Annotated in this window: 52 protein-coding genes, 3 tRNA genes and 1 pseudogene (2 of these 56 cut by a window edge); 27 read left to right on the top strand and 29 right to left on the bottom strand. The window is 71.5% G+C overall.

From position 1 onward, the window contains the following. Positions 1 to 14: the 3' portion of a response regulator transcription factor gene (locus KZ829_RS20620; RefSeq protein ID WP_220145561.1), read on the top strand. 625 nt of this gene lie to the left of the window's left edge; the window shows 14 of its 639 coding nt (coding positions 626-639); its start codon lies off the left edge, out of view; the stop codon is at positions 12 to 14. Here the strand turns inward: KZ829_RS20620 and KZ829_RS20615 are convergent. The 3 genes from KZ829_RS20615 to KZ829_RS20605 form a co-directional block, all read right to left on the bottom strand. Continuing rightward, complete coding sequence (locus tag KZ829_RS20615; protein ID WP_246635965.1) at positions 4 to 1,038, bottom strand: sialidase family protein; 1,035 nt, start codon at positions 1,036 to 1,038, stop codon at positions 4 to 6. The two genes, KZ829_RS20620 and KZ829_RS20615, sit on opposite strands and share 11 nt — an antisense overlap. 19 nt (positions 1,039 to 1,057) lie before the next feature. Beyond that, entirely contained in the window at positions 1,058 to 1,249 is a 192-nt protein-coding gene (locus KZ829_RS20610; RefSeq protein ID WP_220145560.1) for a hypothetical protein, read from the bottom strand. Positions 1,250 to 1,560: 311 nt separating this feature from the next. Continuing rightward, positions 1,561 to 3,303, bottom strand: a complete 1,743-nt coding sequence (locus KZ829_RS20605) for an alpha/beta hydrolase (RefSeq protein WP_220145559.1) — start codon at positions 3,301 to 3,303, stop codon at positions 1,561 to 1,563. 184 nt (positions 3,304 to 3,487) lie between these two features. Between KZ829_RS20605 and KZ829_RS20600 the strand changes: the two genes are divergently transcribed. From KZ829_RS20600 to KZ829_RS20580, 5 genes are read left to right on the top strand one after another with little or no spacing between them, the layout of a single operon-like run. Next, positions 3,488 to 5,275 (top strand): sensor domain-containing diguanylate cyclase, encoded by a 1,788-nt coding sequence (locus tag KZ829_RS20600; protein ID WP_220145558.1) that lies wholly within the window; start codon positions 3,488 to 3,490, stop codon positions 5,273 to 5,275. Positions 5,276 to 5,327: 52 nt separating this feature from the next. Then, a complete protein-coding gene (locus KZ829_RS20595) occupies positions 5,328 to 7,040 on the top strand; it encodes an acyl-CoA dehydrogenase (RefSeq protein ID WP_372453880.1) in 1,713 nt (570 codons plus the stop codon). Positions 7,041 to 7,049: 9 nt separating this feature from the next. Continuing rightward, entirely contained in the window at positions 7,050 to 8,009 is a 960-nt protein-coding gene (ligD, locus tag KZ829_RS20590; RefSeq protein ID WP_220145556.1) for a non-homologous end-joining DNA ligase, read from the top strand. Positions 8,010 to 8,046: 37 nt separating this feature from the next. Continuing rightward, entirely contained in the window at positions 8,047 to 8,556 is a 510-nt protein-coding gene (locus KZ829_RS20585; RefSeq protein ID WP_220145555.1) for an RNA polymerase sigma factor, read from the top strand. 3 nt (positions 8,557 to 8,559) lie between these two features. Next, positions 8,560 to 9,723 carry a hypothetical protein gene (locus KZ829_RS20580; RefSeq protein ID WP_220145554.1) on the top strand — a complete coding sequence of 388 codons (1,164 nt, stop codon included), beginning with the start codon at positions 8,560 to 8,562 and terminating at the stop codon, positions 9,721 to 9,723. A gap of 34 nt (positions 9,724 to 9,757) precedes the next feature. Here KZ829_RS20580 and KZ829_RS20575 read toward each other — a convergent pair whose 3' ends face one another. Then, complete coding sequence (locus KZ829_RS20575) at positions 9,758 to 10,792, bottom strand: LacI family DNA-binding transcriptional regulator (RefSeq protein ID WP_220145553.1); 1,035 nt, start codon at positions 10,790 to 10,792, stop codon at positions 9,758 to 9,760. Between the two features lie 280 nt (positions 10,793 to 11,072). Here KZ829_RS20575 and KZ829_RS20570 point away from each other — a divergent pair, with 280 nt between their 5' ends. From KZ829_RS20570 to arfA, 4 genes are read left to right on the top strand one after another with little or no spacing between them, the layout of a single operon-like run. Further along, a complete protein-coding gene (locus KZ829_RS20570; RefSeq protein WP_220145552.1) occupies positions 11,073 to 12,380 on the top strand; it encodes an ABC transporter substrate-binding protein in 1,308 nt (435 codons plus the stop codon). Beyond that, a complete protein-coding gene (locus tag KZ829_RS20565; protein ID WP_220145551.1) occupies positions 12,380 to 13,312 on the top strand; it encodes a carbohydrate ABC transporter permease in 933 nt (310 codons plus the stop codon). Before KZ829_RS20570 ends, KZ829_RS20565 begins: the two co-directional genes overlap by 1 nt. Next, positions 13,309 to 14,154, top strand: a complete 846-nt coding sequence (locus KZ829_RS20560) for a carbohydrate ABC transporter permease (protein ID WP_220145550.1) — start codon at positions 13,309 to 13,311, stop codon at positions 14,152 to 14,154. Before KZ829_RS20565 ends, KZ829_RS20560 begins: the two co-directional genes overlap by 4 nt. Positions 14,155 to 14,194: 40 nt before the next feature. Next, a complete protein-coding gene (gene arfA, locus KZ829_RS20555) occupies positions 14,195 to 15,745 on the top strand; it encodes an arabinosylfuranosidase ArfA (RefSeq protein WP_220145549.1) in 1,551 nt (516 codons plus the stop codon). Here arfA and KZ829_RS20550 read toward each other — a convergent pair. Then, the gene (locus KZ829_RS20550; RefSeq protein WP_220145548.1) at positions 15,727 to 16,881 is read right to left on the bottom strand and encodes a hypothetical protein; all 1,155 of its coding nucleotides are present in this window, start codon (positions 16,879 to 16,881) and stop codon (positions 15,727 to 15,729) included. The genes arfA and KZ829_RS20550 overlap by 19 nt on opposite strands. A gap of 115 nt (positions 16,882 to 16,996) precedes the next feature. On the opposite strand from KZ829_RS20550, the gene KZ829_RS20545 reads away from it, so the two are divergent. Continuing rightward, on the top strand, positions 16,997 to 18,742 hold the full coding sequence (locus KZ829_RS20545) for an alpha/beta hydrolase (protein ID WP_220145547.1): 1,746 nt from the start codon (positions 16,997 to 16,999) through the stop codon (positions 18,740 to 18,742). Positions 18,743 to 18,800: 58 nt separating this feature from the next. On the opposite strand, the gene KZ829_RS44075 is transcribed toward KZ829_RS20545, so the two are convergent. After that, the gene (locus KZ829_RS44075) at positions 18,801 to 18,923 is read right to left on the bottom strand and encodes a hypothetical protein (protein WP_281428187.1); all 123 of its coding nucleotides are present in this window, start codon (positions 18,921 to 18,923) and stop codon (positions 18,801 to 18,803) included. A 91-nt stretch (positions 18,924 to 19,014) separates the two neighbouring features. Here KZ829_RS44075 and KZ829_RS20540 point away from each other — a divergent pair, with 91 nt between their 5' ends. After that, a complete protein-coding gene (locus tag KZ829_RS20540; protein ID WP_220145546.1) occupies positions 19,015 to 19,962 on the top strand; it encodes a GlxA family transcriptional regulator in 948 nt (315 codons plus the stop codon). Positions 19,963 to 21,056: 1,094 nt separating this feature from the next. Here KZ829_RS20540 and KZ829_RS20535 read toward each other — a convergent pair. The 6 genes from KZ829_RS20535 to cbiE all read right to left on the bottom strand — a co-directional run bounded on the left by KZ829_RS20535 (position 21,057) and on the right by cbiE (position 25,844). After that, on the bottom strand, positions 21,057 to 21,788 hold the full coding sequence (locus KZ829_RS20535) for an SDR family oxidoreductase (RefSeq protein ID WP_220145545.1): 732 nt from the start codon (positions 21,786 to 21,788) through the stop codon (positions 21,057 to 21,059). Between the two features lie 98 nt (positions 21,789 to 21,886). Further along, on the bottom strand, positions 21,887 to 22,477 hold the full coding sequence (locus tag KZ829_RS20530) for a hypothetical protein (protein ID WP_220145544.1): 591 nt from the start codon (positions 22,475 to 22,477) through the stop codon (positions 21,887 to 21,889). A gap of 25 nt (positions 22,478 to 22,502) precedes the next feature. Beyond that, on the bottom strand, positions 22,503 to 23,120 hold the full coding sequence (locus KZ829_RS20525; RefSeq protein ID WP_220145543.1) for a hypothetical protein: 618 nt from the start codon (positions 23,118 to 23,120) through the stop codon (positions 22,503 to 22,505). A 53-nt stretch (positions 23,121 to 23,173) separates the two neighbouring features. Next, on the bottom strand, positions 23,174 to 23,899 hold the full coding sequence (locus KZ829_RS20520; protein WP_220145542.1) for a cobalt-precorrin-6A reductase: 726 nt from the start codon (positions 23,897 to 23,899) through the stop codon (positions 23,174 to 23,176). Continuing rightward, positions 23,896 to 24,639, bottom strand: a complete 744-nt coding sequence (gene cobM, locus KZ829_RS20515) for a precorrin-4 C(11)-methyltransferase (RefSeq protein WP_220145541.1) — start codon at positions 24,637 to 24,639, stop codon at positions 23,896 to 23,898. The genes KZ829_RS20520 and cobM overlap by 4 nt, the downstream gene beginning before the upstream one ends. Next, positions 24,636 to 25,844 (bottom strand): precorrin-6y C5,15-methyltransferase (decarboxylating) subunit CbiE, encoded by a 1,209-nt coding sequence (gene cbiE / locus KZ829_RS20510; protein ID WP_220145540.1) that lies wholly within the window; start codon positions 25,842 to 25,844, stop codon positions 24,636 to 24,638. Before cbiE ends, cobM begins: the two co-directional genes overlap by 4 nt. A 159-nt stretch (positions 25,845 to 26,003) precedes the next feature. Here cbiE and KZ829_RS20505 point away from each other — a divergent pair, with 159 nt between their 5' ends. The 3 genes from KZ829_RS20505 to KZ829_RS20495 are packed head-to-tail and all read left to right on the top strand — an operon-like array spanning position 26,004 to position 28,894. Then, a complete protein-coding gene (locus tag KZ829_RS20505) occupies positions 26,004 to 27,599 on the top strand; it encodes a ferredoxin reductase family protein (RefSeq protein ID WP_220145539.1) in 1,596 nt (531 codons plus the stop codon). 25 nt (positions 27,600 to 27,624) lie between these two features. Then, a complete protein-coding gene (locus KZ829_RS20500) occupies positions 27,625 to 28,134 on the top strand; it encodes an FMN-binding protein (protein ID WP_220145538.1) in 510 nt (169 codons plus the stop codon). Between the two features lie 31 nt (positions 28,135 to 28,165). Continuing rightward, entirely contained in the window at positions 28,166 to 28,894 is a 729-nt protein-coding gene (locus KZ829_RS20495; protein ID WP_220145659.1) for an FAD:protein FMN transferase, read from the top strand. A gap of 2,001 nt (positions 28,895 to 30,895) precedes the next feature. Here the strand turns inward: KZ829_RS20495 and KZ829_RS20490 are convergent. Beyond that, complete coding sequence (locus tag KZ829_RS20490) at positions 30,896 to 31,471, bottom strand: GNAT family N-acetyltransferase (RefSeq protein ID WP_246636005.1); 576 nt, start codon at positions 31,469 to 31,471, stop codon at positions 30,896 to 30,898. A gap of 124 nt (positions 31,472 to 31,595) precedes the next feature. Here KZ829_RS20490 and KZ829_RS20485 point away from each other — a divergent pair. From KZ829_RS20485 to KZ829_RS20475, 3 genes are all read left to right on the top strand, one after another. Beyond that, positions 31,596 to 31,667: transfer RNA gene (locus KZ829_RS20485), tRNA-Gly, on the top strand. Between the two features lie 29 nt (positions 31,668 to 31,696). Further along, positions 31,697 to 31,767, top strand: a tRNA-Cys gene (locus KZ829_RS20480). 10 nt (positions 31,768 to 31,777) lie between these two features. After that, positions 31,778 to 31,852 (top strand) — tRNA-Val (locus KZ829_RS20475). 40 nt (positions 31,853 to 31,892) lie between these two features. Here the strand turns inward: KZ829_RS20475 and KZ829_RS20470 are convergent. Both KZ829_RS20470 and KZ829_RS20465 read right to left on the bottom strand, forming a co-directional pair. Continuing rightward, positions 31,893 to 32,720, bottom strand: a complete 828-nt coding sequence (locus KZ829_RS20470; RefSeq protein WP_220145536.1) for a glycosyltransferase family 2 protein — start codon at positions 32,718 to 32,720, stop codon at positions 31,893 to 31,895. A gap of 39 nt (positions 32,721 to 32,759) precedes the next feature. Next, entirely contained in the window at positions 32,760 to 35,591 is a 2,832-nt protein-coding gene (locus tag KZ829_RS20465) for an AfsR/SARP family transcriptional regulator (protein WP_220145535.1), read from the bottom strand. Between the two features lie 206 nt (positions 35,592 to 35,797). Here KZ829_RS20465 and KZ829_RS20460 point away from each other — a divergent pair, with 206 nt between their 5' ends. Together KZ829_RS20460 and KZ829_RS20455 are read left to right on the top strand one after the other, a co-directional pair. Then, entirely contained in the window at positions 35,798 to 36,109 is a 312-nt protein-coding gene (locus KZ829_RS20460) for a hypothetical protein (protein ID WP_220145534.1), read from the top strand. Positions 36,110 to 36,117: 8 nt separating this feature from the next. Further along, positions 36,118 to 36,789, top strand: coding sequence for a hypothetical protein (locus KZ829_RS20455; RefSeq protein WP_220145533.1), 672 nt, complete (start codon positions 36,118 to 36,120; stop codon positions 36,787 to 36,789). Positions 36,790 to 36,839: 50 nt separating this feature from the next. Here KZ829_RS20455 and KZ829_RS20450 read toward each other — a convergent pair whose 3' ends face one another. After that, positions 36,840 to 37,646 (bottom strand): DUF4190 domain-containing protein, encoded by an 807-nt coding sequence (locus KZ829_RS20450; RefSeq protein WP_220145532.1) that lies wholly within the window; start codon positions 37,644 to 37,646, stop codon positions 36,840 to 36,842. A 248-nt stretch (positions 37,647 to 37,894) separates the two neighbouring features. On the opposite strand from KZ829_RS20450, the gene KZ829_RS20445 reads away from it, so the two are divergent. From KZ829_RS20445 to KZ829_RS20435, 3 genes are read left to right on the top strand one after another with little or no spacing between them, the layout of a single operon-like run. Continuing rightward, a complete protein-coding gene (locus tag KZ829_RS20445) occupies positions 37,895 to 38,461 on the top strand; it encodes a DUF4956 domain-containing protein (RefSeq protein WP_239171079.1) in 567 nt (188 codons plus the stop codon). Then, positions 38,458 to 39,192 carry a polyphosphate polymerase domain-containing protein gene (locus KZ829_RS20440; RefSeq protein ID WP_220145531.1) on the top strand — a complete coding sequence of 245 codons (735 nt, stop codon included), beginning with the start codon at positions 38,458 to 38,460 and terminating at the stop codon, positions 39,190 to 39,192. Before KZ829_RS20445 ends, KZ829_RS20440 begins: the two co-directional genes overlap by 4 nt. Positions 39,193 to 39,228: 36 nt before the next feature. Then, positions 39,229 to 40,875, top strand: a complete 1,647-nt coding sequence (locus KZ829_RS20435; RefSeq protein WP_220145530.1) for a carbohydrate-binding domain-containing protein — start codon at positions 39,229 to 39,231, stop codon at positions 40,873 to 40,875. Positions 40,876 to 40,887: 12 nt separating this feature from the next. On the opposite strand, the gene KZ829_RS20430 is transcribed toward KZ829_RS20435, so the two are convergent. Further along, positions 40,888 to 42,312 carry a sensor histidine kinase gene (locus KZ829_RS20430; RefSeq protein WP_220145529.1) on the bottom strand — a complete coding sequence of 475 codons (1,425 nt, stop codon included), beginning with the start codon at positions 42,310 to 42,312 and terminating at the stop codon, positions 40,888 to 40,890. Between the two features lie 3 nt (positions 42,313 to 42,315). Next, a complete protein-coding gene (locus KZ829_RS20425; protein WP_220145528.1) occupies positions 42,316 to 43,020 on the bottom strand; it encodes a response regulator transcription factor in 705 nt (234 codons plus the stop codon). Positions 43,021 to 43,125: 105 nt separating this feature from the next. Between KZ829_RS20425 and KZ829_RS20420 the strand changes: the two genes are divergently transcribed. Further along, on the top strand, positions 43,126 to 45,324 hold the full coding sequence (locus KZ829_RS20420) for an MMPL family transporter (RefSeq protein ID WP_220145527.1): 2,199 nt from the start codon (positions 43,126 to 43,128) through the stop codon (positions 45,322 to 45,324). Between the two features lie 60 nt (positions 45,325 to 45,384). Here the strand turns inward: KZ829_RS20420 and KZ829_RS20415 are convergent, their stop codons facing one another. From KZ829_RS20415 to KZ829_RS20370, 11 genes and pseudogenes are all read right to left on the bottom strand, one after another. Next, positions 45,385 to 46,656, bottom strand: a complete 1,272-nt coding sequence (locus tag KZ829_RS20415; RefSeq protein WP_220145526.1) for a beta-ketoacyl synthase N-terminal-like domain-containing protein — start codon at positions 46,654 to 46,656, stop codon at positions 45,385 to 45,387. Then, a complete protein-coding gene (locus KZ829_RS20410; RefSeq protein ID WP_220145525.1) occupies positions 46,653 to 47,912 on the bottom strand; it encodes a beta-ketoacyl-[acyl-carrier-protein] synthase family protein in 1,260 nt (419 codons plus the stop codon). Before KZ829_RS20410 ends, KZ829_RS20415 begins: the two co-directional genes overlap by 4 nt. Then, positions 47,909 to 48,334 (bottom strand): cupin domain-containing protein, encoded by a 426-nt coding sequence (locus KZ829_RS20405; RefSeq protein WP_229794450.1) that lies wholly within the window; start codon positions 48,332 to 48,334, stop codon positions 47,909 to 47,911. Before KZ829_RS20405 ends, KZ829_RS20410 begins: the two co-directional genes overlap by 4 nt. 39 nt (positions 48,335 to 48,373) lie before the next feature. Further along, positions 48,374 to 48,775 (bottom strand): annotated as a pseudogene (locus KZ829_RS43165) (SRPBCC family protein); the annotation flags it as partial. A gap of 9 nt (positions 48,776 to 48,784) precedes the next feature. Then, entirely contained in the window at positions 48,785 to 49,036 is a 252-nt protein-coding gene (locus KZ829_RS20400; protein WP_220145524.1) for an acyl carrier protein, read from the bottom strand. A 185-nt stretch (positions 49,037 to 49,221) separates the two neighbouring features. Then, positions 49,222 to 49,545, bottom strand: a complete 324-nt coding sequence (locus KZ829_RS20395; protein ID WP_308285593.1) for a TcmI family type II polyketide cyclase — start codon at positions 49,543 to 49,545, stop codon at positions 49,222 to 49,224. 114 nt (positions 49,546 to 49,659) lie between these two features. Further along, on the bottom strand, positions 49,660 to 50,334 hold the full coding sequence (locus KZ829_RS20390) for a response regulator (RefSeq protein WP_220145523.1): 675 nt from the start codon (positions 50,332 to 50,334) through the stop codon (positions 49,660 to 49,662). Continuing rightward, positions 50,313 to 51,095, bottom strand: a complete 783-nt coding sequence (locus tag KZ829_RS20385) for a sensor histidine kinase (protein ID WP_220145522.1) — start codon at positions 51,093 to 51,095, stop codon at positions 50,313 to 50,315. The genes KZ829_RS20390 and KZ829_RS20385 overlap by 22 nt, the downstream gene beginning before the upstream one ends. Before the next feature lie 431 nt (positions 51,096 to 51,526). Beyond that, positions 51,527 to 51,826, bottom strand: coding sequence for an antibiotic biosynthesis monooxygenase family protein (locus KZ829_RS20380; protein WP_220145521.1), 300 nt, complete (start codon positions 51,824 to 51,826; stop codon positions 51,527 to 51,529). Beyond that, entirely contained in the window at positions 51,823 to 52,605 is a 783-nt protein-coding gene (locus tag KZ829_RS20375; protein WP_220145520.1) for an SDR family NAD(P)-dependent oxidoreductase, read from the bottom strand. The genes KZ829_RS20380 and KZ829_RS20375 overlap by 4 nt, the downstream gene beginning before the upstream one ends. Further along, entirely contained in the window at positions 52,602 to 52,970 is a 369-nt protein-coding gene (locus tag KZ829_RS20370; RefSeq protein ID WP_220145519.1) for a SchA/CurD-like domain-containing protein, read from the bottom strand. Before KZ829_RS20370 ends, KZ829_RS20375 begins: the two co-directional genes overlap by 4 nt. 161 nt (positions 52,971 to 53,131) lie before the next feature. Between KZ829_RS20370 and KZ829_RS20365 the strand changes: the two genes are divergently transcribed. The 3 genes in view from KZ829_RS20365 to metK are tightly spaced (at most 10 nt apart) and all read left to right on the top strand, a layout consistent with a single transcriptional unit that may run on beyond the window. Further along, positions 53,132 to 54,301, top strand: coding sequence for an FAD-dependent oxidoreductase (locus KZ829_RS20365; protein WP_220145518.1), 1,170 nt, complete (start codon positions 53,132 to 53,134; stop codon positions 54,299 to 54,301). 10 nt (positions 54,302 to 54,311) lie between these two features. Further along, positions 54,312 to 55,151, top strand: coding sequence for an SAM-dependent methyltransferase (locus KZ829_RS20360; protein ID WP_220145517.1), 840 nt, complete (start codon positions 54,312 to 54,314; stop codon positions 55,149 to 55,151). Next, a protein-coding gene (gene metK / locus KZ829_RS20355) for a methionine adenosyltransferase (protein WP_220145516.1) crosses the window boundary here: on the top strand, positions 55,148 to 55,840 show its 5' portion. Its footprint extends 498 nt past the window's final position; 693 of the gene's 1,191 nt are visible here — the first part of the coding sequence; it begins with the start codon at positions 55,148 to 55,150; the stop codon falls past the right edge of the window. The genes KZ829_RS20360 and metK overlap by 4 nt, the downstream gene beginning before the upstream one ends.

Raw genomic sequence — 55,840 nt, 5'->3', positions numbered from 1 at the left:
ATCTCAACGGCTGAGCCTCGCTATCCGGCCGTCCTGCCCGGAGGCCCAGCAGGAGCCGTCCGCGGTGCAGGCCACCGCGTCGAAGCTGCCGGTGTCGAACCGTCGCCAGGTGACCCCGCCGTCGTAGGAGACGTCGCTGCCGGTCGGCCCGACCGCCAGCGCGGTCCGGCCACGCCAGGCCACCCCGGACCGGTACTCGCCGGGAACCGTACGGGAGACGGTCCAGTGCCGGCCGCCGTCCCGGGTGACCGCCGAGCCGTCCGGCGCCGCCGTGGGCGCCGCGTAGTCGCCGCCGACCGCGAGTCCGTGCCGCGGGTCCCGGAACGCCAGCGAGTAGATCCCGGCGCTCGGGCCGCTGGGCACCGGTGAGCCGGTGACCGTCCAGCTCCGGCCGCCGTCGCGGGAGGCGAACACCCGGGCGGTGGCGTCGCCGCCGGTGGCGAACCAGGCGTGCCGGCCGGACGAGACCAGGCAGGTGCCGCTGGCCGCGAAGGCGAACTCGCCGGGCAGCGCGTCCGGCATGCCGTCGGTGGGACGGACCTGCCAGGTGCGGCCGCCGTCGGTGGTGGCCAGGATCCGGAACTTCCCGCCGACCGGGTCGGACAGCGCCAGGCCGTGCCGCCGGTCCAGGAAGGTCATGCAGTCGTAGAAGGCGGCCGGTTCGTCGTTGCGGAACGTCTCGGTCCAGGTGGCGCCGCCGTCCGCGGTCGCGTAGATCCGGGAGTCCGCGCCGTTGCCGATGGTGAGGGCGACCGCGTGCCGGGCGTCGGCCGCCTCGATGTCGCGGAACTGGAGCGCGGCGGCCTCGGGCGGCCCGACCGAGGCCCAGGTGCGACCGCCGTCGACGGTGCGCAGCACGGTTCCGGCGGAGCCGGCCGCCCACGCGACCTTCCCGCTGACCGGGGCCAGACCACGGAACCGGGCGGTGACCCCGGTGTCGGTGAGCTGCCAGGAGGGCCCGCGGTCCGGGGTGAATCCGAAACCGCCGAGCATGACGAGAGCGAGCGCTGCTATGGACAGTTTTCGATGCGGCGTCATGTCCGCCGAACCTACCGGGTCAAGCGGCGGATTTCGATGGACTCGGGGACGGCGCGGGTGGCCGCTGGTCGTCCTCACCGGACAGCAGACGGTTCGCGAGCAGGCCGCCGCCCAGCACCGCGACCGCGGCGATCATGGCGGCGATGCCCTGGGCCACCGGGCGCGGCCGCTGTCCGGGCATCCGCCGGAACCCGTTTGGTGGTTCGGCCATCGATGTCTCCCTCCAGCGCCCCTCGTCAGTTACTAACGTCGCGAGGTCTCCTTCGGGTGTCACCCGTACCGGGTCGCCCGAACAACCGGGTATGAAGCCATGTGTCCGGCATTCACGATTGAGGGAGGTTTCGTCAGGAGGTGCGCTGATGGACGACCGGTTCCGATCAAACTTCCGGCGGGGCGCCGTGGCCGGTGTGGCGGTCATGTCGGTGGTCGCCTTCCTGGCCGGCCTGGCGGTCCGGGCCTACGCCGGCGCGGTGCCCGAGCGGCCCGCCGTGGTGGACGCCCGTTTCGGCGACCGGCCCGGCCTCATTCGTCCAGCAGCGCCCGCAGACGAAGACTGTCCGCCGTCGTCCAGCCCGGCGGTGGAGCGATAGTGGCCCATCCGTCCACCGTCTCCGACTTGTAGACGTGGCCGTGCCCGGTCGGGACCTTGTTGGAGAAGACCAGGTCGCAGCTGATCTGCCAGAAGGTGATGCCCGGGTACCAGTGCATGTCGGGAGTGACGTCGGGGGCCCGCCGCCCGTTCAGCCACTCCGGCTGCTTCCAGAGCAGGTCCCAGCTCCACCAGACCACCGGATCGGTCGCGTTCTGGAGGTAGACCACCTTGGGCCGGGGGCCGGTCAGGGTGCGCAGCTCGGCCGCGTCGTCGGCGAACTCGACGGCCAGGCCCGGGTAGTCCGGGTCCCAGACCGGGCTGCCCTCGGCGCGGCCCTCGGTGAGCGCCCGGTGCGCCGGGTTCGCGAAGGTCGGCCCGAGCAGCAGCGCGCCGTCGGCCCCGTCGACCAGGCTCTGCGGGGTGCCGAAGGTCTTCTCCATCCCGTACGTCCCGAGGCTCTCGCCGAACAGCAGCAGCCGGGGCCGCTCGCCCACCGGCATGGCCGCCCACCGCTCGCGGACCGCGCCGATCAGGGCGTCGGCCGCGTCCACCACCTCGGACCGGTCGCCCAGGAAGGCGAAGAAGCTCGGCAGGTACGAGTACTGCATGGACACCAGCGCGGTGTCGCCGGCATACATGTACTCCAGGGAGCGGGGCACCTTGCTGTCCACCCAGCCGGTCCCGGTCGGTGTGATGATCGCCACCACCGCCCGGTCGAAGGCCCCGGTCCGGTCCATCTCCCGGACCACCAGGTCGGCCCGCTCCTCGACGGTGTACGCCGAACTGAGGCCGGCGTAGAGGCGGATCGGCTCCAGGGCGGGCCGCCCGGCGAAGGCGGTCAACTGCTCGCCGGTCGGGACGCCGGCCACGAACGCCCGCCCCTGCCGGCCCAGCGAGTCCCAGGAGACCAGTGACCGTGGCCCGCCGGAGCGCAGCGGCGACTCCGGAACCCGCACGCCGTCGCCGGTCCCGCTGTTGACCACGGCTGCCGACCGGTCGGCCATCGAGAACATCTGGGTGATCAGCAGGCTGTCCACGGCGCCGTACGCGAGCAGGGCCACCACCACCGAGCCGGCGCACCAGGCGGCCGGGGCCGGGACGAACTGCCGGAAGAGCCAGGCGCACCCGTGCGTGGACAGCCGGAGCAGCCGGGCGATCAGCAGCAGCAGGCCGAAGGTGAGCAGGCTCACCCCGACGGTGCGGACCACGTCGTGCTCCTCGGGCGGCGGCATGCCCAGGCGGATCCGCAGGTCACGCTGCCAGCGGGTGCCCAGCCAGAGAAAGACCACGACCAGCAGCGGCACCACGGCGAACAGGACGCTCCAGGCGACCCGGACGGTCCGGGCGGTGGGCTGCCGCCACCCGCGGCGGAACAGCGCTCCCAGGGCGGCGCCCACTGCGTACCCCATGGCGGCGGTGATCCCGGCCACCACGCCCTGGAGGGACCAGGCCCGGGGCAGCAGGGACGGGGTGAAGGAGAGGCAGTAGAAGACGGCCGCGAAGGCGGCGCCGGTGAGGCTGAGGCCGGAACGCACGATGCGCCGCCGGGCCGGGGTGAGCGATGGCTCGGTGGTGTGTGGAGGGGTCTGCCCGGGTGAAAGGCGCGGGACGGGAATCCGGCCACGGAAGGGCGCCAGCCAGCCTGTCGGCGACGCCACCACCTGTCTGCGCATCCGGTGCTCCGTTTCGTCGCGGCCGGCCTCGTGCCCGGGGTGACGGAAGCAACCCGGCACGTTCCTCTCCATCATCGGGGGTCTATGCCACTGAGCGCCGCCCCATTTCCCCCTGAATTCCGGCCGCTCAGGTTCGTTCAGCCGGGCCGCCGGTTGCCGATGACAAGCGGTGAGGAGGGACTTCATGCGGCTGCGTAACTGGATCGCGGTGCTGGTCAGCGTGCTACTGCTGGCCGGTGCCGGTGTCGTCGGCATTCTGGTCAACCGCTCGACCGTCAAGGCGGTCGAGACGGTGCATCAGAACGACACCACCGCGCTCGGCACCAACAACGGCACCCTTACGGGCCAGCTCCAGAAGAACTCGGTGCGGGAGCTCACGCTCCTCCTCGGCCAGATCGCAGTCCGCCTGGCCGCCGACGACGCCAAGGACCGCACCTCTCTCGCTGTGGCCGCCAAGAAGAGCACCACCTTCCAGTACGGGATGATCACCACTGATCTCGACGGGAACTTCCTGACCGCGAGCCGGACCAGCGGCCTCCCGGCGCAGAAGGACGCCGCCTGGGAGCCGCTGTGGAAGCAGATCAAGAGCGAGAAGTACGGGTTCTCCGGCGTGATGAACGCCGGGAACACCTACGTGGCCGCGGTGGGCATCCCGGTCTCGGTGGGTGGTGGCCCGGTCGGCTACCTGATCGGTCTCAACGAGGTGGGACAGACCCCGCTGCACAACTACATCCGCGAGCTGCGCGGCACGACCCACAAGACGATGATCGTCGACACCGCCGGGCGCGTCGGGGCGGCCAGCGACGACACGCTCGTCGGTGAGGTCGTACACCCGGAAATCAAAGCACGGCTGGACCGCGAAAAGGCCCAGTTCGTCGAGTACACCGAGAACGGCCGGGACATGATCGCGGTGGTGGTCGGTGGGCTGGCCAGTGACTGGTCCTATGTGCGGACGCAGACCCAGGCCTCCTTCGACGGCGCCGTCTACAGCCGCAGCCAGACCCTCAACCTCACCCTGCTGGCCATGCTGGCGATCGGTGTGGTGGGAATCACCCTCCTCGGCTACCGGACGCAGATCCAGCGGCGCCGCGCCGACGAACGGTTCCAGGCGCTCTTCCAGCACGCCCCGGACCTGGTGTCGGTCCTGGACGGATCCGGCCGGATCGTCTTCAGCAGCCCCAGCACCACGTCGGTGCTCGGTTTCGCGCCCGGCTCGCGGACCGGGCACAGCGTCTTCGACGTGGTGCACCCCGAGGACCAGCAGCAGATGCGCGAGGGGCTGACCACCCTGCTGGCCGACGCGTCCGGGGTGCTGCGCCTGCAGTGCCGGGCCCGGACCGCCGACGGCGAGTACCGCTGGTTCGACTTCACCGCCTCCAACCAGATGCACAACGCGGCTCTCAGCGGCGTGGTGATCAACGCCCGGGACATCTCGGAGAACCGGGCCTTCCAGGAGCGGCTGGAGCACGAGGCCCAGCACGACCCGCTGACCGGCCTGCCCAACCGGCGCCGGATGCAGGACAAGCTCCACTCGTCGCTGCGGTCCGACGCGGTGGCGGTGCTCTTCGTCGACCTGGACGGGTTCAAGCCGGTCAACGACGCGCACGGGCACGAGGTCGGCGACGAGCTGCTGCGCCAGGTGGCGGACCGGCTCAGCGCGTGCGTACGCTCCACCGACGTGCTGTCCCGGGTCGGTGGCGACGAGTTCGTCATGCTGATGCCCGGGGTGGTCGACCCGGGGGACGTCGACGCCATGAGCAACCGCTTGCGGTACGTTCTCGGGCTGCCGTTCCGGATCGACGGGCACGAGATCCAGATCGGCGCCAGCGTCGGGGTGCACCTGGCCCCGGCCGCCGGTGACCCGGACGAGGCCCTGCGGGCCGCCGACCACGCCATGTACGAGATCAAGCACTCCCGGCGGGTCCCGGCCGGCACGGTGGCCCGGGTGGGACGGCACCGCGCGCCGGACTAAACTTCGTGCACACTGGGTGCACGAAGTTTCCGGATGAACGGTGGTGGCTGCGGTGTCCAAGGTCCTCTCCCGGCGAGACCTCGACTTCCTGCTGTACGAGTGGCTCGGCGCCGAGTCGCTGACGGCCCGTGAGCGGTTCGCCGAGCACTCGCGGGAGACGTTCGACGCGTTTCTCGACGTCTCCCAGCAGATCGCCGAGCGCGACTTCGCGCCGCACAACCGGGCCGGTGACCTGACCGAGCCGACCTTCGACGGCGAGAAGGTCACGATCATCCCGGAGGTGAGCCGGGCGCTGCGGGTCTTCGCCGAGTCCGGGCTCCCGGCCGCCGGCATGGACGCCGAGCACGGCGGCCTCCAGTTGCCGCACGTGGTGCAGCGGGCCTGCTTCCTCTGGTTCCAGGCCGCCAACACGGCCACCTCGGCCTACGCCATGCTCACCGCGGGCAACGCCCACCTGCTGCTCACGCACGGCACCGAGGAGCAGATCCGGCGCTACGTGCACCCGATGATCGAGGGCCGGTTCACCGGCACCATGTGCCTCTCCGAGCCGCAGGCGGGCTCGTCGCTCAGCGACGTGACGACGAAGGCCACCCCGCAGGCCGACGGCACCTACCGGATCGACGGCGGCAAGATGTGGATCTCCGGCGGCGACCACGAGCTGAGCGAGAACATCATCCACCTGGTGCTGGCCCGGGTGGAGGGCGCGCCGGCCGGGGTGAAGGGCCTGTCGCTGTTCATCGTCCCGAAGCGGAACCTGGAGACCGGCGAGCGCAACGGCGTCGTCCTGGCCGGGCTCAACCACAAGATGGGCTACCGGGGCACCACCAACGCGGTGCTCGCCTTCGAGGGCGCGGCCGCCGAGCTGGTCGGTGAGGAGGGCCGCGGCCTGGCCTACATGTTCCACATGATGAACGAGGCGCGGATCGGCGTCGGGTCCGGCGCGGTGGCCCTCGGCTACACCGGATACCTGCACGCCCTCGCGTACGCCCGGGAACGTCTCCAGGGCCGCCCGGTGAGCGGCAAGGACCCGCTGGCCGCGCCGGTGCCGATCGTCGAGCACCCGGACGTCCGCCGGATGCTGCTGGCCTCCAAGTCGTACGTCGAAGGCGGTCTCGCCCTGGTCCTCTACGCGGCGAAGCTGCTGGACGAGCCGTCGCCGGAGAACGACCTGCTGCTCGACGTGCTCACCCCGATCGTGAAGGCCTGGCCGTCGCAGTGGTGCAGGCTCGCCGACGACCACGCCATCCAGGTCCACGGCGGCTACGGTTACACCCGGGAGTACCCGGTCGAGCAGTTCTACCGGGACAACCGGCTCAACTCGATCCACGAGGGCACCGACGGCATCCAGGCCCTCGACCTGCTCGGCCGCAAGGTGACCATGCGGGGCGGCGCCGGTCTGGGTCTGCTGCTCGACCGGATCCGGGCCACCGCGTCGAAGGCGCCGGCCGAGCTGGGCGGCCCGGTGCTGAGCGCCGCCGACCGGCTGGCCGCGACGACCGCCAAGCTCTGGGCGACCGGCGACCCGTCGAGCGCCCTGGTCAACGCCACCGCGTACCTGGACGCCGCCGGCCACCTCGTGATCGCCTGGCTCTGGCTGGAGCAGCTCCTCGCCGCCGAGGGCGGGGAGGGCGACTTCTACCAGGGCAAGCGGCTGGCCGCCCGGTACTTCGTCACCCACGAGCTGCCCCGGATCGGCCCCATGCTGGACCTGCTCGACTCCGGCGACACCCTTCTTCGGGACATGGACGACGCCTGGTTGGGATAGGTTCAGGTCATGGCCGGTGAAGCCACCACCATCGAAGTCGGCGACTACGACGTCCGGGTCTCCAACCCGGACCGCGTCTATTTCCCGGAGCTCGGCGTCACGAAGCTCGACCTGGTCGAGTACTACCTGGCGGTGGGCGACGGGATCGTCCGCGCGCTGCGTGAGCGCCCGTGCATGCTGCACCGGTTCCCGGACGGCCTGGCCGGGGAGAAGGTGCACCAGAAGCGGGTGCCCAACGGCGCGCCGCCGTGGCTGGAGACGGTGCGGGTGACGTTCCCGCGCTACAACCGGCACGCCGACGAGCTGTGCGTGACCAAACCGGCCGACGTGATCTGGGCGGTGCAGATGTCCACCGTGGAGTTCCATCCGTGGAACTCCCGGCGGGCCGACACCGAGAAGCCCGACGAGTGGCGGATCGACCTGGACCCGATGCCGGACTGCCCGTTCGGCACGGTCCAGCGGGTCGCCACCGTGGTCCGCGAGCTCCTCGACGAGCTGGGGATCACCGGCTATCCGAAGACCTCAGGCGGCCGGGGGATGCACGTCTACGTGCGGATCGAACCGAGCTGGGGCTTCTCCGACGTGCGGCGCGCCGCGCTGGCCTTCGCCCGTGAGGTGGAGCGGCGCGCCCCCGACGACGTCACGACCACCTGGTGGCGCCGCGACCGCGACCCGTCCGCGCTGTTCATCGACTACAACCAGAACGCGCGCGACCACACCGTCGCCAGCGCCTACTCGGTCCGTGGCGTGCCCACCGCCACCGTCTCCACCCCGGTCACCTGGGACGAGATTCAAGATCTGGACCCGAGAGACTTCACCATTCGTACGGTGCCCGCGCGCTTCGCCGAGCTGGGGGACCTGCACGCCGCCATCGACGACCACGCGCACTCCCTGGACGCCCTGCTGGAGTGGGCCGACTACGACGAGCAGTCCGGCCTGACCACTCCCGAGGAGAAGTCCCAGGATTGACCGGGAACCGATCGGTGCCCTCACGCGTGTATCGGTCATGGCGGTACAGACAGCGCTGACCCACGCGGCGGCTCTCCCGGAACACGACGGTTTCGAAGCCTTCTACCGGGCGAACGCCGACCGGGTCTACCGGGCTCTCGTGGTCACCCTGCGCCGTGACGACCTGGCCGCCGAGGCGGTGGCCGAGGCGATGTCCCGGGCCTGTGCCCGCTGGTCGACGGTGAGCCGGCTGGACAATCCGGCCGGCTGGGTCTTCCGGGTGGCGCTCAACTGGGCGACGTCGTGGTGGCGCAAGGTCCGCAGGGAGCGCCCGCCGGCCGACGAGGCCGCCCACCCGCATCTGCGGCCACCGGACGGCTCGGTGGTGGCTCAGGACGCGCTGGCCAAGCTGCCCGCGCCGCAGCGAGCCGTGATCACCTGCCGGGTGCTGCTCGACCTCTCCACCGCCGAGACCGCGGTGGCCCTGCGCATCAGCGAGGGCACGGTGAAGAGCCGTCTCTCCCGCGGTCTGGCCACCCTCCGGCACGAGCTGAACAGCGAGGACTGAGACATGGAAGGGATTCCGCAGAACGTGAGCGAGGCGGTCCGGGTGGCGGCGCACGCCGCACGGGGTTACCCGGGCGACCTCGCCGACATCCACCGCAGGGCCCGCCGTCGCCGCAACCGGCGGGCCGCGGTCTCCGCCGCCGCGGTGGTGGCGGTGCTCGCCGGTGCGGTGGCGGGGGTGGCGATCCAGCGACAGCCGGGACCGTCCACGGGCACGGGGGTGCTCGCTCCGGCGAGCAGCGCAGAACCGGGGGTCAGCCCCGACGCGCCGATCAGCTCCGGCCCGGGCGCCGAGCCGCCGGGCCAGCATCTCCTCCTACCGGCGGCCGCCGGCGACTATCGGGGCTCCGGGGGGACGACCGTGCGGCTCGGCGGTGAGACGGCGGTCGGGGAGCTGCTGCCGGACGGCAACCTGATCGGTCATCCGGTGGTCGGCGCCCGGAACTGGGAGCGGGTGGTGGTGCTGCCGAGCGGTGGTGTGGTCGCCTTCGGCTCACACGACACCCAACCGGGAACGAAGCGCGAGGACGGCCCGAACGTGCCGGGGCTCGAATACCGGCTCGTGGGGACCGACCCGGACGGCCGGGTCCGGGTCCAGCGGAACGTACGCAAGAAGGGCGAACCGGTCATGCTGCTGACCGCCCGGGAGGACGTCGCCTACCTGTGGCGGCCGGCCGGCCTGTTCATGCACAGCATGGCCACCGGGCATGAGGAGCTCATCGCCGGAAGGCCGGCGTTCGGCCTCGGCCAGGTCTACGGCGATCTCCGGCACAGCGACATGTCCGGTGGCTGGGTGGCGGTGTCCCGGATGCGGGACGAGTGCGTGCCCCGGGTGTACGACATCACCGGCGTCGATCTCGTGGCCGAGATCCCGCTGACCGCGTCCGGCTGCATCGCGGTGACCGACATGCGGCTCTCCCCGGACAGCAGGACCCTCGCGGTCGCCTACGACCGGGACACCGGCGCCGGGTTGCGCCCCGTCGTCGCCCTGATCCGGGTCACCGACGGCAAGGTGCTGAAGGAGCAGGAGCTGGCCGACGTCTCGGGCAAGACGTCGCCGATGATCTCCATCGCCTGGCCGGACAGCCGCACCCTGCGCGGGGCGGTCTACCCGGTCGGGGCGGCCGGGGTCAGCGAGGTCACCGGGTTCACCGTGACGATCGACTGAGGCCAGCCGTCCCACGGCGCCCGGTGATCCACGATCACTGGGCGTTCGGCGTACGCCCGGCCGTGCTCTCCCTGATGATCAGCTTGTGCGGCGCGCGCAGCTCCAGCCCGGCGGGTGGTGTGGGGTTGCTGATACGCAGCAGCAGCCGCTCCACCGCGGTGGCCGCGATCATCTCCTTGTCCGGCGAGATCGTGGTGATCGTCGGGTTGGAGAACCGCCCGTCCTCGATGTCGTCGTAGCCGACCACCGCGACGTCCTCGGGCACGCGCAGCCCCCGCGACAGAAGCGTCCGGATCGCCCCGAGCGCCACCAGGTCGCTGTAGCAGAACACCGCGTCCGGAGGCTCCGCCAGGTCCAGCAGATGCTCCATGGCCCGGGCGCCGTCCGGCCGGTTGAACCGGGGGGTGCTGATGATCAGGTCTTCCCGGGGGGTGCGCCCGCGGGCCGCGTGCGCCTCGCGGAAGCCCCGGGTGCGCCGTTGGGCCGCCTCGCCGGTGGCGTAGGGCTGGTCGCCGATCGCCGCGATCCGCTGCCGGCCCAGGTCGATCAGATGCTCGGTGGCCTGCCGGGAGGCCGCCACATCGTCTATCCCGACGTGGTCGAAGCTGCCGTCGCTGGACCGCTCGCCGAGTATGACCAGGGGCAACCTGTGGTCGCGGTTGGCGAGCGCCTGCTGGTCGAGGCCGAGGGGGCTGAAGATGACCCCGTCGAAGAGCAGCCGGCGTGACCCGTCGGCGATGAACGCCCGCTCGTGCTCGGGGTCGCCGTCGGTCTGGTCGATCAAAACGTTATAGCCGCTGACCCGCGCCGCGCGGATCACGCTCTGCAACAACTCGGAGAAGTACGGGGTGTCCAGGTACGGCACGACGACCGCGATCTGGCCGGACCGGCCCTGTGCCAGGTTCCGCGCGAGCACGTTGGGTCGGTAGCCGAGCTCTTCGACCGCCCGTTGAACACGCTCTCTCGTACGCTCCGTGACGTTGGCATAACCATTGACCACGTTGGAGACGGTTCGGCTGGAGACGCCGGCCAACTCCGCGACGTCACGCAGAGTGACTTCTCGACGCATTCTTGCCCCCTCTGGCCGCCCCAAGTTTCCGGCAGGTTACCCCTTGCCGTCGTTATAGGGTCCCGTGCATGCTTTGCTTTGCAGCGCTGCAAAAGCGTAGCAACCAACGGTGAAACTTAGTTCGGCCTAATGGCCGACCCCCGATGTGCCAGCACCGGAGGTCGGCGCTCTGAGCCCTGTGGGTCTCAGAACTGATCAACTGGATACGCATCTACTTGTCTGTGAGGACCCAGTGAACATCGGCAACTTTAGTGCACGGAGAGTCAGTCGGCGATCAGTTGTGGCGGCCATCGCGGCGACGGCGACCGCCGTGACGCTCGCGGCTTGCGGCAGCGGCGACGACAAGCCGGACACCGCCGCGAAGCCGACCGGCACGGTCACCGTGAAGGTGTGGGCCTGGTACCCGGAGTTCAAGGCCGTCGTCGACCAGTTCAACGCGACCCACACCGACGTCAAGATCGAGTGGACGAACGCGGGCACCGGCCAGGACCAGTACACCAAGCTGCAGACCGCGCTGAAGGCCGGCAAGGGCGCGCCCGACGTGGTGATGCTGGAACTCCAGGAGATCCCCACCTTCGCGCTCACCAAGCACCTGGTCGACCTGGGCAAGTACGGCGCGGGCGCCGTCAAGGGCGACTACGCCGGCTGGGCGTGGGACCAGGTCAGCTCCGGTGACCAGGTCTACGCGATCCCGGTCGACGCCGGCCCCATGGCGATGATGTACCGCGAGGACATCTTCAAGAAGTACAACCTGACCGTGCCGACCACCTGGGACGAGTACAAGGCGCAGGCCGAGAAGCTGAAGGCCGCCTCCGGTGGCAAGAGCTTCATGACCGACTTCGGCGCCAACGACGGTGGCTTCATGACCGGTCTGTTCTGGCAGGCCGGCGCCAAGCCGTACACCTACGACATCGCGAACCCGGGCAGCATCGGCGTGAACGTCAACAGCGCCGAGGCCAAGAAGGTCTTCGAGTACTGGGAGGGCATGGTCAACACCGGCCTCGCCGACACGACCGCCTTCCACACCACGGACTTCTACAACGGCCTCGGCTCGGAGAAGTACGCCACCTACCTCGCGGCCGGCTGGGGCCCCGGCTACATCCAGGCCAACGCCGGTGGCGCGGCCGGCAAGTGGAGGGTCGCCCCGCTGCCGCAGTGGACCGCCGGCGCCAACGCCCAGGGTGACTGGGGTGGCTCCTCGTTCGCGGTGACCGACCAGGCCCAGTACCCGGAGATCGCGGCCAAGGTCGCCATGGAGATCTTCGGCGCCAAGAACAGCGAGGCCTGGAAGATCGGCATCGACAAGGCGTTCCTGTTCCCGACCGTCACCCCGGTCCTGGAGGCGGACACGTTCACCGGCAAGACCTACGACTTCTTCGGCGGCCAGAAGGTCAACGAGGTCTTCGTGCCGGCCTACAACGGGGTCGGTGACCTGGACTGGAGCCCGTTCAACAGCTACAACTTCAACCAGCTGACCACCAACCTGGGCCAGGCGATCGAGAAGAAGACCTCCTGGACCGCGGCGCTGGACACCGCGCAGGAGAACATCAAGACCTACGCCACCCAGCAGGGCTTCAAGGTTCAGTAATGACCGAGGTACAGACGTCCCCCGCGGCCGCTCCGGCGGCCGCGGGCCCCTCGCCCAAGACGGGCACCCAGCGGGCCGCGCGGGTGAAGGAGGCGGCCACCGGCTGGCTCTTCGCCCTGCCGTTCACCGTCCTGCTGATCGCCTTCCTGCTGCTCCCGATGGCGTACGCCTTCAAGATCAGTCTGTACCGCTCCACCCTCATCGAGGGTGAGGTCTTCGCCTGGTTCGACAACTACAAGCAGGCGATCGACGACCCGCTGGTGCGCGAGGGCGTGGTCCGGGTCCTGATCTTCGGTCTGCTCCAGACTCCCGTGATGATCGGGATCGCGCTGGTCGCGGCCCTGCTGATCGACGCCGCGACCTCGAAGTTCTCCCGGTTCTTCCGGCTGGCGGCGTTCGTGCCCTACGCCGTGCCGGTGGTCATCGGCACGCTGATGTGGGGCTTCCTCTACAGCGACAGCATCGGCCCGTTCGCCTGGACCGGAATCGACTTCACCTCCAGTGGCACGGTGCTGGCGTCGCTGGGCAACATCGTCACCTGGCAGTGGGCCGGCTACAACATGATCGTCCTGTACGCGGCGCTCCAGGGCCTGCCCCGGGACGTCTACGAGTCGGCCCGCATCGACGGCGCGAGCGAGGTGCAGGTCGCCCTGCGGATCAAGACGCCGATGATCTCCTCGGCGCTGGTCCTGGCGACCCTCTTCACCATCATGGGCACCCTGCAGTTCTTCACCGAGCCGCTGATCCTCCAGCCGCTCAACCCGGGCGCGATCACCCAGCACTACACACCCAACGTGTACGCCTACAACCAGGCGTTCTCGTTCCAGCAGTACAACTACTCGGCGGCGATCTCGTTCCTGCTCGGCGCGGTGGTCTTCATCGGGTCGTACATCTTCCTGTTCGCCACCCGGAAGAGGAGCGCGCTGCGATGAGCTTCAGAAAAGGCAGCGTCGCCGCCCACGTCGTGATGGGCCTGCTGGCGATCTACTTCCTGCTCCCGTTCTGGTGGCTGCTGGTCGCCGCGACGAAGGACAACACCGGGCTCTTCCAGTCGGCCTCGCTCTGGTTCTCCGACTTCCACCTGATCGACAACCTGCGGATCCTGTTCGGGCAGGACGGCGGGGTGTACCTCACCTGGCTGCGCAACTCGGCGTTCTACGCCGTGGTCAGCGGCGTCGGCGCGACCGTCATCTCGGCGCTGGCCGGCTACGCCTTCGCGAAGCTGCGTTTCCCCGGGCGTAACGCCCTGTTCGCGCTGCTGCTCGGCCTGATCATGGTGCCGGCGACGGCGCTCGTGCTGCCCACCTACCTGCTCATGTCGCAGGCGAACCTGGTCGACACGATCTGGGCGGTCATCCTGCCGTCGCTGCTCAACCCGTTCGGCGTCTACCTGCTGCGGGTCTACGTGCACGACTCGATCCCGGACGAGATGCTCGAGGCGGCCCGGATCGACGGAGCCGGCGAGTTCCGGGTGTTCACCAGCGTGGCCCTGCCCGCGATGAAGCCCGCCCTGGTCACGGTCCTGCTGTTCAGCATGGTCGCGTCCTGGAACAACTTCTTCCTGCCGCTGGTGATGCTGAGCGACGACCAGCTCTACCCGCTCACGGTCGGGCTCCGGGCCTGGTACATGTCCGCGATCATGGGCAACGGCGGCGCGGCGACCTTCAGCGTGATCGTGACCGGCGCTCTTGTGGCGATCGTCCCCCTGATCGTCGCCTTCCTGATGTTGCAGCGGTACTGGCGCGGTGGCCTGACCATCGGCTCCGTCAAGTAGTTCGCGGCATCCTCTCTTCTCATCGGTAAAGGGAACAACCATGCTCCGTGCGCGTGTCGCATTGAATCCGGGTGCCGTCGTGGCGCCGGTCAGCCGCCGAACCTTCGGCTCCTTCGTGGAACACATGGGCCGCTGCGTCTACACCGGCATCTACGAGCCGGGCCACCCGCTCGCCGACGAGGACGGCTTCCGTACCGATGTGCTGGCTCTCGCCCGCGAGCTCGGCGTCACCATGGTCCGGTACCCCGGGGGCAACTTCGTCTCCGGCTACCGCTGGGAGGACGGCGTCGGACCGGCCGGGAAGCGGCCCCGCCGGCGTGACCTGGCCTGGCGCAGCATCGAGACCAACGAGGTCGGCATCGACGAGTTCGCCAAGTGGGCGGAGAAGGCCGACGTCGAGATCATGTACGCGGTCAACCTCGGCACCCGTGGCGTGCAGGAGGCGCTCGACGTGCACGAGTACCTCAATCACCCGGAGGGCACCGCGCTCTCCGAGCAGCGGCGGGCCAACGGCGCCGAGAAGCCGTACGGCGTCAAGATCTGGTGCCTCGGCAACGAGCTGGACGGTCCGTGGCAGACCGGGCACAAGACCCCCGAGGAGTACGGCCTGCTCGCGGCCGCCACGGCACGGGCGCTGCGGTCCGCCGAGCCGGATCTCGAACTGGTCGCGTGCGGCAGTTCCAGCTCGTCGATGCCGACCTTCGGGACCTGGGAGTCGACGGTTCTGGAGCACGCGTACGACCTGGTCGACTACGTGTCCTGCCACGCGTACTACGAGGAGCACGACGGCGACCTGGGCTCGTTCCTGGCCAGCGCGGTCGACATGGACTACTTCGTGAACAGCATCGTGGCCACCGCGGACGCGGTCGGCGCCCGGCTGAAGAGCAAGAAGAAGATCAACCTCTCGTTCGACGAGTGGAACGTCTGGTACCTCTCCCGGTTCCAGAGCGCCCCGCTGCCGGAGGAGTGGAAGGTCGCCCCACCGGTGATCGAGGACCGGTACAACGTGGCCGACGCCGTGGTGGTCGGCAACCTGCTGATCTCGCTGCTCCGGCACAGCGACCGGGTGACCGCGGCCTGCCAGGCGCAGCTCGTCAACGTGATCGCCCCGATCATGACCGAGCCCGGCGGCCCGGCCTGGCGGCAGACCATCTTCCACCCGTTCGCCAAGACCGCGGCCCTGGCCAAGGGCGAGGTGCTGCGGCTGCACATCGACGCCCCGACCTACGAGACCGCCAGGTACGGCGTGGCCCCGGTCATCGACGCGGTCGCCACGCACGACCCGGCCACCGGCGACGTGACGGTCTTCGCGGTGAACCGGGACGTGACGAACCCGGTCGAGTTCACCGTGGACCTGAGCGCGTTCGGCGACCTGGCCGTGGCCGAGGCGTGGACCCTCACCGACGAGGAGGACCTCTACGCCGCCAACACCAAGGAGAACCCGGACCGGGTCACCCTGCGCCCGACCGCCGAGGTGCCCACCGGGGCCGTGACCGTCGAGGGCGGCGCCGCCACCCTGACCCTGCCCCGCGTCTCCTGGAGCGCGATCCGCTTCGCCCGGAGCCGGCCGGGTCACGACGTGGGACGGTAGGCGATCTCCGGGTCGAGCAGTGTGACCCAGGACGGCCGCCACACCGGCCCGCGTGACGTCATCTCCTCCTGGAGGTTGGTCCGCCACGGCCCGGAGACGCCGTCGTCGTGCCACCACGGCGGCCAGGAGTCGTAGCGGCGTTCCACCTGGACGCCGGTGGCGCTGGTCTCCACCCGGAGGAAGAGCCACCGTCCGTACCGTGGATCGGACTCGGTGTGCCGCAGCGCCCGGACCAGCTCGGTGAGCCGGCGGAAGGCGGCGTACCGCTCCTCGCCGGGCCGGTCGCCCGGCGGGAAGCCGCCGGGCTGGGAGCTGAAGCTGGTGGAGTCGGCGTAGGCCAGCAGGGTGCACCGCCCGTCGCCGTGCGGCGACCGCTCCCGAAGCCAGGAGATCAGGGTGTCCAGCTCCTCGCTGGCGGGCGGCGCCGGCCGGGTCAGCTCGGGGGAGTCCTGCATGGCCGCCCAGACGAGCCGGTCGTGCTCGCCCTTGCTGAGCCGGCGGACCCGGCGCATCGGCGGGCGCCGGCCGGGCTCGATCCGGGGCGCGGCGCTGCCCGGCACCAGCCCGCCCCGGGCGGCGACGGTCACGGCCGACGCGATGTCCGCGTCCGGGCCGGTGATCAGGGCGGCGATGTGGTCCCCGGTCACCGCACCCCTTGTCGCGGCGGCGATCAGCTCCTCGGCGGCGGGGCGGGCGCCGAGCCGGCCCAGCGCGGCCAGGGTGTGCTCGGTGCTGAGCAGCGGGGCGAGCATGCCGGTCATGCCGTCGGCGAGCCGGCCCGGGTAGCGGACCCGGGACCAGCGGCCGTTCTCGTGCCAGATCACGAAGCCGAGCCGGTCGCCCTCGGCGAGCGGGGACAGGGCGTCCCAGGGCAGCCAGTCCGGCGCGCCGGTGAGCAGGTCGACCGGCGGATCGGCCCGGGTGGTGGCGCTGTGCTCGTGGTGCCCGTAGACGACCGCGCGACGGCCGTCCAGCAGGGCGAACCGTGCCCAGTTCCGCTCGCCCTCGGCGAAGTCGGCGCCGCGACCGTCGATGGTCCACGGCCCGGCCTGCCCGATCGCGGCACACGTCGCGCTCAGTGTCGCCCAGCGGGTCCAGAGCAGTCCGGGCGCGGGCAGATCCACGTCGGTCAGCATCTGTCCACTGTGCCAAATGCGGACGAGGCAGTGACAACCACGGGTGCGACTCCGAAGTGGACGGCCGCCTCGCATCGGTCTTCTACGATGCGATCGTCCTTTGAGAGGGGGCTGTATGCCATCAATCCGACCGCGTCTGCTCATCGCGGGCGTCCTGGCCGCCGCCGTCGCCACGACGGCGGTGGTCTCGGTGCCGGGAGCCGCGTCGGCCGCGCCCAAGTCCGCCACCACCAGCGCCGCCGAGAAGCGCCGCCTGGACCGCCTGCCCACGCCGAAGCTGGGCTGGTACAAGTGCTACCAGATCGCCGAGTGCGCCACCGTGAAGGTGCCGCTCGACTACGACAAGCCCAAGGGTGCCAAGACCGAGCTGGCCGTCGTACGAATCAAGGCCAAGGATCAGAAGCGCAAGATCGGCAGTCTGTTCGTGAACCCGGGCGGCCCGGGCGGCTCGGCCACCCAGTTCGCGCTCTTCGCGCCGGACTTCCTGAGCGACCCGGTCCTGGAGCGCTTCGACGTCGTCGGCGTCGACCCGCGTGGCATCGGGTTCAGCGCCAACATCAAGTGCTTCAAGTCGGTCAAGCAGCAGACCGCCGTCTTCAACAAGATGAACGTCGCCTTCCCGCTCGGGTCGGCCGAGGAGAAGCGGTACATCGCCGGCGCCAAGGCCTTCGGCAAGGCCTGTTCCACCACCGGCAAGACCCTGGCCGGCGCGATGTCCACCGCCGAGGTGGCCCGCGACATGGAGCTGATGCGCCGCGCGGTCGGTGACAAGAAGCTGACCTACCTGGGCTTCAGCTACGGCACCGCGCTCGGGCAGTACTACGCCAACCTGTTCCCGGACCGGTTCCGCGCGCTCGCTGTCGACGGCAACATCGACCCGCGGCAGTGGGCCGGCACGGGTAGCAGCGGCAACAAGATCCTGGACGCCCGGATGCACTCGGCCGAGGGCGCGAGCCGTGCCCTGCGGGAGATCCTGATCCGCTGCGACAGGGCCGGAGAGGAGTACTGCGCGTTCGCCGCCGGCGACCCGGTCGCCAACTACGCGGCGATCGCCCGGAAGCTGCGGGCCAAGCCGCTGGTCGTCACCGACGAGTTCGGCACCTTCAAGATCACTTACGCGGACTTCGTGGGCGCCAGCCTCAACTACCTCTACAGCACGTACGCCGGGGAGATGGTCACCCAGCTGGCCGCCGAGGTCGCCGCGTTGCAGGCCGGTGGCACGGCCGCGGCCGCCGCCGAGGTGTCGCTGCGCAAGCGGGTCCAGGCCGCCAAGGAGATCGGCTACGACTTCCCGTACGACAACGGCTTCGAGGCGCAGAGCGCGGTCATCTGCACCGACGGCAAGCACCCGAAGAACGCGAACGGCTGGCCGGTGGCGACCGCCTCCCGTGACCTCCAGGCGCCGTACTTCGGCCGGATCTGGGGCTGGCTCAGCGTCCAGTGCGCGAGCGGCACCTGGACCGTGCGGGACGAGGACGCCTACCGCGGCCCGTTCAACAAGCGGACCAAGGCGACCGTCCTGGTGATCGGCAACTACTGGGACCCGGCCACCAACTACGCCGCGTCCGTGTCGTCGAGCCGGCTGCTGCCGAACTCGCGGCTGCTGAGCAGCGACAACTGGGGGCACGCGGCCTACGGCACGGGCGTCTGCGTGACCGCCGCCATCGACCGTTACCTGCTGACCGGCAAGGTGCCGGCCAAGGGCACGGTCTGCAAGGCCGGGCACCAGCCGTTCACCGAGAAGCTGGTGATCGGTGAGGAGCCGGGCGAGCTGTCGGCCAAGTCGGCCGTGGCGCCGGGCAAGACGCTGCCGCCCGTGGTGGCCCCGAAGCCGGTCTCGGTTCTGACCGGGGGCCGCTGATCTCCGCCGCCGGGCCGGTGTTCGTGGGCGGTCCGGCGGCGCTGTGACGGACGCCGGGTCATACGGCCCGGCGTCCGCCGTCAGTGGGCTTCCAGTCGGCGCTGTCGTGGCTGTCCGCGGTGAGGCCGGCGACCGAAGCGATCAATAGTAGGACGAAGAAGACAAGCATCGCGATTTCCATACATCAAGGGTCGCGCCGTTCCGGCCGCCGGAACAGTGGCAGGAATGCCATACATCTTCAAGATGCTGCCAACCTCGGGTACCGTGGCCACATGTTGAGAAGCGTCGCTGTGATCGCCCTGCCCGAGGTGGCGGTCTTCGAGCTCGGCGTGCTCTGCGAGCTGTTCGGCTACGACCGCACCGCCGAGGGCCTGCCCGGTTACGACTTCCACGTGTGCGGGTTGGGCGGCGCCCCGGTGCGGACCCACGCCGGCTTCAGCATGACCCCGGAGTTCGACCTCGCCCCGGCCGAGACCGCCGACCTGGTCGCGATCGCCCCCAACGACATGCGCGAGGTGCCGTCCGAGGTGCTCGACGTGCTGCGCCGTGCCCACGAGCGCGGCGCCTGGGTGATGAGTGTCTGCACCGGCGCGTTCACCCTCGGCGAGGCCGGCCTGCTCGACGACCGCCGCTGCACCACGCACTGGCGCCACACCGACGACCTGGCCGCCCGTTACCCGCGGGCCAAGGTCGACCCGGGCGTCCTCTACGTGGTCGACGACAACGTCATCACCAGCGCCGGGACGGCCGCGGCCATCGACTGCGGCATCCACCTGATCCGCGAGGAGCAGGGTTCGGCGGTGGCCGCCCAGATCGCCCGCCGCATGGTGGTGCCACCGCACCGCGACGGCGGCCAGGCCCAGTTCATCCAGACGCCGGTGCCGCCGATCTCCTGCGAGACCCTCCAGCCGCTGCTCAACCACGTGCTGGAGACCCTCGACCACCCGCACACCGTGGACACCCTGGCCGACCTCGTACACATGGCCCCACGCACCTTCGCCCGCCGCTTCCGCGCCGAGACCGGCGTCACCCCGCACGACTGGCTGACCGCGCAGCGCGTGCTGCTCGCCCGGCGGCTGCTGGAGGACACCGACCTCGGCATCGACGCGATCGCCACGAAGGCCGGTTTCGGCAGCGCCCAGACGCTGCGGCACCACTTCACCCAGCGCCTGAGCACCACCCCGCAGGGCTACCGGAACACCTTCAAGACCAAGATCTAGAGAACTCCGCGTTTCACGTCCGGCCCCTTTTTCCGGTACGCGTGTCCTCGCCCCGCCTGATCAGGGCCGTTCCGCCCGCCCGGCCCCTCTCGCTGCCCGCTCCGGCCTGTGCCGCCCCCGCCGGGCTGAGATCGGTTGGACACCCCCGCATGTGCTGCCGCTCGCTCGAGGTGGGTGGTCCCGGTGGTGCTTGTCAGGCATCCGGGGTGCTGCTCCCGGCCGTTACGCCGCTCACGCCGGGTGGGTGGTGGCGCGTCGATGTGGATCTTGAGTGATCGTTGTCGAGCGGCGCGATCTTGGGTGATCGTGGCCGTCCGGGTGTATCCGATAACCCAAGTTCTTTCAGGGAAGATAGATCTTGGGCGATGGTTTACCGCCGGATAGCAACCAGGAATCAAGATCGGCCCGACAGCCACAATCACCCAAGATCGCGGCGAGTCGGGTGACGCCGCAGCCATCGGAATGCGCGACGTGACGTCGCGGCCGCCCGCAACCGAGAGACAGGCTCTCGGCTACCTCGATCTTCCACGCAAGCCGGTGGACAGGGTTCCTCGATCATGCGCAGTTCCGGCCGGTCGGACCTTCGGAGGTGGGCGCACACGGAAGCCCCCGCGTGGGCGGCCGTCGCGGCGATAGGCCAGGTAGGCGACCACGACACTGCCACCGTGTGCGCCCACCCACCCTGGTGTAAGCGCGACGACCCGCCCCCGGGGCCAGCGCTATGGCCGAGAGTGGGCAGCCCTCGGTGCCTGGCCGGCAATACCGTGACCGCCCGCCCGGCGTGACTGGTGCTATGGCCGAGAGTGGGCAGCCCCCGGTGCCTGGCCGGCAACACCGCGACCACCCGCCCAGCGTGACCGGGAGCGACGGCGGCCGTCACCGGCGGCAGGCGAGGTGGCGGCGAATCGGCCGGCCCGCCCGGGCACCGATCTCAGCCCGCAGGGCGCGGCACAGGCCGGAGCAGGCAGCGGGATCGCGCCGACCGGACGGGACGGCCCTGATCAGGCGGGGCGAGGACACGCGTACCAGAAAGAAGGAGCTGGAAGCGAAACGAGGACCTCGACCCCGGAGGCTTTCCGGACCCCTTCCCGGGCTCATTCGCCTGCCGCGGCCCGCCAGTCGGCCAGCGTGGTCGGCGCCAGGTCGGCGGACGGCCCCGCCACCAGGGCGTCCACCGGGATGTCCGCGCCGAAGAACGGTCTGCCGTCGCTGGTCACCCGCTGCCCCGGGGCGGCGAGCAGGCGGCCGATCTCGTCCAGGGCGAAGATCTCCGGCCCGGCCATCTCGACGGTTCCGTTCGCCGGCGCCGCACCGGCCAGTCCGGCGAGACGAGCGACCAGATCGGACAGTGCGATCGGCTGCACCCGTACCGGCGCCAGCCGGATCTCGTCGCCGTCGGTGTTCGCCCGCATCAGCACGTCGAGGAACTCGAAGAACTGCGCGGCCCGGACGATCGTGAACGGCAGCCCACCCGCCCGGACGGCCGCCTCCTGGGCCAGTTTCGCCCGGTAGTACGCCAGGTCCGAGGCCGCCTCCAGCCCGATGATCGACAGGGTCACGAGATGCCGTACCCCGGCCTCGCGCCCGGCCACTGTCAGGTTCTCCGACGAGACCCGGAAGAACTCCGCCGCCTCCTCCCGGGCCGGCGGATTGGTGACGTCGAAGACCACGTCCGTGCCGGTGAGGGCCTCTTTCAGGCCCACCCCGGTGAAGGCGTCGATCCCGGTCGACGGTGACGCCGGCACCACCTCATGGCCGTCCTCGCGCAGCGCTTCCACCAGCAGTCGCCCGGTTTGGCCGGTGCCGCCCACCACTACGATCCGCATCGCGTTTCTCCCTGCTTCGATGTCGCTTCCACGGAAACGACCTCGGTGTCGCTTCCGCGGACACGACGAGACAGCCGCCCAGGATGTGACGGCCGGGTTCAGCGGCGGGGAAGCTCGCTCTGTGCGGCGCTGAGCCAGTCGAGGGCGTATTCGAGTTCGGTGGCCGCGCCCCGGCGACGGTGTGAGCGGTGGTCACGGGCCGCGGCGGCGCAGGTCTCGATCCGGCGGCGCAGGGCGGCGTACAGATAGGGGTCGTCGATCGGCGCGCGCCCGGGATGCGTGTTCCGGTCCCACCGGTGGCGGAGCCGGCGCAGTACCGCCACGGCGGCCAGCGCCGCCCAGAACCCGGCGATCGCCACCACGGCCAGCGGAACCGGCCGGACCGCGGCCGCCCCACCGGCCCACAGCAGCCCGCCCGTCACACCGGCCCCGGCGGTCGCCGCGAGCAGGACCGCGACCGGATCCGCGGGACCGGCCACCGGGAACCGCCGCGCCGCCCGAACCCGGCGCCGGGCCTGCGCGAGCCGGGCGAAGACCACCTGATCCGGCCGGTCCGCCGACCAGTCCCGGCTCTGGGCGTCGGTGATCACCGCGTCCAGGTCCCGTTCGATGTGCCGCAGTCTCGGCACGACGGTCCCGGAGAACGGATCGTTGCGCGCCCGCAGCCGCCGGAAGACCCGCTCGCTCATGCCGGCGCTCCGGCCGCTTGCTTGCTCACGGCATGTCCTTCCGCAGGTCGCCGAGGTGGCGGTCCAGGCAGTCGATCGCCTGGCAGAGCAGCAGGTCGGCGTGGGCGAGGCGCCGGACCACCGGGTCGGTGCGAATGACCCGCCGCAGGTGGGGCGCCGTCCAGTGATCGGCCCCGGCCCGCCGCAGCGCCGCCGACACGAGCCGCACCCGGGCCCGCAGGAGATGTTCCGGGACCTCGGTGAGCGTGGCCGAGCCCCGAACGGGGGACGGCGCCGGGCCCAGCCGGCGACGGCCCAGCGCGACGCGGACACGGCGGCCCGCCCACGGTCCGGCGGCCAGCGTGCCGAGCAGCGCCGTGCCCGACACCGCGAGGACCCCGGCCACGCCGAGCCCCAGCGCCTCGGCGACCGCCGCGGAGAGGACCACGACCACGAACGTCACCGCGGTCACCGCCATCACCCACACCGGGGTGGCGATCATCCCGGCGGCCTCGACCAGGACGCCGTCGAGGGAGGCCAGCCGGGTGCACGCGGAGCGGAGCCAGACCTGACCGGCGCCGGCCGCGTCGCCGACCTCGGCCAGCCCGTCCGCGACCAGCGCGCGCACGGCGGTGAGTTCGGTATGCAGGGCGCGGCCAGACATGCTACGAGCCTCGCATCGCGACGCCGGCCGCGCAGCTCTCGGAGTGTCGTGTTTCAGCGCCCCAGGGTCCGCAGCCAGGTGACCGCCGCGTCCGCCGTGGACACCAGCGGGGCGGCCGGCGCGGGTGGCCGGTCCACCACGAGCACCGGTACGCCCAGCTCACGGGCCGCCACCAGCTTGGCCGCCGGGCCGCCACTGTCCTTCGTGACCAGTACCCCGACACGGTGCCGGGTGATCAGCTCCCGCTCGCCGTCGACGGTGAACGGGCCCCGGTCGAGCAGCACCTCCAGATTCCGCGGCGTCACTCCGGTGGGTGGCTCCACCGACCGGGCCAGGAACCAGCATTCGTCCAGCCCGGCGAAGGCCGCGATGCCCTGCCGTCCGGTGGTGAGGAAGACCCGCCGCCCGAGCCGGGGCAGCAGCGCGGCGGCGGCGTCCAGTGACGCGACCCGGTGCCACTCGTCGCCGGGACCGGCGGTCCAGCCCGGCCGTCGCACGACCAGCAGGGGTACGCCAACCGCCGCGCACGCGAGCACCGCGTGGCCGCTCATCGTCGCCGCGAACGGATGGGTGGCGTCGACCACCACGTCGACGTCCGCGTCCCGCAGGTAGCCGGCCAGCCCGTCCACCCCGCCGAACCCGCCGATCCGGAGCTCTCCGGCGGGGCGCAGCGGATCGGTGGTCCGCCCGGCCAGCGAGGTGATCACCGTGTGCTCGCCGGCGACCAGCCCGGCCAGCCGCCGGGCCTCGGTGGTCCCGCCCAGCAGCAGGATCCTCATGACCGGCAGCGGTCCACCGAGTACAGGTGGCTGTCCGGGAACTGCCCGGCGGTGAGCGCCGCGCCCACCACGATCACGGCCGTCCTTCGTACCCCCGCGTCCTTGACCTTGGCCGTGATGTCGGCGAGCGTGCCGCGCAGCACGACCTCGTCGGGCCGGGAGGCCCGCGCCACCACCGCGACCGGGCAGTCCGGCCCGTAGTTGCCGGTCAGCTCGGCCACCACCGCGTCGATCCGCTGGACCGCGAGGTGCAGCACCATGGTCGACCGGCTGGCGCCGAGGGTGGCCAGGTCCTCGCCGGGCGGCATGGCGGTGGCCCGTTCCGCGGTCCGGGTCAGGATCACCGTCTGCGCCACCCCGGGAACGGTGAACTCCCGGCCGAGGGCGGCGGCGGCCGCGGCGAAGGCGGGCACCCCGGGCGTCACGTCGTAGGGCACCCCGGCCGCGTCGAGGCGGCGCATCTGCTCGGCGACCGCACTGAACACCGACGGGTCGCCGGAGTGCAGCCGGGCCACGTCCTGTCCGGCCCGGTGCGCCGTCACCATCTCGGCGACGATCTGGTCCAGGTTCAGGTCCCGGGTGTCGACCCTGCGGGCGCCCGGCGGACAGGCCTCCAGCAGCTCGGCCGGGACCAGGCTGCCGGCGTAGAGGCAGACCGGCGACGACGCGATCAGCCGGTGGCCGCGCAACGTGATCAGGTCGGCGGCGCCCGGCCCGGCCCCGATGAAGTGGACGGTCATCGGGTCACCGACCAGATCGTCACCGGCATGAACGAGCGCCAGCCGGTGAAACCGCCGACCGGCGAACCGCGCTGCACGGTGATCCGGCTCAGCTCGCCGCCGAGTTTCGCGTACGCGGCCGCCAGCACCGCCTCCGACTCGACCGTCACCGCGTTCGCCACGAGCCGCCCGCCGGGGCGTAGCGCGGCCAGGCAACGGTCCAGTACGCCGTCGCGGGTCAATCCGCCTCCTATGAAGATCGTGTCCGGTTCCGGCAGCCCGTCGAGAGCCTCCGGGGCCCGGCCGTGCACCACGCGCAGACCGGGTACGCCGAGCGCCGCCGCGTTCGCCGTGACGGTCGCCGCCCGCTCGGCCGACGACTCGATCGCGACCGCCCGGCAGGTCGGGTGCGCGCGCATCCATTCGATGCCGATGCTGCCCGAGCCGGCGCCCACGTCCCACAGCAGCCGGTCCGGCGCGGGGGCGAGCGCGGCCAGCGTGACGGCCCGGACCTCACGCTTGGTGAGCTGCCCGTCGCCCTGGTAGCGATCGTCCGGCAGGCCGGGAACGATCGGCAGTTCCGGCCCGTCGCCGCACTCGACGGCGACGATGTTGAGCGGGTCGCCCTCCGGCAGCACCCAGCCGTCCGCGGTGCCGGTCGTCGCCCGCTCGCCCGGCGCGCCGAGCTGCTCCAGGACGGTCATCGCCGCGGTGCCGTGGCCGCGGCCGGCGAGCAGCGCCGCGACCGCCGCCGGGGTGGCCGCGCCCGCCGAGAGCACCAGGATCCGGCGGCCGGGATTGATCAGCCGGCCGAGCGTCTCGACCGGCGCTGTGACCAGGCTCACCACGTCGACGGCGGCCAGGTCCCAGCCGAGGTGGGCCGCGGCCAGCGACACCGACGACGGGTGCGGCACCACCCGGATCCGGTCCGCGCCGAACAGACGGACCAGTGTGGAGCCGATGCCGTGGAACATCGGGTCGCCGCTGGCCAGCACGCACACCCGCCGCCCGCGCTCCGCCCCGATCAACCCGGGCAGGGCCGGCACCAGCGGAGACGGCCACCGGACGCGACGCGCGGCGACGAACTCACCGGGGAGCAGATCGAGCTGCCGGGCGGCGCCGAAGACCACCTCGGCGGACGTCAGGGTGCTCCGCGCCGTACCGGAAAGCCCGGGCCACCCGCCGGCGCCGACGCCGATCACGGTGACCACGTCCTGGTGTTCCATGCCCTGAACCTAGCGCCCGGGATTTTTCGCGATCTCGTTGAGCCAACCGGGCGTGATGCGCGTACGACACTGTGACGGCTTCTGATGCGGACCGGGGCCGTCACGTCGGCCGCATGGGGTGGCAGGCGCCGCGAGACGACTGCTGAGCAGGTGAGGACGTTGACCATTCCGGCCTTCCGGGATCAGCGCGAGATCCCCGACGACGACGGGTACTTCGCCGGGCTGCGCTCCGACGACCGCCCGGGCTGGGACAACCCGTCCATGCCCCCGTGGCCGGACACCCAGTCCGCCGCCGCACCCGCCCAGCCTCAGTACGGCCAGCCCTACAACACCCCGGACGGGTTCCGCCGCGGCGAGGTCACCGAGGTGTCGATGACCGACCCGACCGGCTGGAAGGCCGGCACCGGCGTCCCGGTCGTCGACGACCGGCCGCCCGGCGAGTCGACCAGCGGCAACCGGCTCTTCACCGTCCTGCTGTTCTTCTCCGGCCTGGGCACCAGCATCGCGCTCTGGCTGTTCAACACGCGGGCCGGCGCGGTCAGCGACACCGCGAGCACGATGATCGCGGCCGGCCGGGTGACCGGGCTGATCGGCGGCTACCTGCTCTTCGTCCAGCTGCTGATGATGAGCCGGGTGTCCTGGCTGGAGGAGTGGGTCGGCTCCCGCGACCTGCTGCGCTGGCACCGCTGGCTGGGCACCTCGCTGCTGGCCGCGGTGGTCGCGCACATCGTCTTCATCGTCTACGGCTACGCGCTGACCGCCGGCACCGGTGTCGTCGACCAGGGCTGGACCGTGATCACCACGTTCCCCGAGATGATCAGCGCCACGATCGCCACCGGACTGCTCGTCTTCATCGCCCTGATCTCGATCCGGTTCGTCCGCAACCGGCTCAACTACGAGCTCTGGCACCTGGTCCACCTGACCAGCTACGGCGTCCTGCTGCTCGGCTACGGCCACCAGATCGCGGCCGGCGCCGACATGAGCGGCCGGTACGCCTCGGTGTTCTGGCCGGCGCTCGGCTGCATCACCATCGCCGCCCTGTTCTGGGGCCGCATCGTCGAGCCGGTCTGGCTGAACACGCGGCACCGGTTCACCGTGGCCGAGGTGGTCGCCGAGGGCGCCAACACGTTCTCGATCTACATCGAGGGCAAGCGGCTCGACAAGCTCCCGGTGCAGGCCGGCCAGTTCATGCGCTGGCGGTTCCTGACGGCGAACGGCTGGTGGCAGTCCCACCCGTTCTCGCTGTCGGCCGCCCCGAACTCGCAGTGGCTGCGGCTCACCGTCACCATCGCCGGCGGCCACACCCGCAAGCTGGCCACCATGAGCCCCGGCACGCCGATCTGGGCGGAGGGACCGTTCGGGACGTTCACCGCCGAACGGCGTACCCGCCGGCGGGCCCTGCTGATCGCCGGTGGCAGCGGCATCGCCCCGATCCGCGCCCTGCTCGAGGACATGCCGCCGGACACCATCGTGATCTACCGGGCCAGCCGTCCGGACGAGCTGGTCTTCCGCACCGAGCTGGAGGAACTGGCCGAGGAGCGGGACGCCTGGGTGCGCTACATCGTCGGCGGCCGCAACGACCCCGGCCCGCGCCGGCTGTTCACCCCCGACGGGCTGCGCGGCCTGGTCCCCGACGTGAACCGCCGTGACGTCTACCTGTGCGGCCCGCCCGGGCTGGTCAACGCCGCCGTCGACACGCTCAAGCAGCTCGACGTGCCGGAGAGCCAGCTGCACCTGGACCCGTTCGAGTTCTGACCCCTATCGACTGGGAGTTTTCGCGATGCGACGTAGTACCGCAGCAGCCGTCGGCACCCTCACCGGTGCGGCCCTGATCCTCGGGGTCCGCCTGAGCGTGCAACCGCCGGCCGTCCCGGTGTCCGCCGCCGCGCCGGACGACGCGGGCGGAGAGCCCGAGGACACCGCCGCCGAGTCGACCGCCGAACCGGACCCGAGCACCACCAAGAAGCCGTCCGGCAAGAAGACCGGCGCCCCGGCGGGCGAGGAGAAGGCCGGGCTCAAGGCCGGCACCTACAAGGGCAAGGCCGTACAGAACCAGTACGGCACGATGCAGGTCACCATCAAGATCAGCGGTGGCAAGATCACCGCGGCGGACTCGACCTTCCCGACCGACGGGTTCTCCGGCACGATCAACCCGAAGGCCGTGCAGACGCTGTCGGCGGCCACCCTCAAAGCGCAGAGCGCCGACGTCGACGCCGTCTCCGGGGCTACCTTCACGAGCCAGTCCTACGTCACGTCCCTCCAGGCGGCGCTGGACAAAGCCGGAGCGTAGGGTTCGGGCCGTGCGCCACGCGGAGCAGGTCATGGGTACGGTCGTCAGCATCGAACTGGCCGACGACCTGCCACCGGCCCGGCTCACCGAACTCGTCGGCTCGACATGCGCCTGGCTGCACGAGGTCGACGCCCGGTTCAGCACCTACCGAGACGACAGCGAGGTGTGCCGGTTCCGCTCCGGCGCACTCCGGCTCGAGGACTGCTCCGCCGACCTGCGTCACGTCCTCGACCGCTGCGCCGACCTGTGGCGCGACACGGACGGCTACTTCGACGCCTACGCGGGCGGCCCCCTCGACCCGTCCGGTTACGTCAAGGGCTGGTCCGTCGAGGTCGCCTCCCAGCGCCTCGCCGCCGCCGGCTCGGCCAGGCACTACATCGGCGCGGGCGGCGACATCCGGATGCGCGGCGCGGGCCCCGGCGGCCGCCCCTGGCGGGTCGGCGTCCGCCACCCCTGGGAGGCCGGCAAACTCGCCTGGGTCCTCTCACTGACCGACGGCGCGGTGGCCACCTCCGGGACGTACGAGCGCGGCGCCCACGTCTGGAACCCGGTGGCCGGGCGCCCCGCCAGCGGCCTCCGCTCGGTCACCGTGGTCGGCCCCGACCTGGCCGTCGCCGACGCCTACGCGACCGCCGCCCTGGCCATGGGCGAGCCGGGCCTGTCCTGGCTGGCCGCACGAGTCGCCGACGGCTACGAGTCCGCCGCGGTCACCGACGACGGTCGCGCTTTCACGTCCGCCAACCTCCCGATCGCCTCCTGACCCGCGCCCGCTCGCCGGGGGAGGAGGCCGCAGCGGATCGCGTGCCCGACAGGGCGCTGTTTCCCACCGCGGGTTCTTCCCATACGGACCCTTCTGTGGTCGAGGTCCGCGTTTCGCTTCCAGCTCCTTCTTTCCGGTACGCGTGACATCGTCCCGCCTCATTTGCCGGTCCCGTCCGGTCGGCGCGATCTCGCTGCCCGCTCCCGCCTGTGCCGCCCCCGCCGGGCGTAGATCGGTGGCCGGGCAGGCCGGTCCCGTCACCACCACCCCGTCTGCCGCCGGTCACGGCCGGCGCGTCGGCTCCCGCCCTCGGCGGACCGGGTCACGCTGGGCGGGTGGTCGCGGTGTTGCGTGCCATGCACCCGGGTTGCCTGCTCTCGGCCGTCGCGCCGGTCACGGCGATCGTCGTCCACGGTCTCGCCAGGCCCTGGCGGCCGCACATGGCCCGCCCTCCCGGCGGGGTGGGTGCACACGGTCGGGCTTCTCCATGGGTGGGCGCGTGCATCCGGCTGCTTTCGTGCGCGCTCACCCCCGAAAATCTGGCCGGCCGGAACTCCGTGTGAGCGAGAGACCCCGTTCACCGGCCTGTGTGAAAGATCGAGGTAGCCGGAGAGCCTGCTTCTCGGTTGTGGGTGGCCGCGATGTCGAGTCGCGCATCCGGATGGCTTTGGCATCATCCGACTCGCCAGCGATCTTGGGCGATTGTGGCTGTCGGGCCGATCTTGATGCCTGGTTGCCACCCGGGAGCCTTCTTCTTGGGTGTTCGTGGTTCTACGTCAAGCGCCCGGTCGGGCGAATCGCCGAATGGGGCCGCCGGCCACCGCACCAGGCTGAAATGGGTCTTTGGTCGGAACCAGGCGCCCGTTTCGCCCGCTTTGGATGCCAACGTTATGCGATCTTGAACGATTGGCCACCCACAGCGGTGGCAAATCGTTCAAGAACGCTCCGGGTGACACGTCCTACCGGCGAGGGATTGCGGACTCGGCCGCGGGCAGCCAAGAAAAAGGGCTCCCAGCGGTCGATGATCATCCAAGATCTATCTTCCCTGGAAGACCTTGGGTAATCGGAGACATCCGGGAGCCTTCTTCTTGGCTGCCCGCGGCCGAATCCGCAATCCCTCGCCAGCGGACGCGTCACCCGGAGCGACCTTGGACGATTTGCCACCGTCTTGGGTGGCCAATCGTCCAAGATCGCCTAACCTCGACATGCAAAGCGGGCGAAACGGTCGCCTAACTCCGGCGAAAGCCCCATTTCGGCCTAGTGCGGTGGCCGGCGGCCCCAATCGGCGATTCGCCCGACCGGGCGCTTGACGTAGAACCGCAAACACCCAAGAAGAAGGCTCCCGGATGGCCACGATCGCTCAAGATCGCGCCGCCCGGCAACGATTACCCAAGATCTACATCGATTGTTGCGGATGGCTTGAGCGGCCGCCGGTGACCGGCCGAATCTCGCGGCCAAGGCGGGAGACAAGCGAACAGGCGACTTGGCATCGACGCCAGGCGGCGACCGAGGGAGACTCCAGAACGGCACTGACCTACCACACACTGCCACTCATCGTCACGGTTACGGTGAGTGACTCCCGACGGGTCTTCCATGGCGTGACCGGCGTCAACCGCCACCACCCACCCGGCGGGACCGGCGTTACGGCTGGGGGCTGCACCCGGATGCCTGGCGAGCACTACCGCGACCACCCGCCCAGAGAGGGCGGCGTGACGGCCGGGAGTGGGCGATTCGGGTGCTTGGTGAGCGGCGCCGCGACCACCCGGCCGGCGGGACCGGAAGGTGAGCCGTTACCGGCGGCACCTCAGCAAGTCGCGGCCTGCCCTGCCCGCCCGGGCACCGATCTGCGCCCGGCGGGCGCGGCAAAGGCCCGAGTGGTCAGCGAGATCGCGCTGACCGGACGGGACGGGACGGATGAGGCGGGACGACGTCACGCGTACAAGAAGAGAAGCGGAAGCGAGGCGCGGACGTCGACCACGAAAGGCCGGACGAATGATGGGGTCAAGGTCTTTCTGCTCCTGGCCATGGTCCGGGGGTCTTGGGCTGCGTGGCCGCGGGTTTCGTCTCGGTGCGGTGGATGCGCATGCCGCGGGCCTGGTAGTTGGCGAGGGCGGCCGGGCCGTCGAGGCTGCACGTGTTCACCGTGACGCGGCGGACCGGGGGCAGGCCGGGGTGGCGTTCCGGGAGGGTCCAGGCGTGCTGGAGGGCGACCGTGAGCAGGTGGCCGCCGATGCCCTGGCCGGCGAACCGCGGCAGCAGCCCGAAGTAGGCGATCTCCACCTCGCCGGGGGAGTGGCCGTCCAGCTCGGCGTAGCCGGCCGGAGTGCCGCGGACCGACACCACCCAGGTCTCCACGCCGGGCCGGTCCAGGTAGTCCTGCCACTGCTGCCAGGTCCAGGGCAGCCGGTCCGACCAGAACCAGTCACCACCGACGGCGGTGTAGAGGTAGCGGTTGAACTCGGGGCTGGGCAGCTCGGCGCGGGTGATGGTCACCGGGGTCGCGGGCTGCCTGGCCGGGCGCAGCAGGGCGGGGTCGTCCTGCTCCAGGTACCAGGTCGTGATCTCCACGCCGCACATCATGTCGTGTCGCGTTCCGGCCGGTCAGCCCCGGATCGCGACACGCGGGGGACCCCCGGTTTGGAGGTGGTGGTGGGGTTCGGATAAAGTTCTGTCGTCGCCGGGGGAAACGCCGGAGGGCAACGCGGAAGTGGCGCAGTGGTAGCGCATCACCTTGCCAAGGTGAGGGTCGCGGGTTCGAATCCCGTCTTCCGCTCGGAGTGGCTTGCCACTGGAGGCCACCTCGGTGGAGTGGCCGAGAGGCGAGGCAACGGCCTGCAAAGCCGTGTACACGGGTTCAAATCCCGTCTCCACCTCGCAATACCAGGGCGATTGGCGCAGCGGGAGCGCGCTTCCTTGACACGGAAGAGGTCACTGGTTCGATCCCAGTATCGCCCACCACATATGGGTCAGCCTGTCATGGGCTGGCCCTTTGTCGTTTTCAGGGTCGGCTCGCGGCCTGCAACTGGTCGACCAGGAACAGGCAGAACCTGTCGTAGCAGAGCCCGACCATGAGGCGGCTCAGCGCGTCGTTCGCTTGCGACGATTCCGGTGTGCCCGGGAACATCTCGCGCAGCATGGCGAACGTGTCGACCGCCTGCTGGAGTTGCTCGGCCGCCATGCAGTCGCGGCCGAGGTCGAGCAGCGTACGGGCGATCTGCCGCGGGTCGGCGGCCTGTCCCTGGGCGATGAGCTCGTCGAGTGTGAGTTTGCCGAGGGCGATGTTGCGGTCGGCGCGGCGGATCCGGTCCGCGTAGGTGGTATGGCCGAGGTGGTGCAGCCGCAGCGTGGCCGCGGGCACGGTGCCCTGGTCCGGGGGCGAGGAGCCGGGCCCGGCCAGCCGTTCGTGCACCCGGCCGGTCCAGGAGAGCGAGCCGGGCCGGTAGAGCCTGGTTTCGAGCTGGGTGTGGGGACCGGCGTGGTGCGCTCCATCGACCTGTACCAGGAGGGCGTCCGTGGTGACCTCGGCCAGCAGCCGCCGCAGCGCGCCGGGGTCGGCCGTCACCCGGTGGTCGGCGTCGACGGCGAGGATCCAGGTCGCCGGGCAGCCCCGCTGTGCCTCGTTGCGGGCGGCCGAGAAGTCGTCGTGCCAGCCGCCGTGGGTGACGGTGGCGCCGTATCGGGCGGCTACCGCCGGAGTGCCGTCGGTGGAGCCGGTGTCGTGCACATGGATCTGGTCGACCACGCCTGCGAGCGACTCCAGGCAGGCGGGCAGCATCGCGGCCTCGTTCTTGACGATCAGTACCGCGGCCAGCAGTGGCCCGGCCATGAGTCTCTGTTCGGCAGGCCGGGCCGCGAACTGAGCGGATCAGCCGCTGCGAACGGGCAGGCGGCCGTGCGGACGGGTGGGCCGGTGGCTCAGCCTGGCGCGGACCTGTTCGGCGCGGGGGTGGCCGAGTTCGTCCAGGACGTCCAGCGCGTTCCGCCAATGAGTGTGCGCGGTGTCGATGTCGCCGATGGCCCGGCAGGTGTCGCCCAGGTTCATGGCCGTCTCGGCCTGCTGGTACCGGTCGTCGAGGTCGCGGAACAGGTCGAGGGCATGCTGGTAGCACTCGGTGGCGTGCTGGTGGTGGCCGAGGTGGAGGTGGATGTAGCCGAGGCTGTCCCAGGTGGCGGCGGTGCCGTGGCGGTCGCCGAGTTCCTGGTGCAGGGCCAGGGCCTGTTGGCAGTGGGTGAGGGCCTGCTGGTGGTCGCCGAGGTGTGCGTGGTGCCACCCGACGGCGTTGAGCGCGGTGGCCTGTCCGCTGCGGTGGCCGGCGGCCTGGTAGAGGGCGAGGGCCCGTTCGTCGTGGGGGAGGGCCTGCCGGTGGTCGCCCTGTTGTGCGGAGAGCCGGGCGAGGGTGCGGTGGCTGAGTGCCTGTCCGGCGAGGTCACCGAGCCAGCCGAACAGTCCGAGGGCGTGTTCGAGGTGGGTGCGGGCGTCGGCGTAGCGACCGAGCCAGGTGTACGCCACCGCGAGGCCCCGGTGGGCGTGGGCCTGTGCGTACCGGTCGGCCATGCGTCCGGTCGCCCGCAGCGCGGCGGTATGGGTCGCGGCGTGGTCGTGCCAGTGCCCGCGCCGGTTGAAGTAGGTGGTCAGCGCCCACGCGAGGTGCCAGACGTGCGTGTCGATCCCGGCGTCGGCGGCCCGGTCGACGGTGGCGAGCAGCGCGGCGTGCTCGGCGGTGAACCAGGCCAGCGCCTCGGTGTGGTCGGCGAACTTCTCCGGCGTGGTCCCGGCCGGCGGCGGGCCGGGGATGATCGGATCACGGTGCGGGGCGAGCAGCCGGTCCGCGGCGTGCGCGGTGTGAAGGTAGTGGTCGAGCACGCGGCGCAGCGCCGCGTGCCGTTCACCGGCGGGGTCCGCGCAGTCCGCGCCGGCCCGTTCCGCCGCGAACAACCGGACCAGGTCGTGCATGCGATAGCGGCCGGACACCGGCTCATGGAGCAGGTGCGCGGCGATGAGCCGGCGCAGGAGGACGCGGGCGGCGGCCGGGGACAGGCCGGCGAGGCTCGCGGCGGCGGGTAGGCCGATGTCCGGGCCCGGCGCGAGGCCGAGCAGCCCGAACATCCGCGCGGCGTCCCGCGGCAGGGCCATGGACGAGCAAGACAGCACGGTACGGAGACTCACCGCCAGTTCGCCCCCGTCCAGCGCGTCCAGCCGGGTGGTGGACTCGCGCAGTTCGGCGGCCGGCGCCGCGAGCGGCAGGTCGGGGCGGATCGAGGCGCGGGCGGCGACGACACCGAGCGCCAGCGGCAGACCCGCGCAGTGCCGGAGGAGTGCGGTGACCGCCTCGGGTTCGGCGGCGACCCGGTCGGCGCCGAGGTGGCCGGTGAGGAGTTGCCGGGCATCGACCTCGGTCAGCACGTCGAGCGGGAGCGGCCGGGCACCGTGTTCGGTGATCAGGCTGGTGAGCTGGTGGCGGCTGGTGACGAGCACCGTGCCGGTCGCGGGCACCAGCGGGATCACCTGGGCGCTGTCGCGGGCGTTGTCCAGGACGATCAGGATCCGCCGATCCGCGACGAGGCTGCGGTACAGCGCGGCCTGCGTGGTGGGGTCGGGCGGGACGGCTTCGGGCGATACCCCGAGCGCGTCGAGGAAACCGCGTACGGCCACCGCGGGGGGCACCGGGTCGATGGCCGGGTCGAACCCGCGCAGGTTCACGTAGAGCTGCCCGTCGGGAAAGCGCGACAGGTTGTCGTACGCCCAGCGCAGCGCCAGCCAGGTCTTTCCGATGCCGCCGGTGCCGTCGATCACCGAGATGGTCACCGCGCCGCCGCCCTGATCGGCCCCGGAGTCCATCGTGGCGGTCAGTTCGGCCAGCTCGCCGGTCCGGCCGGTGAACGCGCGCGGTGGCGCGGGGAGCTGGCGCGGGACCGGAGCACGCGCCACGGCCGCGGCCGGCCGCCGGGCCCGCGCCGGGACGGTCAGGGCCGGGTCGGCGGTCAGCACCCGCCGGTGCAGGTCGCGCAGCGGTGGGCTCGGGTCGATGCCCAGATCGTCGGCGAGGTGCAGCCGGATCCGCTGGTAGCACGCCAGCGCGTCGCCCCGCCGGCCGGCCCGGTACAGGGCCAGCATCAGCTGGCCGGCCACGCGTTCGTCCAGCGGGTGTGCGGCGGCGCACGCCGTTAGCTCGCCCAGCAGTTCCGCGTGCCGGCCGCAACGGAGCGCGACCTCGTTGCGGTCCAGTTCGGCGGACCATCGAGCCATCTCCAGCCCGTCGCGGACCGCGATGAGCCACGGCGTGTCAGACGTGGCCAAGGGCGATCCGCGCCACAGCGCGAGCGCCCGGGCGAGCAGCACCGCGGCGGTCTCGTCGTCGGCCGTGCGGGCTTGCGCGACGAGGCGCCGGAACCGGTGCACGTCCACAGTGTCGGGATCCGCGGTGAGCACGTAGCCGCCGGGCCGGCGGGCGATGGTCACGTCATCGGTGGCCAGGGCCTTCCGGAGCCGGGACAGGTAGCTGTAGAGCGTGCCGCGTGCCCGCTGGGGCGGATGGTCGCCCCACACCCGGTCCAGAAGCCGGTCCACCGGCACGACCCGGTTCGTGTCCAGCAGCAGGGCCACGAGCACGTAGCGCTGCTGGACGTGGCCGACGTCGACCGGGCGGCCGTCGACGCTCACCTCCAGGTCGCCGAGCAGGCGGAACTCCACAGCCATCTCGACCACCGCCTCAGTCAGCGCCCCCGGGTACGTGCGTACCGCTCAGCCTGGCCTGTGCGGCGCCCACGGTTCAACACTCTGTCACCGACCCGATCCTGGAACGCCCTGACCGGCGCATTCAAGGAATCGCCAACGTTTACCCAGGGTCGCCCACCCATCGTCGGGAGGTCTTGTCGCACATCCCAACCACGGAAGGCCGGTTCATGACAGACCAGCTCAGCCAAGCCCTCGTCGGCGTGCTCGAGATCGACGGCAAGCAGCAGGCGTTCGAGGCCAGCACGTTCACCCTGCGGGTCAGCGAGGCCGGCGGCGCCGGCCGGGCGGACGGCATGGGGACGCAGGTGACCGAGTCGTTCTCGATCTCGGGCGGCACCCTCGTCACCTCGGTGACGGTCCGTTCCGGAGGCACCACGACCACCACGACCACCACCAGCGACGACCGCGGCACCACGACGACCACGACGACGACCGACTCGAGCGGCACGTCGACCTCAATCAAGATCACAAAGAAATGAGTACGCCCATGAAGAGCACCACCACCGGCGGTGCCGTAGCCGAGCGACACGAGCGTGACGTGCTGGCGATCCTCGCGGAGCTTCGGGAGGAACGGCGGGTCGTCGATGCCGTCATCGACGTCGCGTTCGAGCTGACACTCCGGCGCGGCGAAACGACCAGGAGCGCGCGGTCCGACTTCGTGACGTGGTCGCGGTCGGTCGTCGCGTCGGCGCGCAGCGGCAAGGATCCCGCTGCCGACTGGAGCGAGGCGCTCGACACCCTGCTGCGCGGTTACCTGGCGATCGCCGGCGCGGACGACACGACCGCGGCGACGGTCACCGACCGCGTCACGGCGGTCAACGAACGGCTCGGCGGGTCACTCACCGCCCCCGAGCAGCACATCGCCGACCTCGTGGCCGGCGTACTGATCGGCAGCGTGTCGATGTGGTCCGATGCCGACGGTGCCGCGAAGAAGGCCGGCGGGGGGATCGACAAGTCCCAGGTGGCCCGCGCGGACGTCACAGGAGCGATCACCGGCGCGGCCGGTGCGGCCGTAGCCACCTGGTGGAGCGGGCCGGCGAGCAGCGGCGCCGTCGTCGGTGCCACCGCGACGGGTGCGGTGCTCGGGTCAGCCGTCGACCTGGTGATGCAGGACAACGCCAACGACGCGCTCGAAGACGCGGAGCCGGAGGGGCCGTGAACACGTGATCATGGGTCCGGCCACGCCCTCGGAGGGCGTGGCCGGACCGGTCACTTTGTGAGCGGGGCGGTGAGGGTGCCGCTCGGGGCGACCACGATGCAGGAGATGCTCCGGTCCTGCCGCCATTCGCTGTCGTCTCGCGGGTAGAGGTAGTAGATGTCCATGTTCTCGGTCTGCGGGGTCAGGTACGGCTCGAAGGCCGCGCCGCACCGCTTGTCGCTCTCCGCCTCGACCTGGGTCGTGCCGGGGTAGGAGCCCTCCGGGAAGGTGTAGACGTGGTAGACCTCCGCCTGGTGCGGATCGGTGCAGGCCACCGTCGGGAGGTCGTAGATCGCCCCGGACCCGTCGAAGTCGCGGATGCAGTCGCCGGCCTTCAGGTCGGTGACCACGACGTCGTCGATCCCGGCTGCCGCGTCCCGCCGCTCGTCGACGATGATGACGGCGAAGATCGCGGCGATGAGCAGGACCTGCAGCCCGGCGATGATCAGGGTGGCGATGGCGAGCCCGCGGCCGCGCTGGGGCTGCCGTTTGATCTTTCGCAGCGCGATGACGGCGAAGATGGCCCCGACGAGGCCGCTGACGAGGAAGGTGGTCAGCAGGCCGGCGATCGCCCAGCCGTTGGTGCCCTCCTTCGGTGGCAGCGTGAACGGGTCGCCCGGGTAGCCCGGCGGGTACTGGCCGGGGGCTACCGGTCCGCCGAACGGCTGCTGGCCGGGGGCTACCGGTCCGCCGAACGGCTGCTGGCCGGCGCCGGGGGCGGGCGGAAAGGGCTGCGGAGGCGCGGGAGGAAAGGGCGGGGGAGCAGCGGCCGGCGTCGCCGGCTGCTGGAAGGGGTCGGAAGGAACTTGGTTGTGCACGGTCGCACGGTAGTTCCCCACCCCACCCGCGCGGTGTCCCTTCTTGATCAAGAATCGGTATCGACCGGGACAGCTGGAGCACAGGGGTCTTTGAGGTAGCTCTGAGGTTGTGTTCGATGGAAAAGCGGCCGGTCGCGGCTACCGTCTAATTGAAGTTAATCGATATGTAACCTGCGGTCCGGATGGTGTTCACGGGGGGAGTCCGGCCGGAACCCTCGAGAGGTCGTGTCACCATGCCCCGGCTCGCCATGTTCGCGCTAGACCTCGTAGCGGTGTCCGTTCTGGTCTTCGGGCTGTACTTTCCCCGGCATCGGCGGCGGGACCTGGTGGTGGCCTATCTCGGCGTCAACGTGGGCGTTCTCGCGGTGGCCGGGTCACTCAGCTCCAGCACGGTCGGCGCGGGACTCGGGCTCGGGCTCTTCGGGGTGCTGTCGATCATCCGGCTGCGGTCCACCGAGCTGGACCAGCACGAGGTGGCGTACTACTTCTCGGCGCTGGCGCTGGGCATCCTCGGGCCGCTCAGCGGTGGGGAGCAGTGGCTGGTGCCGGCGCTGATGGGGCTGATCCTGACGGTCATGTACCTGGGTGACCACCCACGGCTGTTCCGGTCGTACGGGCGGCAGGTGCTGGTGCTGGACAGCGCCGTCACCGATCCGCTCACCCTGACCGTGCAGCTGGAGGGCATCCTCGGGGCCCGCGTGCACAAGGCCACCATCGAGCGGCTGGACCTGGTCAACGAGACGACCGTGGTCGAGGTGCGCTACTCGTACGCCCAGGGAAGGAAAGCGCCGACGCTCGCCGGAGTGAACCGGTGAGCGCGACAACCCACCTGGATCCGATCTCGCTGGCCGAGCTCACCGCGAAGGCCGAGTTGCAGACGCGGGTCGACCGCAAGTACGTCCTTCCCCGGGAAGCGGCCCGGGAGCTGGTGGAACTCCTCGATCCGCGGACCCGGGTGCTGGAGATCGACGGCGAGCGGACGTTCCGCTACCGGTCGGTCTACTTCGACACCCCGGACCTGGTCAGCTACCGGCTCACCGCGCATCGCCGGCGGCGGCGGTTCAAGGTCCGGACCCGGACCTATCTGGACTCGGCGCTGTGCTGGCTGGAGGTGAAGACCGAGGGCTACCGCGGCGGGACCGTCAAGAACCGGCTGCCCTACCAGGCGTGCGACCACGACACGGTCGAGCCGGGCCGCTGGTTCGTCGACGACGTGCTGGGCCACAGCGCCGGGCTGGATCTCGCGCCGACGCTGCTCACGCACTACCGGCGAACCACGTTCTACCAGCCCGCGGACGACTCCCGGGCGACCGTCGACGTCGATCTCACCTGGACCGGCGTGGACGGAACCGCACTGACCCTCCCGCACGTCGCGGTGGTCGAGACCAAGACCGGATCGGCCGTCTCCCCGGTCGACCGGCTGCTGTGGGCCCGCGGGCACCGGCCCACCAGCATCTCCAAGTACGCGACCGGGCTCGCAGCGTTGCGTCCCGATCTGCCCGCCGTCCCCTGGCGCCGTCTCATGCGCCGTCACTTCTCCCGCTGAACCCCGGCAATCAGTCCCCGAACATAAGGACCCACCATGCCCAGAATCCCCCGTCTGGCCGTCCCCGCGGTGCTGACCGCCACCGCCCTGGCCACCTGGGTGGCACCCGCCCCGGCGTTCGCCGCCGGGCCCGCCGCCGCGGCCGCGCTCGCCGCCAACCAGGCCTCCCACCTGAGCGCCGCCGACCTGACCTGGACCGAGTCCGACGTCGCGGCGGTCACCCTGACCGGCACGAGCGCCACCACGACCAGCTCCAACGTGACCGTCTCCGGCAGCACGGTGACCGTCACGGCGGCCGGCACCTACCGGTTCACCGGCACCCTCACCAGCGGCCAGATCGTCGTCAACAGCACCGGCACCGGCATCGTCCGGCTCATCCTCAACGGTGTGACGATCACCGGCAGCACCGGCGCCGTCAACGTGGTCGCCGCCGACGAGGTGCTGGTGCACCTGACGGCCGGCACCACCAACCGGCTGACCGACGGCACGGCCTCCGCCGACGCCCCGCTCGCCTCGGCCGCCGACACGACCATCGCCGGAACCGGGTCGCTGATCCTCACCGGCAACGCCAACGACGCCATCAACGTCAAGGACGGCCTGGTCATCGCGGGTGGCACGATCACCGCGACGGCCCCGGACGACGCCATCCGCGGCCAGGACTACGTGATCGTCTCCGGCGGCTCGATCACCGCGACGGCCGGCGGCGACGGCCTCAAGTCGGACAACGAGGAGGACCTCACCCGCGGGTACGTGGCGGTCACCGGCGGCACCGTCAACGTCACCTCGACCGGCGACGCGCTCACCGGGCAGACCGACGTGATCGTCAACGGCGGCTCGATCACCGCGCGGACCACCGGCGCCGACTCGGCGAAGGGCCTCAAGGCCGGCGTGCTCACCGTGATCAGCGACGGCACGGTCAACGTCAACGCCACCGACGACGGCGTCCACTCCGACGCCGCGGTCACCATCGACGGCGGCACCACGACCGTGGCCAGCGGTGACGACGGTGTGCACGCGGAGACCGACGTACGGATCGGCGGCGGCACGGTCAACGTCACCAGGTCGTACGAGGGGGTCGAGGGCCTCAAGGTGTACGTGACCGGTGGCACCGTCTCGGCCGTCGCCACCGACGACGCGTTCAACGCCTCCGACCCCACCTACGGGGAGATGCAGAACTCCCCGAACGCGCTCATCTCGATCACCGGCGGCGCCGTGAGCGTCAACGCCGGCACCGACGGCCTCGACTCCAACGGCGCCCTCACCATCGGCGGTGGCACGGTCGTGGTCAGCGGCTCCGGCACCCGCGGCGGCGGCGAGGGCGGCCTGGACGCCAACGGCGCCGTCACCATCGCCGCCGGCACCCTGATCTCCACCGGGATCAGCGCCACCACCAGCACCCTCCCGGCCTCCGGGCAGGGCTGGGTGTCGGTCACCCTCAGCGCCAACCAGCCGGCCGGCACCGTGGTGCACATCGCCACCACCTCCGGCACGCAGATCGCGTCGTACACCGCGGCGAAGGCGTTCCGCGGCGTGGTCTTCTCCTCAAGCCAGATCACCAGGGGTACGACCTACGCGATCCGTACCGGCGGAAGCGTCTCCGGCACCGCTGTCGGCGGTGGCCTCTACCTGGGCGGCACGCTCAACGGCACCCAGGTCGCCACGGTGGTGGCCGGCAACAGGTAGGACGGGTGGGCGTCACTCCGGCTCCTCCGGCGCCACCGGCAGCCGGACCCGGAAGGTCGTGCCGCTACCGGGCACGGACTCCACGTCGGCGGCGCCCCCGTGGGCGGCGGCGACCGCGGCCACGATCGACAGGCCGAGGCCGCTGCCGCCGTCCTCCTGGGCACGGGCCGTCTCGCTCCGGTAGAAGCGCTCGAACACCCGGGCGGTGTCCGCCGGGGCGAGACCCGGGCCCGAGTCGGCCACCTCCACCACGGCCTGCCCGTCGTGCCGGCTGACCCGGACCGTGGCGGGCGCGTCGGGCGGGACGTGCCGCAGCACGTTACCGACTAGGTTGCCGAGCACCTGCCGGAGCCGTTCGGCATCCCCGGCGACCAGCACCGGCCCGTCGACGGCCAGATCCAGTACGCGGTCCGGCTGGACGGCGCGGGCGTCGGCCACCGCGTCGGCGGCCAGCTCGCTCAGGTCGACCAGCCCGTTCTCCAGTGGACGGCCCTGATCCAGCCGGGCCAGCAGCAGCAGCTCGTCGACCAGCGAACCCATCCGGGCCGCCTCCAGCTCGATCCGGCGCATCGCCATCGCCAGGTCGCCGGGACGGTCGGCGGCCCCGCGGCGGAACAGCTCCGCGTACCCCCGGATGGTCGCGACCGGCGTGCGCAGCTCGTGCGAGGCGTCCGCGACGAAGCGGCGCAGCCGCTGCTCCGACTCCTCGCGGGCGCGGAACGCCCGCTCGATCTGGCCCAGCATCGCGTTGAGCGCCGCTCCCAGCCGTCCCACCTCGGTCTTCGGCGAGTTGTACGGCACCCGCCGCCCCAGGTCCCCCCGCCCGATCGCGCCGGCCACCACCTCGATCCGGGTGAGCGGCCGCAGCGCCGTCCGCACCGCGTGGGCCGACAGCACCGCCATCGCCAGCAGCACCACGACGCTGGAGACGATCGCCACGTTGGTGGTCCGCTGCACCAGCTCGTCCGAGTCGGTGGAGTGCATGCCGACCAGCACGATCCCGCTGCCGTCGCTGAGCCGGGCCACCCGGACCAGCCAGTACGGCCCACCGCCCACGCTCGGCGCCCGCTGGAAGACGGCGTCCGCCCCGGCCGGCAGCGGATCGGGCAGCTCCGGCGACCAGCCCACGGACAGCGTGTCGATCACCCGGCCGGTGGGCGAGCGCAGCTGCACGAAGGACGGGATGTCGCCCGTCTCGGCGGCCCGCCGCCAGAGCAGGCCCAGGTCGTCCGCCGGCGCTCCGGGCGCCAGCCGCCGGCCGGCGAGCGGTGTCGCGGTCAGCCGCCGGTCCAGGTCCGCGCTCATCGCGGTCAGCACGTCGTGGTTGCGGTCGTTGCGCCAGTCCTGGATCGCCCCGTAGATCGCGCCGACCGACAGGAACAGGCCGAGGGCGAGGAGGCCGACCATGGTGAGGACGAGCCGTCTGCGCAACGGCACGGGTCAGCCCCGCGGGGTGTCGGGCCGGACCACGTAGCCCACCCGCGGGACGGTCCGGATAAGCGGCGGGCCGGCCGCGTCCAGCTTGCGGCGCAGATAGCTGATGTAGGTCTGGACCACGCCGTCGTTGCCGCCGAAGTCGTACTCCCAGACGTGGTCCAGGATCTGCCGCTTGGTCAGCACCCGGCCGGCGTTGGCGACCAGGTAGCGCAGCAGTTTGAACTCGGTCGGGGTGAGGTCGATCGGGCGGCCGTCGCGGCGCACCTCGTACGCCTCCTCGTCGATCTCCAGGTCGGCCACCGTGAGCCGGGTCGCCCGGGTGTCCCGCCGGGTGCGCCGCAGCACCGCCCGCACCCGGGCCACCAGCTCCTCCAGACTGAACGGCTTGGTGACGTAGTCGTCCCCGCCCACGGTCAGCCCGGCGATCTTGTCCTCGGTGGCGTCCCGCGCGGTCAGGAACACGATCGGCGCCTCGCAGCCGTCCTCGCGCAGCCGGCGGCAGGTGTCCAGACCGGACCCGTCCGGCAGCATCACGTCCAGCACGATCAGGTCGGGGCGCATCGCGGCCGCCTGTTCCAGCGCCTGCCGGCAGGATCCGGCGGTGGCCGGTTCGAAGCCCTCGTAGCGCAGCGCGGTGGCCACCAGGTCGGCCAGGTAGCGCTCGTCGTCGACTACCAGAATCTTGATAACCGTGTCCGTCACGCTCACGAGTCTCAACCCTACGCAGCGCTGAATTTCTTAGGGATCGCTGTGACACCGAACTCTAAGAACGAGCGCAGAGCGCCGGAAGAACGCGGTGCTGTCCTGGATTGCATGGAACGAGTCTCTGAGATCGTGTTGCGCCGCAAGCGCCTGGTCGGACTGCTGGTGCTGCTCGGATTCCTGCTCGGCATGGCGGCCACACCGCTGACCGTCAGCCGGATCTCCGAGGAGTACGCCTACCCCGGCATGGAGTCCTACCAGGCCAATCAGGCGGTTCTGGAGCACTACGGCAACGGCGGTTACCAGCGTCCGTACGTTCCGGTCGTGGTGCTGCCGGCCGGGCAGACCGTCGACTCACCGGGCGTGCGCGACGCGCTCGGCCGCGCCTTCGCCGGGGTCGGCACCGAGCTGGAGGCCCGCGTGGTGTCCTATGCCGACACCGGCGACCGGCGGTTCGTCAGCGAGGACGGGCGGACCACGTACGCCCTGGTCTTCACCGGCCCGACGGCGGACGGCAGCCCGCCGGGCGGTGGCCTCGGCGAGGTGCCCGACGAGACGCCGCAGATCATCGAGACGATGCAGCGGGAGCTGCCGGCCGGCTCCGAGCTGCGGGTCACCGGCCTGGACACGCTGGCCACCGGGGTCGACTCCGGCGGGCTCAACGTGCCGCTGAAAATCGGTGTGGCCGCGATCGCCGCGGTCCTCGTGCTGCTCCTGGTCTTCCGGTCGGCGCTCGCCTTCGTACCGCTGGTCATCTCGGCCGTCGCCATCCCGGTGGCGTTCCTGATCCTGCTGGTGCTGACCCTGTTCACCGAGGTGCACGACAGCGCGCTGACCACGATGCCGTTGCTCGGCCTGGGCATCGCCATCGACTACGCGCTGCTGCTGATCACCCGATGGCGGGAGGAGCAGGCGCACGGCCACCGCGGCGACGAGGCGGTGCACCGGGCGATGCGGACCGCCGGCAAGGCGATCATCTTCAGCAGCGGCGCGGTGGCGATCGGCCTGATCACCATGGCCATCCTGCCGATCCCGTTCCTGCGCAGCCTGGGTGTGGCCGGCATGATCATCGCGGCGGTGAGCGCGCTGATCTCGCTGACCCTGCTGCCGATCCTGCTGGCCACCATCGGCCGGCGGCTGGACCGGCAGCGGCTGGAGCAGGGCACCGGCCGCGGCGAGCGGCTGATCCAGCGGGAGGCGAACGCGGGCCGTCTCTGGACCGCCTGGGCCCGGCTCATGGTGCGGTTCCGCTGGCCGGTCGCGCTCTCCTCGGCCACCCTGCTGGTGGTCCTGTCGATCATCGGTATGCAGATCAACCTCGGGTTGCCGGAGAGTAAGAACCTGGCCGACAGCGGGCCGGGCCGGGAGGGGCTGACCGCGCTCACCGACGCCGGGCTGCCGTCCGGGGTGCTCAGCTCGTTCGACGTGTTCGTGCCGGCCGGTGTGGATCCGGGACCGGTCGCCGACGGGTTGCGGGCCGCGGAGGGCGTGTACACCGTGGTGAGCCTTCCGTCCTGGCGGGACGGCGGCACCGCGCTGCTGACCGTGGTGCCGGTGCACGAGAGCCCGTCGGCGGCCGGTGCGGCGGAGCTGGCCGCGCTGCGTGACTCGCTGCCGGAGGGGGTGCTGGCCGGTGGCAGCGCGGCGCAGACGGTCGACTACGTGAACACCACGTACGGCGCCTTCCCGTACGTCCTGGCGCTGATCTTCCTGGTCACGTTCATCATGCTGGCCCGGGCGTTCCGGTCCCTGCTGCTGCCGCTCAAGGCGATCGTGCTGAACCTGCTGTCGCTGGGCGCGGTGATCGGGGCCATGGTGGTGTTCTGGCAGTGGGGCTGGGGCACCGAGCAGGCGCTCGGCATCCAGCCGAACGGCACGGTGGGCACGTTCGTGCCGCTCACCATCTTCGCGTTCCTGTACGGGCTGTCCATGGACTACGAGGTGTTCATCCTGGCCCGGATGCGCGAGGAGTACGACCGCACCGGCTCCACTCCGGAGGCGGTGGTGCAGGGCGTCGGGCGTACCGGCCGGCTGGTGACCTCGGCGGCGCTGATCCTGTTCTTCTCGTTCGCCTCGATGGCCGGTGGCGGCGAGTTCGACGTGGCGGTCTTCGCCACCGGCATGGGCCTGGGCATCCTGCTCGACGCCACGCTGATCCGGGCGGTGCTGGTCCCGGCCACGGTGGCGATGATGGGCCGCTGGAACTGGTGGCTGCCGGTCTGGGCGGCCCGGCTGTTGCGGGTCGAGCCGTCGCCGCTGCGCGACGAGGCCCCTCGCGAGACCCGGGAGCCGGAGCTGACCCCGGCCTGAGCCCACCAAGGGAACGGCCCCCGCATCCGATGCGGGGGCCGTTCTCGTGTGCGGGTGGTGTCAGACGGCGGGGGCGGTGAGCACGGCCGCGGCGTTGAAGCCGCCCACGCCCCGCGCCACCACCAGGGCGGCGCGCAGGCCGGCGCCCTCGCGGGCCTCGGTGACCAGGTCCAGCCCGGACGCCGCGGCGTCGGCCGGGTCCACGTTGACGGTCGGCGGCACCACGTCGTGCCGCAGGGCCAGCGCCGCCCAGGCCAGGTCGAGCGCGGCCGCGCCCGAGCAGAGCCGGCCGGTCATCGTCTTCGGCACGGTCACCGGCACCCGGCGGCCACCGAACACCTCGGCGATCGCCGAGGCCTCCCGGCGGTCGCCGAGCGGGTCCCCGGCGCCGTCGGCGAAGACCACGCCGATCTCGTCCGGGGACACGCCGGCCCGGTCCAGGGCGGTGCGCATGGCCCGGGCCAGCTGGCGGTGGTCCGAGGCCGGCTCGGACGGATGGTGCGCGTCGTGGGTGGAGGCGGTGCCGGCGATCTCGGCGTAGACCCGCGCCGCCCGGCCCCGTGCCCGGTGTGCCGCCTCCAGCACCAGCATCGCGCCGCCCTCGCCCGGCACGTAGCCGCTCGCGCCGGCCGCGAACGGCCGGTACGCGAGCGCCGGGTCGGCACCGCGGTGCAGGGTGGCCACACTGCTCTGGCAGGCCAGCGCGTACGGCGACAGCGGCGCCTCGGTACCCCCGGCCACCACCGCCGAGCTGCCCCGGCGGATCAGCCGGCGGGCCTGGGCGACCGCGTCGATGCCGCCCGCACCGTCCGCGACCAGCACCCCGCACGCGCCCTTGAGCTGGTGCCGGATGGAGATCTGCCCGCTGCTCGCGGCGTAGAACCAGCCGATCGACTGGTAAGCGCTGACCGTCCGCGGCCCGTCCCGCCAGAGCGCCTGGATCTCCCGCTGCCCGAACGCGTTGCCGCCCGAGCCGCTCGCCGTGACCACCGACAGGTCCATCGGCACCTCCCGGCGCGGATCCAGGTCCGCGTCGGTGAGCGCCATCTCGGTGGCGGCCAGCGCCATCCAGGTCCACCGGTCGGTCTGTACGGCGAGCCGGTTCGCCACGAACTCGGTGTGCGTGAAGCCGGCCACCTCCCCGGCGACCGAGATCGGCAGATCCCGGTCGGCCGAGGAGGCGGAGCCATCCGTGGGGGCGGGCGGCTCGGGTGCCGAGATCGGGGCGATCCGGGCGGTGCCGGCCAGCGAGTTGCGCCAGTGCTCGGCCACGCCCACGCCGGTCGGCGCCACCACGCCGATGCCGGTGATCACCGGCATCCGCGCGCTCACGGGAGAACCCGGGAGAACACCATCGCGGACTGGAAACCACCGAAGCCGCTGCCCGCCGAGAGCGCGTGGTCCACCCGCGCCTCCCGGCTGACCAGGGGCGTGTAGTCCAGGTCGCACTCCGGGTCGGGGACGGTCAGGTTCGCCGTCGGTGGGATGATCCCGCGCTCGATGACCAGCGCGCAGGCGGCCATCTCGATCGAGCCGATGGCGCCGAGCGAGTGCCCGACCACCGACTTGATCGAGCTGATCGGGATCTTCCGTACGGTGTCGCCGAGCGCCCGCTTGTAGGCGGCCGTCTCGTGGCGGTCGTTCTGCTTGGTGCCGGAGCCGTGTGCGCTGATGTAGCCGATGTCCTCCGGGGTGATGCCGGACTGCGCGACAGTCTCGCTGATCGCCTCGCCCAGCTCGAACCCGTCCGGCCGCAGGCCGGTCATGTGGAACCCGTTGGCCCGGGCCGCGTACCCCGACACCTCGCAGTAGATGCGGGCGCCGCGGGCCCGGGCGTGCTCCAGCTCCTCCACGATCAGTACGGCCGAGCCCTCCCCGAGCACGAAGCCCTGCCGGCCCGCGTCGAACGGGCGGGAGGCGAGTTCCGGTTCGTCGTTGCGCGGGGTGGTGGCCCGGATCGCGTCGAAGCAGGCCACCGTGATCGGGGAGATCGGCGCGTCCGAGGCGCCGGCGATCACCACGTCCGCCTCGCCGTCCTGGATCAGACCGTGGGCGTGCCCGATCGAGTCGATCCCCGAGGTGCAGCCGGTGGAGATCACCGCGGCCGGGCCGTGCGCGCCGTACCGGACCGCCAGCTCGGTGGCCGCGCTCGACGGCACCAGCTGCTGGTACATGAACGGCATGAGGTGGTTCTCGTCCACCGTCCAGGCCCGGCCGTGATCGCTGGCCACCACGTACTCGTCCTCGAGCCGGATGGTGGCGCCGACCGCGCTGCCCAGGCTCACCCCGATCCGGTCGGTGTCGGTCGCCGCCAGGTCCAGGCCGGCGTCCCGGACGGCCTCGTCCGCCGATGCCAGGGCCATCTGCACGAACCGGTCGGTGCGGCGGATCACCTGCGGCGACAGGCCGTACTCGGCCGGGTCGAAGTCGCACTCGGCCGCGATCTGCGACCGGTACGCGCCCGGGTCGAAGCGGGAGATCCGCCGGATCGCCGGCTTGCCGGCCACGATCCGGCTCCAGAACTCCTCGCGGTTCGCGCCGCCCGGCACCACCACCCCGATGCCGGTCACCACGCTGCGCCGGGTCATCCGGTCACCACCGGCACCGGCGCGAGATGCTCGTTCGGGCCCGGCTCGGTGTCGACGTGACCCAGTTCGGGGCGCGGCGCCAGCGGGCTGAGCTGGAACACCACCAGGGCGGTCTCGGCGCCGACGTTGGTCAGCCGGTGCCGGACGTTGCGCGGCACGAGCAGCGCATGGTCCGGGCGGACCGTCACCGGACGGCCGTCCAGGTCCACCCGCAGCTCGCCGCTGACCAGGTAGAGGTACTCCTCGGAGTACGGGTGGTAGTGCTCGGAGACACCCTCGCCGGGCGCCAGCCGGACCGCGCCGCAGAACCCGGAGGTCGAGCCGACGGTCGCCGGCGAGACGAGGGTACGCAGGTCGCCGCCCCGCCGGGTGTTCGACGGCACGTCCGGGAAGCCGATCACGGCCTGCCGCCGCCGCTCCAGCGTCTCCCTGATCACCTTCTGCTGGACCAGGGTGTTGCGGTTGATCCGCTCGGTCATCCCGGCGGTGTCCACCGGGGCGTCCGGGCGCATGTGGAAGTCCTGCGTCCAGCGCATCCGGGTGCGGTCGGGGGCCAGTTCCTCGTACGTCCAGGTGATGTTCATGAACTCGAACGGGCCGGTCTCCACCCGCCGCGCGCGGGCCGTCCAGGTGTCCCGGTCCCAGGTGCGGTGCGAGACCCAGGACCAGACCCGGCCCTGCTCGTCGGGGTGCATGGTGAGCCGGAAGGTCACGCCGCCCGGCACCTCGTCCAGCACCTCGACCGAGGCGTACTCGGTGAACAGGGCGGGCCAGGCCCGTACGTCGTTGGTGTTGGCCCAGACGAAGTCGATGGGCGCGCCGATCTCGACGGCGTTGTCGGTGTGTCCCAGCAGGCCGGTCATCGGTCCCCCTCAGGCGTTCGCGGCGGCGAGGTCGTTGACCAGGGCGCGCAGGCCCTCCGGCGTGCTGTCGGCCTCCAGTTGCGGCTCGACGTCGACGCCGTACCGGTCCTGGATCCGGGTGGCGATCTCGGTCCGGGCCAGCGAGTCCAGGTCCAGATCGGTGAACGAGCGGCCGTAGTCGGCGGAGCCGATGCCGGGGTCGGCGCCGACCGCCAGCAACAGGGCGCGCAGATTCTCTTCGGTGAAGGCTTGGGATGCCATGCGGGCTTCTCCTCCTGATCAGAGCGCCCGGGCTGGGCGTCGTCACGACGCTAGGTCGGTATGCGCTTCCAGTCTTCCACCGGCGTGATGAGAAAAGGCCTCCCACCAGGGATGATGTGCCCGCCCGGGGGAGGAGACGGCAAGGCGCCCGCCGATGGGCGGGCGCCACGGTACCGTGCGGGAGGTCAGCGGTTCCAGGTGTAGAACGAGTGCGCCATGGCGTCGGCCGGGCCGCGCCACGTCGCCGGATCGTAGGGCGTGATGTAGTCGTCGAGGGCCGTGCTGAGGGCCCGGAAGTCGTCCCGCTCCCGGGCCCGGGACACCGCCTCCCGGCTGTCCCCGTCGAACTCCGCATAGTGGAAATACAGGTCCCGGTACCGGAACAGGTGCCGCCGGGTGACGCCGAGGGCGTGCGGCAGCGGGCCGGCGTCCGAGGCGGCGAAGAGGCGGGCCACGTCGGGTGACGCGTCCGGCTTGATCCGGGCAACGATGAGGATCCGGTCGCTCACGTAACAGCTCCCTGGTCGGCGTGATGGTCGGATGCCGTCACGTTAGGAAGCCGGGCCCGCGCTGTCGCCCGCCGCGGAAATGAAGCGTGGCCTCCCCCGGGCGGGGGAGAACACCTACGCCGGCAGGAGCCGGCGATCGATGAGACCGTTCTCGTACGCGTAGATGACGACCTGCACCCGGTCCCGGACCCCGAGCTTCTGGTAGAGGTGCTGGACGTGTGATTTCACGGTGCTCTCCCCGAGGACCAGCATCCGGGCGATCTCCTGGTTGGAGTGCCCGCAGACCAGCAGCCGGAAGACGTCCAGCTCGCGGTCGGTGAGGTGGCTCAGCTCGGCGCCCGGCGTGGACAGCGACGGCCGGCGGGCGAACTCCCCGATCAGCCGCCGGGTGACCGACGGCGACAGCAGCGCCTCCCCGGCCGCCACCTCGCGGACGGCCTGTTCGAGCGTGCTGGTCGGGGAGTCCTTCAGCAGGAACCCGCTGGCGCCGGTGCGCAGCGCCTCGAAGACGTGCTCGTCCCGGTCGTACATGGTCAGGATGATCACCCGGGTGCCGCTGTTCTTCTCCGGCGCGCAGATCCGCCGGGTGGCTTCCAGACCGTCCATCCGCGGCATGTTGACGTCCATGAGCACCACGTCCGGCCGGAGCCGGCGCACGTCGCGGACCGCGTCCAGCCCGTCCGGCGACTCACCGACCGTGACGATGCCCGGCAGACCCTCGAAGACCGACCGCAGCCCCCGCCGCACCAGCGGCTGGTCGTCGACGATCAGGATGCGAATTCCATCCATTCCCGCTCCCCGTGTTCGTGTGTGCGACCGATCCGCGTGACACCGGCGGGCTCCACTGGCAGCCGGGCGTGGACCAGGAAGACGCCGCCGTCGCGGCGGCCGTGGGCGAACTCGCCGCCGACCTCGGCGACGCGTTCGCGCAGCCCGGCCAGACCCTTGCCGCCGCGGCGCTGGTTCTCCCGGGCCGGGCAGGAGATCTCGATCTCGACGTCGGCGCCGAACCGCAGCGAGATCCGGGCCGGGCCGGCGCCGTGCTTGATGGCGTTCGTCAGGCTCTCCTGGACGACGCGCAGCGCGGTGGTGCGGATCGGCACGGACAGCCGTGGCTCGGTGCCCGAGGTGTGCAGGGTGACCGTCAGGTGGGCGGCGGCCAGCCGGGCGATCAGCTCGTGGGTCCGGCCGAGCAGCGTCTCCTCGGCGTCCGGCTCCCGGCGCAGCTCGCCGACCAGCGTGCGGACCTCGGTCATGGTGGCCTGGGCCAGTTCGTCGATCGCGGTCGCGACCGGCTCCGGATCGGTAGGCCCGGTCCGAAGCCGGCGGGCCTGCATCGAGATCACGACCAGACCGTGGCCGACGACGTCGTGCAACTCGCGGGCGATCCGGCGGCGTTCACGGTGGACGGCGGCCATCGAGGGATCGGCCGCCCGCTCCCTGGCCCGTCTGCGGACCACCAGGGCCGCGGCCACCGCGGTGAGCACGCCCAGGACGATGCCGATCACGAAAGCCGTGCCGTGGGTGTGATCGTAGGAATTCAACGGCATCAGCCACTCCTGCTCGACGCGATCTCGACACGGCGTGAAAGATCATTAACGGCGAAGATGGTTGAGACCGAAACCTTTGTCAGAACTGAACAACCCTGCTGACCGCCCCCGCCGCAGCCTTCCGCCGAAACGCTAATGGACCGCACAACGCACTGCAAGGCATCTATGTGACAGCTCTAAGGGGAAAGGTTGTTGACATTCCTCAGCTGCTTGATTTACTGGTCCTTCTTGTCCGTAATACCCGGACTTAGCGCGTCGATAATGTGACCAAGGCCGCTGATTAATGCTCTTGCTTCGAGAGTTCTTAGAGTTTCATCTGAATCGCTGTGAGAGTCCCGGCAATCGGTTACCGGTGGGTCGAATTCACTTGCCGGTAACAAATACGTGAGGGCTCCTCCGAAAACGCGGAGGAGCCCTTCGTTCAGCGGGGTTCAGGCCGTCTCGGCCCGGATCAGGAAGCGCAGCGAACGCGCCTCGGTGAAGTTCTCCCGCATCGGCCGCACCAGATCCCGGTGCTCGGCGGTGGCCTCCCAGGCGGTGAAGTCGTCCAGGGACCGCCACTCGCTGGTGATCAGCCACTGCTCCGGATCGGTGGACGACTGGCACACCTGATCCCGCAGGTGTCCCGGCACGCCGCCGGCCACCAGATGGCGGATCCGCTCGTACGCCGTCAGGAACGCCTCCTGACGGTCGTCCGGCACCCGGATCAGGAAGACGATCCGGGCGCTCACGTGACGATCCCCGGCGGCGGTCCGCCCGGGCCACCCGGGCCGGGCGGGCCACCCCGGCCGGGCGGGGGACCGGCCAGCGCCGAACTGAACTCGAACTTGTTCAGCACCGGCACGCAACTGCCGTACAGGCCGTCGGCAGCCTCGCTGGTGAGGAAGCCCACCACCGGGGCGACCAGCTCCGGGCTGATCGTGTGGTCGAAGTCCAGGTGCGGCCGGGCGGCCCGGACGTCCTCGGTGTCCGCGATGGTCATCACCACCGCGTTGGCGTGCACGTCCTTGCGCTTGACCTCGTGCGCGATCGACCGCATCCAGGTGAGCAGGGCGGCCTTCGCGGCGCCGTACGCGGAGAAGGCCGGCAGCGGCTCGGTGGCCAGCGGGGTGGCGAAGTAGACCAGCCGTCCGCCCTCGCCGAGGTGCGGCAGCACGGCGTGGGTGGCGATCACCGCCGACAGGAAGTTCGACCGCCACAGTTCCTCGTACGCGGCCGGCTCGGTCCGGAACAGCGGACCGACCGCGAACCCGCCGACCAGGTGGATCAGCCCGTCCAGCCGCCCGAACCGGGCCACCGCGGTGTCCGCCGCCCGGTTGATCGAGATCGGGTCGAGGGCGTCCGCCTCGGCGGTCTCCACCTCGCCAACCTTGCCGTAGCGCTCGGCCAGCCCGTCCAGCTTCGCCTTGTTGCGGGAGGTGAGCAGGATCCGGTCGCCCCGGGTGGCGAGCAGGTCGATGATCGGCGGCGCCAGCTTCCCGGTCGCTCCGGTGATCATGAAGACGCTCATGTCGGCGCGTCCTCGAAGGTCGCCCGGCGGGTGGTGACGTGCTCCATGAGTGCCCTCTGGAAGAAGGCGCGGGCGCCGTCCGGCGAGCTCACGTCACGCTGGTGCCCGTCCGCCAGGTACTGGTTCAGCTCCCGCTCCAGCTTCTGCACGCTGGGCTGGCGGCCGAGGTGGGCCATCACCGACGGCAGGTTCCCGTCGATCTCGATCATGCGGATCACCAGACCGTCCTTCATGAAGATGGACGTGCTCAGCAGCCGGGTGCCGTCCGGCGTGACCCACTCCGGGGGCGCGTACGTGGCGAGCAGCTCCCGGACCTTGTCCTCGGTACCGGGCCTGATCCGGAACATCACGGCGTACCGTTGCATCGCTTTTCCCTCCGTTTGAAGCGGCGTGGGGCATCAGCCTGGCCGTACCGGCGCCGGGCGGTCTTCCGCCGCAGGTCGGAAATGTCGTCTCCGGCGTGCGGATGACCGGCTCCGCCGCCGGGTGGAAGACGCTCCCACGGACCGGCCCTAGCGTCGGCGGAATGAACGAGCGCACCTCCAAGGTGGTCATCGTCGGCGCCGGCATCGGTGGGCTCGCCGCCGCGGTGGCGCTGCGCCGGGCCGGGATCCCGGTCACCGTCTACGAACGAGCCGCCGAGCTGGGCCGGGCGCAGGCCGGGCACGGGCTGGTGCTCTGGCACAACGCGGTGCTCGCGCTGCGCGCGCTGGGCCTCGGCAAGGAGATCGCCGAGATCGGGTACGCGCTGGACCGGCACCAGTTCTGGACCTGGTACGGCCCCAACCTCGCCGACTGGCCGCTCGACGAGGGGGCGGCCCGCACCGGCGCCCCGGTCTACACGGTGAGCCGCCCGGCCCTGCACCGGATGCTGCTCGACGCGGCCGGCGGCGACGTGGTGCTCGGCCACACCTACGCCGGTCACACCGAGGACGACGACGGGGTGACCGTGCGGTTCGGCAACGGGCGCACGGTCCGGGCCGGGCTGCTGGTCGGCGCGGACGGGCTGCGGTCGGGGGTCCGGGCCGCGCTCATGCCGTACGAGCCGCCGCCCGTCTACGCCGGCTTCACCGCCTTCCAGGGTGTGATCGACACCGGCGTGCCGGGCGTGCGCGACCACGCGTTCGTCAGCACCTGGGGCCGTGGCCGGTGGTTCGTCTACTACCGGCTCGCCGACGGCCGGATCTACTGGGACGGCATCCTGGGCGACCGCCGGGTCCGCCGCCTGTCCGGGGTCGGCGGCGGTCGCCGCGAACTGCTGCTGGGCGAGTTCGCCGGGTGGCCGGCCCCGATCACCGGCCTGATCGGGGCCACCGGCGAGGAGGGGATCGTCCCGGCCCACATCTTCCACCGCCCGCCGGTCGACCGGTGGAGCACCGGCCGGGTCACCCTCCTCGGCGACGCCGCCCACCCGATGACCTTCAACCTCGGCCAGGGCGCCGGGCAGTCCATCGAGGACGCCGTGGTGCTCGCCCAGTGCCTCGGCCGGAGCGGAGAGCTCGCCGAATACGAGCGGCGCCGCGCCGGCCGGGTCCGGCGGATCGCGAACCGGTCCCGGGCCAACGGCGAGTTCACCCGCTGGCACAGCCTTCCGGCCTGCCTGTTCCGGGACGCCTTCATGCGCCTGACGTTCGACCGGCTGGTGCGGCGCAAGACGTACCAGCTGACCATGCGCGTCGACTTCGTCGATTCCTAGGAGGACACCCATGCACCCGCCCACACCCACCGGAGTCAGCCGGACCGCCGTCCTGATCGCGCAGGCCCGGGCACGCGAGGGCCGCCGCAGGGACCGGATGTTCATCGACCAGTACGCCGGACCGCTCGCCGCCGCGGCCGGCTGGATCGGCAACCTGAGCCGGGCCGGGATGCTCGTCGAGGACCACTTCGTGCTGCGTACCCGGTACTTCGACGACTACCTGACCGCGGCGCTCGACGACGGCATCCGGCAGGTGGTGCTGCTCGCCGCGGGGCTGGACAGCCGGGCGTACCGGATGCTGTGGCCGGACGGCACCCGGGTCTTCGAGGTCGACCTTCCGGACCTGCTCAGCTTCAAGAACGAGGTGCTGGCCAAGCGGGGCGCGGTGCCGTCCTGCGAGCGGGTGCCGGTGCCGGCCGACCTGCGCGAGGAGTGGCCGGGCGCGCTGCGGGACGCCGGCTTCGACCCGGAACTGCCCACCGCCTGGCTGGTCGAGGGCCTGATGGTCTACCTCACCGCGGCGGACAACGACCGCCTGCTGGCCCGGATCGGCGCCCTCAGCGGCGTCGGCAGCAGGCTGGCGATCGAGCACGTGAACCAGGCGTACAGCGAGCACCCGCGGATGAAACCGGCGCACAACCGGCTCGCCGCCACCGCCGCCTCCTGGCAGTCCTCCGTGGAGGATCCGGTCGCCTGGCTGGCCCGGCACGGCTGGCGCGGCCGGATCACCGGGCAGGCGGAGATCGCCAAGCGCAACGGCCGGGACATCCCGCCGATCGCCGACGTCGCGGTGATGGGCGACGCCCGGCTGTGGCTGGTGGACGCCGTCCAGGAGGGCGCGGACCGGTGAGAACACATCTGTTCACCTCCGAGTCGGTCACCGAGGGGCACCCCGACAAGATCGCCGACCAGATCAGCGACGCCGTCCTGGACTGCATGCTGGCCGGTGACCCGGAGTCGCGCGTCGCGGTCGAGACGCTGATCACCACGGGGCAGGTCCACGTGGCCGGCGAGGTGACCACCCAGGCCTGGGTCGACATCCCGGCGGTGGTCCGCTCGACCCTGCTGGACATCGGGTACGACTCCTCGTACAAGGGTTTCGACGGCGCCACCTGCGGGGTGAACGTCGCGATCGGCACCCAGTCGCCGGACATCGCCCGGGGCGTCGACCGGGCGCTGGAACGGCGTACCGGGGGCGGCGACGATCCGCTGGACGCCCAGGGCGCCGGCGACCAGGGCCTGATGTTCGGCTTCGCCTGCGACCAGACCCCGGAGCTGATGCCGCTGCCGATCGCCCTGGCGCACCGGCTGGCCCGCCGCCTCGGCCAGGTCCGCCGCGACGGCACGATGGCCTACCTGCGGCCGGACGGCAAGACCCAGATCACCGTCGAGTACGCCGGCCGGCGCCCGGTGCGGCTGCACACCGTCGTGGTGTCCAGCCAGCACGCGGCCGGCGTCTCGCTGGACGGCCTGCTCACCCCGGATGTGCGCGAGCACGTGATCGAGCCCGAACTGGAGGGCCTCGGCCTGGACGTCGAC

It is taken from the genome of Actinoplanes hulinensis (genome assembly GCF_019429605.1).
GTDB lineage: Bacteria > Actinomycetota > Actinomycetes > Mycobacteriales > Micromonosporaceae > Actinoplanes > Actinoplanes campanulatus.
This window is presented reverse-complemented; position numbering and strand designations above follow the sequence as displayed.

What these genes read in the sequence shown, in the direction of transcription:
- KZ829_RS20445 (WP_239171079.1), top strand. Translation starts at nt 37,895, where the DNA reads ATGTTCGCGCTAGACCTCGTAGCGGTGTCCGTTCTGGTCTTCGGGCTG.
- KZ829_RS20610 (WP_220145560.1), bottom strand. Translation starts at nt 1,249, where the DNA reads ATGGCCGAACCACCAAACGGGTTCCGGCGGATGCCCGGACAGCGGCCG.
- KZ829_RS20530 (WP_220145544.1), bottom strand. Translation starts at nt 22,477, where the DNA reads ATGAGCGAGCGGGTCTTCCGGCGGCTGCGGGCGCGCAACGATCCGTTC.
- KZ829_RS20410 (WP_220145525.1), bottom strand. Translation starts at nt 47,912, where the DNA reads ATGACCCGGCGCAGCGTGGTGACCGGCATCGGGGTGGTGGTGCCGGGC.
- KZ829_RS20400 (WP_220145524.1), bottom strand. Translation starts at nt 49,036, where the DNA reads ATGGCATCCCAAGCCTTCACCGAAGAGAATCTGCGCGCCCTGTTGCTG.
- KZ829_RS20500 (WP_220145538.1), top strand. Translation starts at nt 27,625, where the DNA reads ATGCGACGTAGTACCGCAGCAGCCGTCGGCACCCTCACCGGTGCGGCC.
- KZ829_RS20540 (WP_220145546.1), top strand. Translation starts at nt 19,015, where the DNA reads ATGTTGAGAAGCGTCGCTGTGATCGCCCTGCCCGAGGTGGCGGTCTTC.
- KZ829_RS20435 (WP_220145530.1), top strand. Translation starts at nt 39,229, where the DNA reads ATGCCCAGAATCCCCCGTCTGGCCGTCCCCGCGGTGCTGACCGCCACC.
- KZ829_RS20495 (WP_220145659.1), top strand. Translation starts at nt 28,166, where the DNA reads ATGGGTACGGTCGTCAGCATCGAACTGGCCGACGACCTGCCACCGGCC.
- KZ829_RS20600 (WP_220145558.1), top strand. Translation starts at nt 3,488, where the DNA reads ATGCGGCTGCGTAACTGGATCGCGGTGCTGGTCAGCGTGCTACTGCTG.
- KZ829_RS20615 (WP_246635965.1), bottom strand. Translation starts at nt 1,038, where the DNA reads ATGACGCCGCATCGAAAACTGTCCATAGCAGCGCTCGCTCTCGTCATG.
- KZ829_RS20465 (WP_220145535.1), bottom strand. Translation starts at nt 35,591, where the DNA reads ATGGCTGTGGAGTTCCGCCTGCTCGGCGACCTGGAGGTGAGCGTCGAC.
- KZ829_RS20390 (WP_220145523.1), bottom strand. Translation starts at nt 50,334, where the DNA reads ATGGATGGAATTCGCATCCTGATCGTCGACGACCAGCCGCTGGTGCGG.
- KZ829_RS20580 (WP_220145554.1), top strand. Translation starts at nt 8,560, where the DNA reads ATGGAAGGGATTCCGCAGAACGTGAGCGAGGCGGTCCGGGTGGCGGCG.
- KZ829_RS20370 (WP_220145519.1), bottom strand. Translation starts at nt 52,970, where the DNA reads ATGCAACGGTACGCCGTGATGTTCCGGATCAGGCCCGGTACCGAGGAC.
- KZ829_RS20550 (WP_220145548.1), bottom strand. Translation starts at nt 16,881, where the DNA reads ATGCTGACCGACGTGGATCTGCCCGCGCCCGGACTGCTCTGGACCCGC.
- KZ829_RS20375 (WP_220145520.1), bottom strand. Translation starts at nt 52,605, where the DNA reads ATGAGCGTCTTCATGATCACCGGAGCGACCGGGAAGCTGGCGCCGCCG.
- KZ829_RS20470 (WP_220145536.1), bottom strand. Translation starts at nt 32,720, where the DNA reads ATGGCCGGGCCACTGCTGGCCGCGGTACTGATCGTCAAGAACGAGGCC.
- KZ829_RS20575 (WP_220145553.1), bottom strand. Translation starts at nt 10,792, where the DNA reads ATGCGTCGAGAAGTCACTCTGCGTGACGTCGCGGAGTTGGCCGGCGTC.
- KZ829_RS20605 (WP_220145559.1), bottom strand. Translation starts at nt 3,303, where the DNA reads ATGCGCAGACAGGTGGTGGCGTCGCCGACAGGCTGGCTGGCGCCCTTC.
- KZ829_RS20520 (WP_220145542.1), bottom strand. Translation starts at nt 23,899, where the DNA reads ATGAGGATCCTGCTGCTGGGCGGGACCACCGAGGCCCGGCGGCTGGCC.
- KZ829_RS20525 (WP_220145543.1), bottom strand. Translation starts at nt 23,120, where the DNA reads ATGTCTGGCCGCGCCCTGCATACCGAACTCACCGCCGTGCGCGCGCTG.
- KZ829_RS20385 (WP_220145522.1), bottom strand. Translation starts at nt 51,095, where the DNA reads ATGCCGTTGAATTCCTACGATCACACCCACGGCACGGCTTTCGTGATC.
- KZ829_RS20365 (WP_220145518.1), top strand. Translation starts at nt 53,132, where the DNA reads ATGAACGAGCGCACCTCCAAGGTGGTCATCGTCGGCGCCGGCATCGGT.
- KZ829_RS20420 (WP_220145527.1), top strand. Translation starts at nt 43,126, where the DNA reads ATGGAACGAGTCTCTGAGATCGTGTTGCGCCGCAAGCGCCTGGTCGGA.
- KZ829_RS20585 (WP_220145555.1), top strand. Translation starts at nt 8,047, where the DNA reads ATGGCGGTACAGACAGCGCTGACCCACGCGGCGGCTCTCCCGGAACAC.
- KZ829_RS20565 (WP_220145551.1), top strand. Translation starts at nt 12,380, where the DNA reads ATGACCGAGGTACAGACGTCCCCCGCGGCCGCTCCGGCGGCCGCGGGC.
- KZ829_RS20560 (WP_220145550.1), top strand. Translation starts at nt 13,309, where the DNA reads ATGAGCTTCAGAAAAGGCAGCGTCGCCGCCCACGTCGTGATGGGCCTG.
- arfA (WP_220145549.1), top strand. Translation starts at nt 14,195, where the DNA reads ATGCTCCGTGCGCGTGTCGCATTGAATCCGGGTGCCGTCGTGGCGCCG.
- KZ829_RS20360 (WP_220145517.1), top strand. Translation starts at nt 54,312, where the DNA reads ATGCACCCGCCCACACCCACCGGAGTCAGCCGGACCGCCGTCCTGATC.
- KZ829_RS44075 (WP_281428187.1), bottom strand. Translation starts at nt 18,923, where the DNA reads ATGGAAATCGCGATGCTTGTCTTCTTCGTCCTACTATTGATCGCTTCG.
- KZ829_RS20460 (WP_220145534.1), top strand. Translation starts at nt 35,798, where the DNA reads ATGACAGACCAGCTCAGCCAAGCCCTCGTCGGCGTGCTCGAGATCGAC.
- cbiE (WP_220145540.1), bottom strand. Translation starts at nt 25,844, where the DNA reads ATGGAACACCAGGACGTGGTCACCGTGATCGGCGTCGGCGCCGGCGGG.
- cobM (WP_220145541.1), bottom strand. Translation starts at nt 24,639, where the DNA reads ATGACCGTCCACTTCATCGGGGCCGGGCCGGGCGCCGCCGACCTGATC.
- KZ829_RS20545 (WP_220145547.1), top strand. Translation starts at nt 16,997, where the DNA reads ATGCCATCAATCCGACCGCGTCTGCTCATCGCGGGCGTCCTGGCCGCC.
- ligD (WP_220145556.1), top strand. Translation starts at nt 7,050, where the DNA reads ATGGCCGGTGAAGCCACCACCATCGAAGTCGGCGACTACGACGTCCGG.
- KZ829_RS20535 (WP_220145545.1), bottom strand. Translation starts at nt 21,788, where the DNA reads ATGCGGATCGTAGTGGTGGGCGGCACCGGCCAAACCGGGCGACTGCTG.
- KZ829_RS20455 (WP_220145533.1), top strand. Translation starts at nt 36,118, where the DNA reads ATGAAGAGCACCACCACCGGCGGTGCCGTAGCCGAGCGACACGAGCGT.
- KZ829_RS20490 (WP_246636005.1), bottom strand. Translation starts at nt 31,471, where the DNA reads ATGTGCGGCGTGGAGATCACGACCTGGTACCTGGAGCAGGACGACCCC.